General features: G+C 52.5%; 51 protein-coding genes and 1 riboswitch (1 of these 52 running past the window's edge). Of the genes, 18 read left to right on the forward strand and 33 right to left on the reverse strand.

Features of this window, described 5'->3' with window-relative positions; all coding sequences use genetic code 11:
* Positions 1 to 295 precede the first annotated feature (295 nt).
* The 3 genes from RBT11_17995 to RBT11_18005 all read right to left on the reverse strand — a co-directional run bounded on the left by RBT11_17995 (position 296) and on the right by RBT11_18005 (position 2436).
* Positions 296 to 1261 carry an electron transfer flavoprotein subunit alpha/FixB family protein gene (locus tag RBT11_17995; GenBank protein ID MDX9788675.1) on the reverse strand — a complete coding sequence of 322 codons (966 nt, stop codon included), beginning with the start codon at positions 1259 to 1261 and terminating at the stop codon, positions 296 to 298.
* 68 nt (positions 1262 to 1329) lie between these two features.
* Positions 1330 to 2076, reverse strand: a complete 747-nt coding sequence (locus RBT11_18000) for an electron transfer flavoprotein subunit beta/FixA family protein (GenBank protein MDX9788676.1) — start codon at positions 2074 to 2076, stop codon at positions 1330 to 1332.
* 147 nt (positions 2077 to 2223) lie between these two features.
* A complete protein-coding gene (locus RBT11_18005) occupies positions 2224 to 2436 on the reverse strand; it encodes an acetyl-CoA carboxylase biotin carboxyl carrier protein subunit (protein ID MDX9788677.1) in 213 nt (70 codons plus the stop codon).
* A 617-nt stretch (positions 2437 to 3053) separates the two neighbouring features.
* Between RBT11_18005 and RBT11_18010 the strand changes: the two genes are divergently transcribed.
* Positions 3054 to 4079, forward strand: coding sequence for a hypothetical protein (locus RBT11_18010; protein ID MDX9788678.1), 1026 nt, complete (start codon positions 3054 to 3056; stop codon positions 4077 to 4079).
* Positions 4080 to 4320: 241 nt separating this feature from the next.
* Here the strand turns inward: RBT11_18010 and RBT11_18015 are convergent, their stop codons facing one another.
* The 12 genes from RBT11_18015 to murJ form a co-directional block, all read right to left on the reverse strand.
* Positions 4321 to 4782 (reverse strand): universal stress protein, encoded by a 462-nt coding sequence (locus RBT11_18015; protein ID MDX9788679.1) that lies wholly within the window; start codon positions 4780 to 4782, stop codon positions 4321 to 4323.
* A 251-nt stretch (positions 4783 to 5033) separates the two neighbouring features.
* Complete coding sequence (locus tag RBT11_18020) at positions 5034 to 5870, reverse strand: VacJ family lipoprotein (GenBank protein MDX9788680.1); 837 nt, start codon at positions 5868 to 5870, stop codon at positions 5034 to 5036.
* Positions 5871 to 5980: 110 nt separating this feature from the next.
* Positions 5981 to 6904: a tyrosine recombinase gene (locus RBT11_18025; GenBank protein ID MDX9788681.1), complete on the reverse strand. Its 924-nt coding sequence runs from the start codon at positions 6902 to 6904 to the stop codon at positions 5981 to 5983.
* Positions 6901 to 7518: a haloacid dehalogenase gene (locus RBT11_18030; GenBank protein ID MDX9788682.1), complete on the reverse strand. Its 618-nt coding sequence runs from the start codon at positions 7516 to 7518 to the stop codon at positions 6901 to 6903. Before RBT11_18030 ends, RBT11_18025 begins: the two co-directional genes overlap by 4 nt.
* Positions 7519 to 7589: 71 nt before the next feature.
* The gene (locus RBT11_18035) at positions 7590 to 7913 is read right to left on the reverse strand and encodes a Rho termination factor N-terminal domain-containing protein (protein ID MDX9788683.1); all 324 of its coding nucleotides are present in this window, start codon (positions 7911 to 7913) and stop codon (positions 7590 to 7592) included.
* Between the two features lie 146 nt (positions 7914 to 8059).
* Positions 8060 to 8827 carry a slipin family protein gene (locus RBT11_18040; protein ID MDX9788684.1) on the reverse strand — a complete coding sequence of 256 codons (768 nt, stop codon included), beginning with the start codon at positions 8825 to 8827 and terminating at the stop codon, positions 8060 to 8062.
* A gap of 71 nt (positions 8828 to 8898) precedes the next feature.
* A complete protein-coding gene (locus RBT11_18045; GenBank protein MDX9788685.1) occupies positions 8899 to 10185 on the reverse strand; it encodes a nodulation protein NfeD in 1287 nt (428 codons plus the stop codon).
* A complete protein-coding gene (locus RBT11_18050; GenBank protein MDX9788686.1) occupies positions 10182 to 10898 on the reverse strand; it encodes a uracil-DNA glycosylase in 717 nt (238 codons plus the stop codon). The genes RBT11_18045 and RBT11_18050 overlap by 4 nt, the downstream gene beginning before the upstream one ends.
* A complete protein-coding gene (gene coaBC, locus RBT11_18055; GenBank protein MDX9788687.1) occupies positions 10895 to 12100 on the reverse strand; it encodes a bifunctional phosphopantothenoylcysteine decarboxylase/phosphopantothenate--cysteine ligase CoaBC in 1206 nt (401 codons plus the stop codon). The genes RBT11_18050 and coaBC overlap by 4 nt, the downstream gene beginning before the upstream one ends.
* Before the next feature lie 247 nt (positions 12101 to 12347).
* Entirely contained in the window at positions 12348 to 12635 is a 288-nt protein-coding gene (locus RBT11_18060) for a hypothetical protein (GenBank protein MDX9788688.1), read from the reverse strand.
* Positions 12632 to 12931, reverse strand: coding sequence for a septum formation initiator family protein (locus RBT11_18065; protein ID MDX9788689.1), 300 nt, complete (start codon positions 12929 to 12931; stop codon positions 12632 to 12634). Before RBT11_18065 ends, RBT11_18060 begins: the two co-directional genes overlap by 4 nt.
* A gap of 58 nt (positions 12932 to 12989) precedes the next feature.
* Positions 12990 to 14540, reverse strand: a complete 1551-nt coding sequence (murJ, locus tag RBT11_18070) for a murein biosynthesis integral membrane protein MurJ (GenBank protein ID MDX9788690.1) — start codon at positions 14538 to 14540, stop codon at positions 12990 to 12992.
* A gap of 134 nt (positions 14541 to 14674) precedes the next feature.
* On the opposite strand from murJ, the gene rpsT reads away from it, so the two are divergent.
* Positions 14675 to 14941, forward strand: coding sequence for a 30S ribosomal protein S20 (rpsT, locus tag RBT11_18075; protein MDX9788691.1), 267 nt, complete (start codon positions 14675 to 14677; stop codon positions 14939 to 14941).
* A 31-nt stretch (positions 14942 to 14972) separates the two neighbouring features.
* Here the strand turns inward: rpsT and RBT11_18080 are convergent, their stop codons facing one another.
* Positions 14973 to 15473 (reverse strand): LptE family protein, encoded by a 501-nt coding sequence (locus RBT11_18080; GenBank protein ID MDX9788692.1) that lies wholly within the window; start codon positions 15471 to 15473, stop codon positions 14973 to 14975.
* Positions 15474 to 15540: 67 nt separating this feature from the next.
* Positions 15541 to 18132, reverse strand: coding sequence for a leucine--tRNA ligase (leuS, locus tag RBT11_18085; protein MDX9788693.1), 2592 nt, complete (start codon positions 18130 to 18132; stop codon positions 15541 to 15543).
* Positions 18133 to 18840: 708 nt separating this feature from the next.
* Here leuS and RBT11_18090 point away from each other — a divergent pair.
* The 8 genes from RBT11_18090 to topA all read left to right on the forward strand — a co-directional run bounded on the left by RBT11_18090 (position 18841) and on the right by topA (position 28999).
* Positions 18841 to 20304, forward strand: a complete 1464-nt coding sequence (locus RBT11_18090; GenBank protein ID MDX9788694.1) for an Rne/Rng family ribonuclease — start codon at positions 18841 to 18843, stop codon at positions 20302 to 20304.
* Positions 20305 to 20377: 73 nt separating this feature from the next.
* Positions 20378 to 21172, forward strand: coding sequence for a hypothetical protein (locus tag RBT11_18095; protein MDX9788695.1), 795 nt, complete (start codon positions 20378 to 20380; stop codon positions 21170 to 21172).
* Positions 21173 to 21334: 162 nt separating this feature from the next.
* Positions 21335 to 21676 carry a preprotein translocase subunit YajC gene (gene yajC, locus RBT11_18100; GenBank protein MDX9788696.1) on the forward strand — a complete coding sequence of 114 codons (342 nt, stop codon included), beginning with the start codon at positions 21335 to 21337 and terminating at the stop codon, positions 21674 to 21676.
* 152 nt (positions 21677 to 21828) lie between these two features.
* Positions 21829 to 23406, forward strand: coding sequence for a protein translocase subunit SecD (secD, locus tag RBT11_18105; GenBank protein MDX9788697.1), 1578 nt, complete (start codon positions 21829 to 21831; stop codon positions 23404 to 23406).
* A gap of 105 nt (positions 23407 to 23511) precedes the next feature.
* Positions 23512 to 24546, forward strand: a complete 1035-nt coding sequence (gene secF / locus RBT11_18110; GenBank protein MDX9788698.1) for a protein translocase subunit SecF — start codon at positions 23512 to 23514, stop codon at positions 24544 to 24546.
* Between the two features lie 99 nt (positions 24547 to 24645).
* Complete coding sequence (ybgF, locus tag RBT11_18115; GenBank protein MDX9788699.1) at positions 24646 to 25401, forward strand: tol-pal system protein YbgF; 756 nt, start codon at positions 24646 to 24648, stop codon at positions 25399 to 25401.
* A gap of 22 nt (positions 25402 to 25423) precedes the next feature.
* Complete coding sequence (dprA, locus tag RBT11_18120) at positions 25424 to 26536, forward strand: DNA-processing protein DprA (protein MDX9788700.1); 1113 nt, start codon at positions 25424 to 25426, stop codon at positions 26534 to 26536.
* Positions 26537 to 26710: 174 nt separating this feature from the next.
* Positions 26711 to 28999 carry a type I DNA topoisomerase gene (gene topA, locus RBT11_18125; GenBank protein MDX9788701.1) on the forward strand — a complete coding sequence of 763 codons (2289 nt, stop codon included), beginning with the start codon at positions 26711 to 26713 and terminating at the stop codon, positions 28997 to 28999.
* A 419-nt stretch (positions 29000 to 29418) separates the two neighbouring features.
* On the opposite strand, the gene cobT is transcribed toward topA, so the two are convergent.
* From cobT to RBT11_18185, 12 genes are all read right to left on the reverse strand, one after another.
* Entirely contained in the window at positions 29419 to 30498 is a 1080-nt protein-coding gene (cobT, locus tag RBT11_18130; protein ID MDX9788702.1) for a nicotinate-nucleotide--dimethylbenzimidazole phosphoribosyltransferase, read from the reverse strand.
* A gap of 81 nt (positions 30499 to 30579) precedes the next feature.
* Positions 30580 to 30782: riboswitch (cobalamin riboswitch) on the reverse strand.
* Positions 30783 to 30928: 146 nt separating this feature from the next.
* Complete coding sequence (locus RBT11_18135; protein MDX9788703.1) at positions 30929 to 31708, reverse strand: enoyl-CoA hydratase-related protein; 780 nt, start codon at positions 31706 to 31708, stop codon at positions 30929 to 30931.
* 26 nt (positions 31709 to 31734) lie between these two features.
* Entirely contained in the window at positions 31735 to 32391 is a 657-nt protein-coding gene (locus tag RBT11_18140) for a TrkA family potassium uptake protein (protein ID MDX9788704.1), read from the reverse strand.
* 13 nt (positions 32392 to 32404) lie between these two features.
* Positions 32405 to 33775, reverse strand: coding sequence for a potassium transporter TrkG (locus RBT11_18145; protein ID MDX9788705.1), 1371 nt, complete (start codon positions 33773 to 33775; stop codon positions 32405 to 32407).
* Entirely contained in the window at positions 33772 to 34371 is a 600-nt protein-coding gene (locus RBT11_18150; GenBank protein ID MDX9788706.1) for a hypothetical protein, read from the reverse strand. The genes RBT11_18145 and RBT11_18150 overlap by 4 nt, the downstream gene beginning before the upstream one ends.
* On the reverse strand, positions 34346 to 35866 hold the full coding sequence (locus RBT11_18155) for a TrkH family potassium uptake protein (protein ID MDX9788707.1): 1521 nt from the start codon (positions 35864 to 35866) through the stop codon (positions 34346 to 34348). Before RBT11_18155 ends, RBT11_18150 begins: the two co-directional genes overlap by 26 nt.
* Before the next feature lie 10 nt (positions 35867 to 35876).
* Positions 35877 to 36539: a TrkA family potassium uptake protein gene (locus tag RBT11_18160; GenBank protein ID MDX9788708.1), complete on the reverse strand. Its 663-nt coding sequence runs from the start codon at positions 36537 to 36539 to the stop codon at positions 35877 to 35879.
* Positions 36536 to 36976, reverse strand: a complete 441-nt coding sequence (locus tag RBT11_18165; protein ID MDX9788709.1) for a TrkA family potassium uptake protein — start codon at positions 36974 to 36976, stop codon at positions 36536 to 36538. The genes RBT11_18160 and RBT11_18165 overlap by 4 nt, the downstream gene beginning before the upstream one ends.
* The gene (locus RBT11_18170; GenBank protein ID MDX9788710.1) at positions 36966 to 37694 is read right to left on the reverse strand and encodes a response regulator; all 729 of its coding nucleotides are present in this window, start codon (positions 37692 to 37694) and stop codon (positions 36966 to 36968) included. The genes RBT11_18165 and RBT11_18170 overlap by 11 nt, the downstream gene beginning before the upstream one ends.
* 93 nt (positions 37695 to 37787) lie before the next feature.
* Positions 37788 to 39623, reverse strand: coding sequence for an ATP-binding protein (locus RBT11_18175; protein ID MDX9788711.1), 1836 nt, complete (start codon positions 39621 to 39623; stop codon positions 37788 to 37790).
* Positions 39624 to 40261: 638 nt separating this feature from the next.
* The gene (locus tag RBT11_18180; protein MDX9788712.1) at positions 40262 to 41587 is read right to left on the reverse strand and encodes a sigma-54 dependent transcriptional regulator; all 1326 of its coding nucleotides are present in this window, start codon (positions 41585 to 41587) and stop codon (positions 40262 to 40264) included.
* 10 nt (positions 41588 to 41597) lie between these two features.
* Positions 41598 to 43121 carry a HAMP domain-containing sensor histidine kinase gene (locus RBT11_18185; GenBank protein MDX9788713.1) on the reverse strand — a complete coding sequence of 508 codons (1524 nt, stop codon included), beginning with the start codon at positions 43119 to 43121 and terminating at the stop codon, positions 41598 to 41600.
* 342 nt (positions 43122 to 43463) lie between these two features.
* On the opposite strand from RBT11_18185, the gene RBT11_18190 reads away from it, so the two are divergent.
* The 5 genes from RBT11_18190 to RBT11_18210 are packed head-to-tail and all read left to right on the forward strand — an operon-like array spanning position 43464 to position 49135.
* The gene (locus RBT11_18190) at positions 43464 to 43718 is read left to right on the forward strand and encodes a hypothetical protein (GenBank protein MDX9788714.1); all 255 of its coding nucleotides are present in this window, start codon (positions 43464 to 43466) and stop codon (positions 43716 to 43718) included.
* Between the two features lie 4 nt (positions 43719 to 43722).
* Positions 43723 to 45360 carry a site-specific DNA-methyltransferase gene (locus RBT11_18195; GenBank protein ID MDX9788715.1) on the forward strand — a complete coding sequence of 546 codons (1638 nt, stop codon included), beginning with the start codon at positions 43723 to 43725 and terminating at the stop codon, positions 45358 to 45360.
* Positions 45357 to 46421, forward strand: coding sequence for a PDDEXK nuclease domain-containing protein (locus tag RBT11_18200; GenBank protein MDX9788716.1), 1065 nt, complete (start codon positions 45357 to 45359; stop codon positions 46419 to 46421). The genes RBT11_18195 and RBT11_18200 overlap by 4 nt, the downstream gene beginning before the upstream one ends.
* On the forward strand, positions 46418 to 47107 hold the full coding sequence (locus RBT11_18205; protein MDX9788717.1) for a DEAD/DEAH box helicase family protein: 690 nt from the start codon (positions 46418 to 46420) through the stop codon (positions 47105 to 47107). Before RBT11_18200 ends, RBT11_18205 begins: the two co-directional genes overlap by 4 nt.
* 18 nt (positions 47108 to 47125) lie before the next feature.
* Positions 47126 to 49135, forward strand: a complete 2010-nt coding sequence (locus RBT11_18210; GenBank protein ID MDX9788718.1) for a hypothetical protein — start codon at positions 47126 to 47128, stop codon at positions 49133 to 49135.
* 14 nt (positions 49136 to 49149) lie between these two features.
* Here the strand turns inward: RBT11_18210 and RBT11_18215 are convergent, their stop codons facing one another.
* A complete protein-coding gene (locus RBT11_18215; GenBank protein ID MDX9788719.1) occupies positions 49150 to 52428 on the reverse strand; it encodes a methylmalonyl-CoA mutase family protein in 3279 nt (1092 codons plus the stop codon).
* A gap of 228 nt (positions 52429 to 52656) precedes the next feature.
* Entirely contained in the window at positions 52657 to 52872 is a 216-nt protein-coding gene (locus RBT11_18220) for a hypothetical protein (protein ID MDX9788720.1), read from the reverse strand.
* Between the two features lie 695 nt (positions 52873 to 53567).
* Between RBT11_18220 and RBT11_18225 the strand changes: the two genes are divergently transcribed.
* The 3 genes from RBT11_18225 (at position 53568) to RBT11_18235 (ending at position 55636) form a co-directional block, all read left to right on the forward strand.
* Entirely contained in the window at positions 53568 to 53975 is a 408-nt protein-coding gene (locus RBT11_18225) for a PIN domain-containing protein (GenBank protein MDX9788721.1), read from the forward strand.
* Between the two features lie 159 nt (positions 53976 to 54134).
* Positions 54135 to 55118 (forward strand): acyl-CoA dehydratase activase, encoded by a 984-nt coding sequence (locus RBT11_18230; GenBank protein MDX9788722.1) that lies wholly within the window; start codon positions 54135 to 54137, stop codon positions 55116 to 55118.
* A gap of 83 nt (positions 55119 to 55201) precedes the next feature.
* Positions 55202 to 55636, forward strand: coding sequence for an iron-sulfur cluster assembly scaffold protein (locus tag RBT11_18235; GenBank protein ID MDX9788723.1), 435 nt, complete (start codon positions 55202 to 55204; stop codon positions 55634 to 55636).
* Positions 55637 to 55660: 24 nt separating this feature from the next.
* On the opposite strand, the gene hldE is transcribed toward RBT11_18235, so the two are convergent.
* Positions 55661 to 57142, reverse strand: a complete 1482-nt coding sequence (hldE, locus tag RBT11_18240) for a bifunctional D-glycero-beta-D-manno-heptose-7-phosphate kinase/D-glycero-beta-D-manno-heptose 1-phosphate adenylyltransferase HldE (protein ID MDX9788724.1) — start codon at positions 57140 to 57142, stop codon at positions 55661 to 55663.
* Positions 57139 to 57671, reverse strand: partial view of a D-sedoheptulose 7-phosphate isomerase gene (locus RBT11_18245; GenBank protein ID MDX9788725.1) — the 3' portion only. 97 nt of this gene lie beyond the right edge of the window; the window shows 533 of its 630 coding nt (coding positions 98-630); its start codon lies beyond the right edge, outside the window; it ends in the stop codon at positions 57139 to 57141. The genes hldE and RBT11_18245 overlap by 4 nt, the downstream gene beginning before the upstream one ends.

Raw genomic sequence — 57671 nt, forward strand, 5'->3', positions numbered from 1 at the left:
TAAGAACCATATTCATTCAGACGACAGAATCCGTGAGACCCAACAGAAAATTTCCAAGGCGACACAGGGTCAAACAACATCGATTTTTCTATGAATACAAAACAAATTGTTAAGGAAACGGCATTGACCTTATGCCAATAATGCTATTAAGCATTTTTTAAGCTGTTAGACCCTTTACCAGAAACATGCACGCTTTTGCATGTATATTCGCCGAAGGTGAAAGATGGGTTTTATGCATCCCAGCATCCGGCTCTGGTGGATTAGGTTGTTTTGTTAAGTTGTTTTTTAGAGATCATCAAGCCCTATTAAATGTTGTTTTGAGAGTTTTTATGAAATCAGGTACAGCCTTAAACAGGTCAGCCACAAGGCCAAAGTCGGCTATCTGAAAAATTGGCGCTTCTTCATCCTTATTAATTGCCACAATTACTTTACTGTTTTTCATGCCGGCAATGTGCTGCATTGAACCTGAAAGACCAATCGCCACATAAAGCTCTGGGGCGACAATCTTGCCGGTTTGCCCAACTTGAAGATCATTTGACGTCCATCCGGCATCCACTGCAGCTCGCGTTGCCCCTATAGCAGCTCCGAAAAGGTCGGCGAGATCTTCGATTAGTTTTATGTTTTCGCCACTTTTGATGCCTCGGCCGAAAGAGATAACGACTTTCGCTTCCGATAGATCTGGACGGTTACTTTTCGCTTCATGCATTTCGATAAATCGAGTTTTGGTTTCAGGAAGCGAAACACTTAAAGATTCAACCGGTGTATCGCCTCCGGTAGGTTCTGCTATCGCAAATGCGGTGCTCTGTATCGTAACGATCTTAATGTCTGTCTTTATTTCGACCGTCGCGACGGCGTTGCCGGCCCACATCTCACGAGTAAAACACTCGCCATCAAAGCCAATGATGCCGGATGCCATCCCGGCTTCAAGCTTGGCAGCAACGCGAGGCATGAGGTCTTTTCCGGTAGTACTTGCATTCATACCAACTATCTTTGCATCGCAGGATTTCGCAACTTCGGCTGTTATATGCCCCCATGTCTCTGCGGTATAATTTTCTAGGGCCGAAGCATTTGCCACATGTATCTTTGAAGCTCCGAAACCTTTCAATTCATCAACGACGCCATCAATTCCGAAACCGATAACTAAAATGTGAAGCTCAGCTCCGAGTTTTTCCGCAGCTTCCTTGCCAAAAAATATTGAATTAAGAGTGGCTTTTTTCAGTTTGCCTTTTTGATGCTCTGCAACTATACAGATGCTTGCCATCGTTACTGTCTCCTTATACTTTTCGCCAAACCGCTGATCAGCAGCCGAAGAAATATTTCTATGCTCAGTTAAATAATTTTCACTTCATCCTTTAGGGCGCTAACCAGTTCGGCTATATCTTCGACAATACGCCCGGACTTGCGCTGTGGTTGTTTGGCAAACTTTTTGATCACTACCTTCGGAGTTGTATCGACACCTAACTCAGCAGGGAAAATTTTTTTAATTTCTTTTTTCTTTGCCTTCAAAACATCCGGCAATTTGGCATAACGGGGTTCGTTTAGCCGTAGATCCGTGCTGATAATCCCTGGCAAATCGATTTCAACCACTTCAGTACCGCCATCCACTTCGCGATGTACTTTGGCGATGGTACCATCTATATCTATTTTTGAAGCGAAACAGGCTTGGCCCCACCCAAGATATTCGGCTAATAGCTGAGCGCATTGATTGTCATCAATATCTACTGCTTGTTTTCCCATGAGTACCAGATTCGGCTTTTCGTCTTCAATCACTTTGAACAAGATACGGGCGACTGTATCGGAGTCTAAATTGTCATCGGATACCACTAGAACGCCGCGATCACATCCCATGGATAAACCGCTTCGAATTTCAAGCTGAGATTCCTCGGTACCGATGCTCACTATCACCACTTCGCCGCCTTTGGCCTCTTTGATCCGCAGACCCTCCTCTATGGCGATTTCATCAAAAGGGTTGATTTTGTATTTCATGCTCGACAACTCAATTCCTGACCCGTCAGATTTTATAATGATTTTCATCTCAGGGTCAGTAACCCGTTTGGCTGTAACCAGGATCTTCACACTATACCTCCATTATCATCCGCCTGTTATAGTCAGGCGCTACAATTTTTTTTTCAAAGTGTCTGTGCTTGTTCTTAATTTTAAGGATACGAGCATATGTCAATCTAACCGCTATAAAAGCCCGCTTTCGAAAGGGCGAAAAAAAAATCATTCAATGACGATTAGTACGGCATCGCGAGCAACGGCGTCGGCTATTTTGCAATTAATCTTCCTTACGATGCCTGAAAATTTCGCAATAATAGGCATTTCCATTTTCATCGCTTCAAGAACAACGACGGTATCACCTTCAGAAACGGTATCACCTTCGCGAACTTTTAAATCGATTATCTTCCCTGGCATGGGCGCTTTTATTTGGCTCAAAATTAATACCCCCCTGTTTTTAAGGTAATTAATAGTATACCAACAAATATAACCTCTTTTGCCATGATTCCGCATACTTTTTGCATAAACAGATGGAAACGATTAACAGGCTCATAGTAGCCTGCCTCGAAGAGGCACATTATAACCTATGTTGTTACCTGTATGCATACCGTACACAACGCCTGTAGTAACTGGTAAGATAGAAGGTTTTTTTAAATTGGATTGAATCATGGATAAAAAACCACTTTTTGTTGCCCCACATTTCCTCATCCAACTCACTACAAGGGGCTATCATTGCAACTTGCGCGTTCCCGGCCGGTTTTTACTTCAGAGGTAAAAATACACGAAAAAAAGCTGATATTGGGTGCTTATCTGCTTAAACCGTATTAATCTTCCATTGTGGGACGCGGTGGCGGCAACACCCAGGGCAGACTTAATCAAAAATATAATTAAACATATGATTACCTTTTAGCTTCGCCAAATGGTTTTGTCAATCTTTTTTTATCAAAATGAAAACGGGCTTGCGGCATTCGGGCAAAAATTATAGACTCCTAAAAAAATGCACCGTTGATCATTCAATCCCGAAAGCTATTATTTATCAATTAAGGAAGCGTCACATGCCGATTCCGGGAAAACTTCTCACCACCGCCATGGCGGTGATGCCGCATACGGACATCACGCGCGCCTTGGACGTCGCCATGTCCCTGGACATTCCTTTTTGGCCGCAGTTGCCCAATTATAATTATTATGAGGATATGTATGTTCAGGCAGCGGAGCATTTCCCTGGTATTCTGCTGGACATGGAAAACAGAACCCTTCGTTTTTCCATCGATAAATTTATCGAGGAAATCGAAGAGACCATGAGCCACTTTGATGAACCGGCCTATTTCGATGTAAGCAAAACCTACTCGGCGGTGTACCACTCGTTTTTGTCCAAAGATTTTTCCGACCGGGCCGCCATACGGGGGCAACTCGAAGGGCCTATCAGTTTCGGGTTTAACATTCTGGATCAAGATAATCGGCCGATCCTGTTTGATGACAGTGTCCGGCCATTTATGTTTGAATTCATGGCCAAGCGGATTAATGTGCAACTTGGCCGTTTAAAAGCGCTTAATGAAAACGCCTTCATGTTTGTCGATGAGCCCGGATTGCAGTTCTTGTTTTCAGCACTGTCCGGTTACGGGGACGCTAAAGCAAAGGCGGACCTGGACCTCTTTTTTTCGCAAGTCGACAGACCCCGGGGCATTCATCTTTGCGGAAATCCCGATTGGGATTTTCTGCTGAACCTCGATATGGATATTCTCTCGATGGATCTTTACAGCAATGCGGAAATTTTCTCTTCGTACGCCTCGTCCATCACTCGATTTTTAAATAAAGGGGGCGTCATTGTCTGGGGAATCGTACCGACGGGCTTTGAAAATTTTGAAAAGGAAAACGCCGCGTCCCTGATAGAAAAGCTATTGTCGGTGTGGCGTGTTCTGGAAAAAAAGGGGGTTGACAGGCACTTGCTGCTGGAAAAAAGCCTATTATCTCCCGCCACATGCTGCCTGGTAAATCCGGACAAGGAAAAAACAGTGGAAAAAGCCTTTGAAACCATTAAATTTCTGTCCGGAACGCTCAGAGAAAAATATAAATTGGAATGAATATAGCGGCGTCCATGCAAAAACCGCCGTCATCTTCATTCACCTTTCGAGTGCACTGTGGCATATATTGCATGGGACCCAAGTCACCCGCCATTAACCACGGGATGCGGCGTTGATAATCCGATGGGACATGGCCAACTCCCGGCGTCGGAGCTGGCCTCCCCGATACTATTGGTAAGGTGCGGTCTCATTTGCCGGAATCATCCGAAAAAAGCGGGTTTGGGGCGCTTAATCGTTAGTCCTATAAATCGCCTCTGATGGTAAGCAGCGGAACCGGACTCCTGCGAAACATTTTTTGAGCGCAGGAGCCGATGATGGAATCGGCCAGATTTGATCTGCCTTTGGTCGCCATCACCAGCAAATCAGCGTCAGTTTCTTCTATGGCCGCCAGTAATTCTTCGAACGGCACGCCGGTTCGAAACATCTTGGTTATCACCATCTGTTCTCCGCATCCGGCCGCCTTGATGAGGTTATCGAGCTGAATCTGACGGTCCTTTTCATTTTGTTCGATATACTTCTCATAGAGGAAGTCTGAAAAATCGCTGGAAACTTTCCTGACAACATATAAGTCTCTCTCGTTGGTTACATGGACCAACAGCAATTCCGCCTTGAGGCCTTCGGCCAAGTTAGCCGCATACTGCAATGAAGGTAAGGAATAAACTGAAAAATCAATTGCCACCATTATCTTGCGGATCGGTTTCATGGGGTCACCTCGCTCCTTTGTATCGGTCAATTCAATTCATTCACCATCGCCATCGAATAAGCAAAAGCCATTCCACCCGCTAAATAAAATATTTTTATTTTAATTACGAATCGTTATAATCGAAGTTCTTTTTACGACGCCGATTCCGTTTTCAACCCTTTTTTTTCACCGTGGTAAAAATGGTGACAGTCAAAGGGCACGGGAAACCATATGCCGAATCAATCGACCTATTTTATAGAAGCGTATCAACGCTATTTTTCCACTTTTCCTTTACGATATTGAAGGTAGGCATCCCTGGCCGCGGAATAAGGTTCAAACGCGCTATCTTTAAAGGCTTCATAATCGCCGATCACCAGGGAGGTCCGATTGATCTTATCCACGACATTGGCGGCCAAAGCCACCTCCCATGGTTCAAGATAAGTGAGCGGTTTCAGAAAACGATCCCCCCCAAACCCCACGGTATCCCGCAGAGAAGACGGGCCCAGAAGCGGCCAGACCAGGTATATGCCGTGCCCGATGCCGTATCGTCCCAATGTCTGCCCGAAATCCTCCTCATCGGGATTAAGCTTCGGGTACTTGCGGGCCGGGTTGCCGAAACCGAGGACGCCGACGGTCGTATTGCATAAAAATCGCCCCAGCTCACAGACGCTTGCTTCGGCTTTCGCCTGTAATATGCAATTGGCCAAGCGCACCGGGGTTTTCAGATTATTAAAGAAATTGCCGATGCATTCCCTGAAAAACGTGGGCATCACCGCCTTATATCCCTGCGCAACGGGCTTTAGTACCCAAAAATAGGCTTTGTCATTAAACACGAACATGGCGCGATTCCATGGTTCCAGAGGGTCCGCCACTCGAACCGAAACAGGCAAACCGCCATTTTCTTCATCAGGGAAGTCCTCCTCATCATCATCATCAGCTTCGATCTCCGCATTGGAATCGACAGGGACTTGACGGTCTGTCTGAGAAAGCAAAAATGCCGTCTCCACCGGTTTCCCTTCGGCAAGACACTCCGCCGCAATGGTCAATCCAGACCCTGCCATCGCCACCCATCCATAAATCAGCATTAAGGTAACAGAATGTATTTTCAACGGTTATCTCCTTGAGTTCATTTTATCTTTTCTCCTGCCCGGCGTTCCAATGGGCATCGGGCGGCCATATGCGGTTAACCACGCGGTTCCACCGGTACGCGCGCTTTCAATTATTTTCTCGGGTGCGACTTGTCGTAGGTTTCCATGAGCCGGCTGATACTGACATGGGTGTACTTTTGGGTTGTGGACAAGCTTTTATGCCCCAGCAGTTCCTGAACAACCTTTAAATCCGCGCCGGCATCCAGCAGGTGTGTCGCAAAGGAATGCCTTAAGGCATGTGGAGAGACAGGCATGGGAATGCCGCATTTTCTTGAAACACTCTCCAGAATTCGCCCCATGGACCGGGTGGTCAACCGCTTGCCCCGGTTGTTCAAAAAAAGCGCCCCCCGACTCTCTTCCCCGATTCCCATCTCCCGTCCCAATTGTCTGCGATAGGCGCCGATGTGTTCCAGGGAAACGCGACCGATGGGCACTATCCGTTCCTTGGCGCCTTTGCCTTTGACCCGCGCGGTGCGACCGGTGACATCCACATCTTCCACATTCAGCCCGGCGGCCTCTGAAACCCGAATGCCGCAGGAATAGATGGTTTCAAAAATCGCCCGGTTTCTCAACCCCAATAGGGTAACATCATTCATGGCATCCAACAGGCGGAACATATCATCCACCGGAAGCCATACCGGAATAGACCGGTTCTGCTTGGGCGTTACCACCGATTCGGATGGGTTGATTTGAATAATACCATGTTTTTCAAGATAGTTAAAAAACGTTCGAATGGCTGCAAGCTTTCGGGCAATCGTGGTTTTCTCATTCTTTTTTTGATACAGCACGCCCAAATAAGCCCTGATATCCAGGGCGGTAATCTGCTCGGGAAGCACGGCTGCAGAACCGCCTCTTTTAAGTACCCCCCCTGAAACCACGGCGTAAAATTCTCTCAGATCATGCCGGTAACATCTGGCCGTATGGTGAGAATACCCTTTTTCAGCAGAAAGGTAATCGGAAAATGCGTCAATCAAAGAGGAAAGGGGCTCACTCATGCACACCCGTTGCTTTTCGTATCAATCAAACCACCCAAGGCCGACCAACCATTCACCTCTAAAAATTGGTGCGGCCGACGGTTCCATGGCTGTTGAAATACGATCGGCGTTACGCCGACCGTGGAAAGATGGAAACAGGTTTCAAGCCTGTCCTCAACAAAATAAGAAACTCCCCGGTCCAGAAGCGTTTCTGCTTTTCCTTCAAAAGAACCGGTGGTGATCATATCGATTTGTTCCGGTCTCAACCCTATATTTTCGGAAATCCAATCAATGATGGGGCCTGGATACGGCCGGGCCGTGACAAACAGAACCGGACTGTGGCACCCGGCAATCATCGAAAGAACCGATGCGGCACCGGGCATGGTCTTCAGCGGTGTTCGATAAGCGCCGTCAATAATTTTCAGTGAGATTTCATTTAAAATGCCGGTGTCGATCTTGAGACATTCTGCAAGGTCGTAACTGGTGATATCGGATAGCCGGATGCCTTCTATCGCGTAATCCTGTCTCGCGATTTCAAGAAATAACGTCATGGTGTCGGCAATCACACCGTCGATGTCAAACGCGACTGCGGACGGGGGTATAAATGGTGCTGTGATCATGGTTGTATTTAACATATGCCTCAATATGAAACCGGCTGATAAAGGAGTCGATCCCCCCATCAGCCGGTGGTGCCCGGGTCGACTTATCAGGCGGCCCGACGTGTTTTTTTCTTCAGTTTACTGATTTGACGTCGAAACCGTGTTGCCATCTTTGCATTTTTAGCGGCAAGCGCTTCGACGCGTTTTCCCTTCAGGACTCCGATCTTGACTTTAACATCACGGACAACGACATCCTTGATCGAGGATTTCTCTTCGGTGATACCCTTGGCCTGTTTGATTGCCGATATCAACTCCGGTTTGTTCATTCCGTGCGCACCGGTAATCCCGGGAAGCCCCATTGCCATCTCCCGAAGGTCCTTGGCCGTCATTTTTTCCAGTGGTTTTTCCTTCGTCTTTTCTTTGTCGCCCATTTACGGCAAACTCCTTTCTGATTAAGATAGCAGCACTCAAATACCACAACGTAATTAGCCATCCATACAACACTCAGGGGGTGAAAACAAACCATTTCAGCGCCATGCCTATCGATGCGGCAAAAGGACCGTCAACGCATCCGTTTTCAACCCGCGCTCTTTTTCTCCAATGCGTCTACCAATCTTGTGAACGGTTTAAACAGATCCAGCGGAAAGGGAAAAATCGTGGTGGTACTATTTTCCGAGGACATCTCGCGCATGGTCTGCAAATACCGAAGCTGCAAAGCCATGGGATGTTCCTGAATGATCGTGGCCGCATCGGCCAATCTTGTGGCGGCCTGATACTCACCCTCGGCATTGATCACTTTGGCGCGACGCTCACGTTCGGCCTCGGCCTGTTTGGCCATGGCACGCTGCATCTCCTGGGGCAGATCGATGTGCTTTAATTCAACCGTCGCCACCTTGACTCCCCAGGGGTCGGTATGGGTGTCGAGAATTTCCTGAAGTTCCGAATTGATTTTTTCCCGAGCCGACAGCAACTCATCCAGCTCGGCCTGGCCGCAGACGCTTCGAAGGGTGGTCTGTGCCAACTGGCTCATGGCATAGCTGTAGTTTTCCACTTCCACGATGGCCTTGATAGGGTCGATCACCCGGAAATAGATCACGGCATTGACTTTCACCGATACATTGTCCCGGGTGATCACATCCTGGGGGTCTACATCCATGGCCACCAGCCGCATGCTGACTTTGACCATTTTATCGACCACCGGAATCAGAATGATCAAGCCCGGTCCTTTTGCCTTGATGACACGGCCCAGCCTGAAAATCACGCCCCGTTCGTACTCATTAAGAACCTTGATGGCGGACCAGAGAAACAGAATGATCGGAACCAGCAAATAAAAAACATTAAACATCGGTTATGCCTCCATGAGTAAAGGTTGCGTTTTGTCAACGGGACGAGCGACCGGTCGCCCCTGTCTTGGTTTTATTCCGCTTTTTCCACTTCCAGAACCAGATTGGTCACCTTGGTTACGCGGACACGAACACCGGCTTCGATAGGAGATGCGGCGGTGGCGTGCCATAATTCACCATGAACAAACACCTTACCGTTCGGCGTCAGCGGCGTTTTCACCACACCGATCTCACCGATCAGGCCACTGGCGCCGGTTCTGGGCTGCGACATCTGGGATCGAACCACCAGTCCCGCAATCAACACAAAAAAGCCCGACACCAAAAACACCGTCGGAAGCAACACGGTCCAGGCCAGGCGCATGCCCGGATCCTTTTCTCCCCCTTCAAACAGCATCAATGAGCCCAGTAACAGCGAACCGATGCCCGCGATGCTGAGCATTCCGTAACTGGTGACTTTGAGCTCAAGGAAGAAAAAGACCAGGGCCAATAATATCAGAAGAATGCCGGCATAATTCACCGGCAGGGTTTGAAAGGCAAAAAAGGCCAGGACCAGACAAACCGCGCCAATGACCCCCGGCAGCACAACCCCCGGGTGCGACATCTCGAAATATAGCCCAGCAAGGCCGATCATCATGAGAATGTAGGCGATGTTGGGATCACTGATGGTTTTTAAAACCTTCGTTCGAAGATTTTCCACTATCGGTTCAATGGCGGCGTCGGCCAAGTTAAGCTTTCCTTTGCCGAGAATCTCTTTTCCGTCAATCTGCGCGATGAGGTCCTTTACGTCCTTGGCCACTAGGTCAATAACCATTTTTTTAAGCGCTTCGGTTTCGGTAACGGACACGCTGTCCCGAATGGCCGCTTCCACCCAGTCGGCATTACGCCCCCGCTTTTCCGCAACACTTCTGGCATGCGCCACCATGTCATTGGTGACCTTTGCGCTCATGGTCTCATCGATGTCCTTGCCGCCGGCATTCACCGGATGCGCCGCCCCGATATTGGTTCCCGGCGCCATCGCGGCGATATCGGCCGCAATGGTAATCATCACGCCGGCGGAAGCCGCCCTGGCGCCCGCAGGCGAAACATACACAACGATAGGAACCGGGCTGCCGAGAATTGACTGAACGATCTGTCTCATGGATTCCGCCAAGCCCCCGGGCGTATCAAGCTGAATGATCAGGCAAGCCGCATTTTCCGCCACCGCCTTTTGAACACCGCTTTGAACAAACTCGGCCACGCCGGGATTGATACTTCCGCTGAGGGTCATCACATAAACGTCCCCGCTCGCCGCCCGAGCAGGTTGACCCAAACCCCAAAAGATCACCAGCCATAACCCAAAAATGACGGTTCGGTTTTTCATGGTTTCTTTCCTCGCACGCTAAGTCCGAGTCGTCGCATCACTTGCTGAATGTCTTCCCAGACCTCCCGCTTTTTTTCCGGATTTCGAAGTAAAAACGCCGGGTGAAACGTGGGCATTACGCTCATACCGTGATAGTCGAAAAACCGGCCACGTAACGCGGATATGGGCCGTTGGCTCTGAGACAGAAACTGAGCGGCCACCTTACCGAGCGCGCAGATATAGGCAGGTTGAATCGCCCGAAGCTGTCGAACCAGAAACGGGGTGCACTGGGCGATTTCTTCAGGTAGCGGATTGCGGTTTTCAGGGGGTCGGCATTTTACGATGTTACAAATATAAACATCCTCCCGCGAGAGGCCCATGGCTTCGATGATCCGCGTCAGCAGCTTTCCGGCCGCACCGACAAAGGGTCTTCCCTGCTGATCCTCGTCAAAGCCGGGGCCTTCTCCTACAAAAACCAGCCGCGCCTTCGGGTTGCCCTCACCAAAAACAATATGGCGCCTGCCCCGGTGAAGCGGGCACCGCCGGCACACTCCCAAGTCCTTCTGAACATTCGACAAGGTTTCTCTCGTTTCGCTTGGCGCTCCTTTTCCCCAGCCGCGCAACCGTTCCATCTGATCCGCCGAGATATCAAATCCGGTGCACCCGGTTTGCGCCATATAGCGAAGCGTGTGCTCGATCTCGCCCAAGAGCGTATAAAGACCGGAACCATTCATGTAAGGAGTCGCTCACAAATTCGGTCAAGCAGGGTATCGGCGACCTCGTCCTTGCTCATTTGCGGCAAGGATTCACTGGCACCGTCCCTGTAAAAAAAGGTGACCCGGTTGGTATCCACGGCAAAACCGGACCCTGAATGCCCGATCAGGTTGCCCACAATCATATCGAGATTCTTTTTTTCGAGCTTGCCGGTCGCATAGGTTTCAAGGTCCTGCGTTTCCGCGGCAAAGCCCACCAATACCTGATGCTTTTTTCTCTGCCCGAGCGAGAACAGAATGTCCTGATTTTTCTCCAAGGTAAGGCTCATGCTGTCCTTATTCTTTTTGATCTTGTGAGCAGCAGGCGCCACCGGCCGATAATCCGAGACAGCGGCGGACTTGATAATGACATCCGAAGCGTCCATGCACGAAAACACGGCTTGCGCCATATCGGCAGCTGATCTCACATGAATCACGCAAACGCCCGTCGGATCCGGCAGCGACGTGGGGCCGGCCACCAGCGTCACCGACGCGCCCCGATACTCGGCGGCCCGGGCAATGGCATAGCCCATTTTACCGCTTGAGGGGTTGCTGATAAACCGGACCGGATCGATCGCCTCCTGAGTCGGTCCCGCGGAAACCAGCACCTTTTTCCCGGCCAGGTCTTTGGGGGTTAAAATGGCGCAGATGCGATCCAGAATTTCCGCAGGTTCGGGCAATCGCCCGGGTCCCGTCGTTCCGCAGGCCATCTCGCCCACACCCGGTTCGATAATAAACACACCGTCCGATCGAAGCGTGGCAAGATTGCGTTGCGTCGCGCGACTTTCAAACATATGCGTGTTCATGGCCGGGCATAGAATCAGTGGTTTGGTCACGGCCATCAAAAAGGTGCTCAAGGCGTCGTCGGCAATACCGTTGGCCAGTTTCCCGATGATATTGCCCGTGGCCGGCGCAACCACCACGGCATCAGCCCTGTCCGCCCATTCAATGTGCTGAATGCTGGCCTCTTTTCCGAGTTCAAACAGGCTCGTGCACACGGGGTGCCCCGATATGGCCTCAAAGGTCATGGGCCCCACGAACCATTCGGCATTCCGGGTCATCATGACCCGAACATCCGCCCCCTGTTTTTGCAGAAGCCGTAACAGTTCGACGGCCTTGTATGCCGCGATGCCGCCGGATACACCCAGGACAATACTTTTGTTTCGCAATACCGATGTCGACATTTTGCAAAAACCCTTAAGCCCCCCTGAAAGGGGCCTCGTCGCCGACACCTTTCTTGGTATCGGCGTGGTTAACCGTGCACGTAAACGTACACGTGCGCGTGCACGTGCACGAATTTTAGAATTGAAATATTTCTATCACCTTGAAACAGTCCATTTTGACAACCCGTCGCCTCGTCGCCCCATCAACATGCCGGCATACCGTTTCCGTGCACGAACCCCCAATACCGGGGCGACACCCCAACGCGCATCATTTGGCGCGCTGTCTGCCAAGAGCCGCTCTAAGCCGCGCCAACCTTGCATATCCTGTTTCCAGATCAATCCAGGTAGAGAGCAGTTCAATCAGCAACTGATCGGATGCCGGCTTGCCTTGATCCAGTTTTTGCTCGAGCACACGCAATGCCGTTGCATAATTTTCGTGATCCGGATGCGCTTTCAGCAACTGCCGATAAATCTTGGCCGCTTGGTTCAAATACCCTTGGTCTGCATAGGCTTTTGCCAAAGTGGCCGTCACCAGCAACGTGGGGTCGGTTTTCATTTATCAGCTTCCTTTTCAGCTTTCATTCGGACGACGATCTCTCCGGGTTTAATCATATTTGATTCTTTTCTGACCGCTTCTTCCAGATATTCCGGGTCCTTGTTAAGGCGCTCGATTTCTCTATACAGGTTCACGTTTTCCCGGCGAATGGATTCGTTCTTTTCCGCAATCCGCTCTCGTTCTTTTCGGCTTTGCATCAGATCCACCAAGCCGTTATCGCCCCAAAGAATACGCAGGGACATGATGAAAATCACCAGCACGACCACGCACAACAAAACCTTCTGCCTTCCGCTCATATCATTCGATTTCCGTCCCCTTTGATCATATGAAAAACATGTTTTTTCCGAATGGGTCCTACTTCATTATTTGAACAGCCCGCAATAATGTGGCTCTGTTCAACACAAATGAAAGCGCGGTATAAACCGAAAAGCCTAACAGAATGCTCCCGCATACGCGCAAGGCGAGCAACGTCGTTCCCATATCTCCGGAGGGCAAAAACAGATGAACGGCACCCCCCATCAAAACCGCGCATAAACCGGAACGGCAAACGGATTGAACGACCGCAGCTGTCCTCAACTTTCCAATTTTTCGCTTTAAGGCATCGGCCAACAACCACAGATTCAGCATTGAAGATAAAGAGGTTGCCAGGGCAAGCCCGCCATACGACATCATGCGCATGAGTAAAATACCAAGGCAAAGGTTCATCCCAATAGCCACAATCCCCGCCTTCACCGGTGTCCGAGCATCCCCCATCGCATAAAAAACGGATACAACCACGCGAACGGCGGCAAACGACCAGATACCGATACCATAATATAAAAGCGCCAGAGCCGTCAATCTCGTCATGGCGGCATCAAAGGTTCCCCGCTTAAAAAGAAGGGCGACGATCGGCTCCCGCATAACGATCAGCCCGACCATGCTGGGCACGGAAACAAATAAAACGAGTTTCAAGGAATGGTTCACGGAATCGATCAACGCCGCCATGTCCTTGTGCGCCGCCTGCCTGGCAATCATAGGGTACAGCGCAGTTGATATCGAAACGGCAAAAATGCCGAGGGGGAACTGAATCAGCCGATCTGCGTAATATAGATAGGAAATAGCGCCTTCGCCCAGCAACGAGGCCAACAATGTATCCAGAAGGACATTGATCTGAAAGACGGATAACCCGAAAACCGCAGGCGCCATCGACCTTGCAACCTCTTTTATACCCGGATGAAAAAAAGGGCCGCGGTTTAATATGATAACGCCTTTTTTGAATAACACCGCAAGCTGGGACATCAGCTGCAACCCGCCCCCCAGAATCACCCCCCCGGACAAACCCAGAATCCGCAGCGTATTGTCCGAAGAGATAACCGCCATGAACAGCATCGAACCGATCATGGTCAGGTTCAGCAAGGCCGGCACCAGCGCCGGCGCGGCAAAATGGCCCACGCCATTTAATATTCCCATGCAGAGCGCCGCCAACCCGATGAAACCGATATACGGCAGCATGATTTTAACCAGTATGACCGCGAGGTTGAATTTTTCCGGAAAACCGGCGAACCCCGGCGCGATCAGATAAACAACCAGAGGCGCACAAAAAACCCCCACCACCACCGCCCCTCCGAGTAGCACCAAGAGAAACCGGAAAGTGGCGGCGGCAAATTCGTAGGCAGCCTCGGAACCCGTTCGGGTCATATAACGCGTAAAAACCGGAATAAACGCAACGCCAAAGGCCCCTTCATTGAACAGGCGGCGGGAAAAATCAGGAATTCGAAATACGGCGATGAACACATCCGAAAACAGGCCGGCGCCGAAAAACCATGCCATCATCATATCCCGAATGTATCCGAGAATTCTGCTCAGCAGCGTCAGCAAGCCCACCAGACCGGCCGATTTGGTTACCTCTCGGTTATCCTGCATCATAACCAGTTTCTAAAAAGCGCAACATGCTCTTTCCAGGGCAACCGTCAGACAATAAAATTGCTTGACAGACCCCCTGCCATTGGATAATTAACTGGGTTTAAAATTTCCATTATTATTGAAAGGAGTTTCTTACATTGGCAAATCATAAATCGGCTTTAAAACGCGCAAAACAAAACGACATCAAACGGTCACGCAATAAAACGGTAAAATCAAGGGTCAAACATGTTGTCAAGGAGATGCGCACGGCAGCCAAGGATCTGCCGGCCGAAGAATTGGCAGCGAAACTCAACGAGGTAAAATCGGTCATCGATAAGGCCTCCAAAAGCAACATCTTGCATAAAAACACCGCCGCTCGAAAAATTTCACGATTGGCCAAACTGGTCAATTCGGTATCCGCATAGAAAAGGGCCGCCGGGTATACCAACCCGGCGGCTAAAACTGATCGGTCAGTCGATAGTAGGCCTTCTCAGCCAATCGCTTGGAAAGTTTTCTGACGGCCGCACGACGGTTTCGGTCCGTCGTCTCCCTATCTATTTCCACCAGAAACACCTCGTTATCGCTCATCCGTTTCGACCATAGCAGCGTGCCGTCCGAACCGGTCAATCGAAGTGAAACCACCAGGCTGACACGCCGCTCCTGCGAGGTGTTGGTGCTGATGCGGGATATGGTCCCTTTTGATACGGACTCAATTACGCCGGCCAACCGGGCGTCCGCACGATGTTCTGTGCCGGCCAAAGTACCATTTCGGGTAAATTCGTAAATGAGATCGTTGGTAAGAATGCTCTCCGCGCCGGTTTCATCGGTCCGATTCTCAAACATGGCAACAAACACTTGCTTGACGTCTTTTGGCAAGGCGCCGCCGCCGGTCAACCGGTATCCGCAACCCGAAATCATTAACACGAACACCAGCCACCCAATCCAATATCTTCTCATTCTTATCCTTTTTGTTCGTTGCGCCGCCGGCATTTTCGGACCAGCCGACTCAACGGACTCCCGGTTGTTAAACAACGATATTGACCAATTTGTGTTGAACCACGATCACTTTTCGAATCGGTTTCGGCTCGATAAATTTAAGAACCCGCTCGTCGGTCAGCGCAATATGTTTGATTTTTTCATCCGAGGCATCGGCACTGATCGTAAACCGGTGTCGCAGCTTGCCGTTTACTTGCACAACGATCACCACATCATCTTGAAGCAGCGCATCCTCCCTGTATTCGGGCCACGGCGCCTGTAAAACGCTCGTTGAATAGCCAAGCGCCTGCCGGAGTTCCTCTGAAAAATGCGGCACAAATGGCGCCAAAAGAAGCGCGACCGATTCCAGCGCCGTGCGGCATACCCCGGCAGTGTGAGGTTCCGTCCCCGTCGGTTCCATCGTATGCATGGCATTGACCAGTTCCATAATGGCGCTGATGGCCGTATTGAAATGGAACCGTTCTTCGATATCGATACCGACCTTTCGAATGGTCTCATGCGTCTTTTTATAGAGCGCCTTTGTGGCGCCTTCCAGATGTTCCATAGGTCCGCTGTATGCGGCTTCGGCGCCGATCACATTCAGCCAGGAATAGGCCAGGCGCCACACCCGGTTTAGGAACCGGAATCCCCCTTCCACGCCGGTTTCACTCCATTCCAAATCCCTTTCCGGAGGCGCGGCAAACAGACAGAACAGGCGGGTGGTATCGGCGCCGTAATGGTTGAGCAGCAAGTTCGGATCAATGACATTTTTTTTGGATTTTGACATTTTCTCCACACGACCCACGACCACAGGCCGGCCGCATTGAACACACTGCCGGCCGGTGTCTGCTTCCTCCGCCTCATCCGGCAGCAAAAAACCGTGCGTCGGGCAGGCGACCGTCTCTTTGCAGACCATGCCCTGCGTCAACAATCGGGTAAACGGCTCTTTATAATCGACCAGACCCAATGCCTGCAAAACCCGTGTGAAATACCGGGAATAAAGCAAATGAAGTATGGCATGTTCCACACCGCCGATGTATTGGTCCACCGGCATCCAATAATCCACCTCCGCTTTTTCGAACATGCCGGTATTGCAGCGGGGACTGCAATAGCGCTCAAAATACCAGGACGACTCCACAAAGGTGTCCATGGTATCCGTCTCCCGGCGCGCATTGCCAAATCCGCATTTAGGGCAGGTCGTGCGTTTAAAATAATCCAGTGTCGGCAGCGGACACCCGCCCCCTTCCAAAAGATCCGCATCCTCGGGTAGAATAATCGGCAAGTCTTCTTCCGGCACCGGCACAATGCCGCAAACGGGGCAGTGAATCATGGGAATGGGTGCGCCCCAATACCGCTGCCTTGAAATGCCCCAATCCCGAAGTCGAAAGCTCACCGTTTTCTTCCCCTGGTTATTTTCTTCCAGGTAAGCGGCAATGGCATCCTGCGCCGATTTATTTTCCATGCCGTCAAATTGTCCCGAATTGGCCATGATGCCTTCGCCCGCATAAGCCTCGCTCATGGCAGCGGGGTTCAAACCCTCGCCTTTGGGCTGCACCACCGGAATAATATCCAGGCTGTATTTTCGGGCAAAGTCAAAATCCCGCTGATCATGAGCCGGTACCGACATGATGGCGCCGGTGCCGTATTCCATCAACACAAAGTTGGCCGTGTAAACTGGCATCCGTCTGCCGCTCAGGGGGTTGATGCAATAAGCGCCCGTGAAAACGCCTTCCTTTTCATAGGATTCTAAGGCCTTGGACGATCGATCCTGCATGGAAATTCGATAGATGAATTCATCCACCGCGTTGGCATAATCGGTTCCTGCGGCAAGACGGGGCACCATCGGGTGCTCAGGGGCCAGACACATAAAGGTGGCGCCGAAAACCGTATCCGGCCGTGTGGTAAATACCGGCAGCACTTCATCCCTGCTCTCGATGGGGAACCGAATTTCAGCGCCGATGCTTTTCCCGATCCAGTTTTTCTGCATGCTGATGACCTTATCCGGCCACCCGGGAAGCATGTCGCAATACACCAGAAGATCTTCGGCATATTCGGTAATTCGGAAGAACCACTGCCACAGCTTTTTCTGAAAGACCTGTTTTCCGCATCGCCAGCACAACCCCGCCTCCACCTGCTCGTTTGCCAAAACGGTCTGACAGGTGTCGCACCAGTTCACATATGATTCTTTTCGATACGCCATGCCTTTTTCATACATTTTCAGAAAAAGCCATTGCTCCCACCGATAATATTCCGGACGACAGGTCGCTATCTCCCGGTCCCAATCGTAAGAAAGGCCCAGCCGCTTTAACTGACTGCGCATCTTGTCGATATTGTTGTAGGTCCACTTGGCCGGGTGCGTTTTGTGGGCAATGGCGGCGTTTTCAGCCGGCATGCCAAATGCGTCCCACCCCATGGGGTGCAACACGTTAAATCCCTTCATTCGCTTATACCGTCCCACCACATCCCCGATGGTATAATTGCGCACATGTCCCATATGAATATTGCCGGAAGGATAGGGGAACATCTCCAGCAGATAGTATTTCTCCTTTTCCGGATCCGCATGAACTTTAAAGAGGCCGTTGTCTATCCAATAGTTCTGCCATTTGGATTCAATACGTTCCGGTTCGTACTTTTCTTCCATTCGTCTTTTTCCCTCTGAATAGGTTCTCCCGTAGCCGGCCTGATGGCTTTCGGCTGCCAAACCTCCAGGACAGGAAACGGGAATTTAACATGTCACAACGCTTTCATCGCGCTTTGCGCCGCCATGAGGCAGCTTTCAGTAACTGTTTTCCATGCCATAATACAAGGTAAATAGCAATCCGTTTATCCATTCCCCCCGGGCAACCGCATGTACCCCATAGCCCGCTTCAGCCTTGAGAAAAATCAGATTCCAGCTGCGGCAAACTCACGCGGAACGCGTTCAAACAGTGCCGCAGCTTCCATCCGATCCCCCTCAAGGCTTTCGCTCCCGGCTGTTCATTTCTACATGCGATTGCCCGGGGGTAATCGGGGGGCTATGCCAAAGACCCGCGTGGGGCTGAGCTTCAATAAGCGCCTATGAGTTGCCCCGCCGCTACTCCGTTCAGCCGGTATATAAGCCGGTAAGTTTCAAAGGAATAACAGGGGAACGCAATCAGAAATCAATTGACTTGTCGGAAACAATTGCATAATTATGGAAAAAACAAAAAATTAGGAGCAGTTACCATCTTATTGGCATCCCCCGGGAAAGGGAAGTTAACCCGGTGTGCGCTTTGTATTTCAAGGCCGGGTTACACCTTATAACTGTCTTTGCCGGGAAACAGCCATTAACGCGACATATCAACCAAGGAGGAAAAAAGACAACGATTATATGACAAACAGAAAAATTCTAATCAATGCCGTCGATGTGGAAGAATGCCGGATCGCAAATGTGCTGGATAGCAAACTAGAAGACTTCCAGATCGAAAGCACTATGCGGGAAATCACTCATGGCAATATCTACAAAGGGATTATCACCCGTGTCGAACCCAGTCTGCAGGCCGCGTTTGTGGATTATGGGGCCGAGCGGCACGGCTTTTTACAAGACCATGAAATTCATAGCGATTATTTTCAAGAAAACCAAGCTGGTGAAAAAGGAATCAAACAGAAGATCAAGCGCGGTCAGGAGCTGATTGTACAGGTGACCAAGGACCCGGTCGCCAGCAAAGGCGCCATGCTGACCACCTATATCTCTTTAGCGGGCCGTCACATCGTCCTGATGCCGGGAAGTAAAAACAGAGGAATTACCCGCAAACTGGAAGATGAGGCGGAACGGCAAAAACTCAAGGAGATAATTGCCAACTTAAAGGTTCCGGAAGAGTACGGACTCATTGTCAGAACGGCCGGCATTCAAGGTTCAAAGACCTTATTTGCAAATGATTTAAAATACTTGTTAAAGCTTTGGAAAACCATTAAAGACAAGGCGGTCAGCGAAGAGGCGCCCGCGCTGCTTCACAAGGAGAGAAATCTGTCGGTTCGATCGATTCGGGATTATTTTACACCAGATGTCACGGAAATTCTGATCGATAATGAAGACATATACAAAGAGGTAAAGGACTTTGTTCATATTATCTCTCCGAAAAACACCCGCATCATTAAATTATACAAGGGCGACAAACCAATTTTCAGTAAATACCAGCTTGAAGAGCAAATCGCCTCCATCTATGAAAACCGGGTAAAACTAAAATCCGGTGGGTCGATCGTCATCGAACAAACCGAAGCCCTGGTGGCCATCGATGTCAATTCGGGCAAAATGACGCATCAGAAATCCATTGAGCATACCGCGCTGGAAACCAATCTGGAAGCCGCTGAGGAAATCGCTCGACAATTAAAACTTCGCGACTTGGGCGGGCTGATTGTACTCGATTTTATTGACATGAAGGACGGCAAACATAAGCTTGAGGTCGAGCGTACCTTGAAAACCCACCTCAAAAAGGACAGGGCTCGCTCAAAAGTAGGAAAAATCTCCCAGTTCGGACTCATTGAAATGTCAAGGCAGCGAATCCGACCGTCCATTGAATTCGGCAGCTACGAACCATGCCGGCATTGCCGGGGAAAAGGCATTACGGCCTCCAAGGAATCCCTGAGCTTGAGTTTTTTACGAAAACTCCGCTCTGAAACATTGAAAGACGGTGGCCCCATGGTCCTTGGCATCGTACCGCCGGATGTCGCGGATTACCTGTTAAACAGCAAGCGAAAAGAGATTATCGATCTGGAAGTCCGCCGGAATCTTTCCATTCGAATACAAGGCAACCCTGAAATGGTGCCAGGGGAATGCGAGGTGTGCCGGGACTAAGCAGTGTTGACACGTTCGGGGTAATCCTGTATCAAAAATTTCAACTTCGATTCCGGGTAAAAAGGAACAATTCATGCGCCGAAAACCATCTGATAATCCGAACAGTCGGCTGGCGTTGCTGGTGCTGGGCGCGTTCATCCTTGCCGTTATCGCTGCAGCCGTCACGCTATGGCATGGCAAACAGCCCGAAACGCTTCCTGAAGCGCAAACCGGGCCGGTAACGGCGCCCATCCCTGAAAATCAGGTGATCACCTATGAAGAAGCCGGCAAGGAGGCTCCCTCCAAAGAGATCACAGCGCAACGAAAATCGCAATTCGGCATGGATAAGGGGGTTGATCTTATCGTCAAAGCGGATGAATCGGTCAAAATCGGCGACACAACGATTTCCATGCAGGAAATTCTGAAACATATTCAGCTGAAAAAAGGCGACATCGTCGAAAAGAATGTCGGTAATGCCGTTCCCGAGCCTTCACCGGCGGCCGGGCATCACGGCAATGCCGCGCCATACGCCAATGCATACGGCATCTATGTTGTGCAACCATTGGACAATATCTGGAATGTACATTTTCAGTTTTTGAGGGATTATTTCAAACAGCGGGGCATCGCGCTCTCGCTGGTCAGCGACGAGCCCAATCGCAGGGGGTTTAGTTCGGGCGTCGGGAAAATACTTAAATTTTCCGAGAACATGGTCTACATCTACAATCTCAGGGAACGCAAACTGGATGTGGATTTGGATACCATTCAACCGTTAACCAAAATCGTAATCTTTGATATGGGTCGGGTTTTCACCCTTTTGGATCAAATTGATGACAAGCGAATCGACCACATTCAATTCGATGGCGAAACCTTATGGATACCCGCTCAATAATGACACGAAGTGTTTGACCTTATCCGGCATTTAAAGTATATGAGCCCCGATCTATTGATATTTTTTTTCTGAGTCCCGTTTTTTTTTCAAAGGGCTGTTTTAAGCCGTACCACTCGACACATACATGCTTAAAACCGGCCCTTAATTCAAAGGAGGGTTGTCTTGGGTAATATCGCTTATGCAATGGGCCAAGGGGGTGCGGCCGGAGCACAGGGAGGCGGAGGCTTTGCGGCCCTGGTTCCGTTGATTTTAATGTTTGTTATTTTTTATTTTCTGCTAATCCGCCCCCAACAAAAGAAAGCCAAAGAACACCGGTTGATGGTTCAAAACCTGAAAAAAGGGGATCGCGTGATCACCTCCGGCGGCATACATGGCCGAATTACCGGAATGGATGAAACAACGCTCACCGTGGAAATTGCAGACAAGGTCCGTGTCAAAGTGACGCGGGGAAGTATTTCAGGCGCTGTCCCCGCAACCGAGACAGCACCACCGCCAAAAAAATAAGCTGCGGTTGAACGCCATTTAACATGGTAAAACCCAAAGCCCCGAATGATGGGCCTATTTAATGCGCCTATCAGCCTTACGGGGCTTTCCTGTGGTAGAGGTTTCGCGGCAACCCGATAATTTGTTGCGCAGGAAAGAAAGGAAACGATCAATTGAAAAGCATTTCATGGAGATTGGCGGCTACTGTCGTTATTGTTCTGGCAGCGCTTGTGTACATTCTGCCTACGATCAAGCCCGGTGTCTGGCCTCATAAGAAAATAAATCTCGGGCTGGATCTTTTGGGGGGAATGCATCTGGTTCTTGAGGTGGAAACGGACAAGGCTGTTGAGGGAACAATCGACCGAACCAGCGAGGAGATGAAAAGCCTACTGAAAAAAGAAGGGATTCGATACAAACAGATCGAGCGGATCAAGGGCAACGAGATTCAGGTTCAGTTGAACGCTCAGGATATGGTGGATAAATACGAAAAATTCCTGAATGCCGAGTTTCCCGAGCTTAAAGAACTTTCCCGCGCGACAGACAACGACACGCCGATCTTCATCTACGGTCTTCCGGAAAAAGAAATCACGCATCTGAAAACCTTGGCAGTGGATCAGGCCTTGGAGACCATGCGCAACCGTATCGATCAGTTCGGCGTCAGCGAGCCGGACATTCGGCGACAGGGTGAGAATCGGCTCCTGATTCAAATGCCGGGCATTAAGGATTCAAACCGGGCCAAGGATCTGATCGGCCAGACAGCGCTGCTGGAGTTTAAGCTGGTAGCGGAAGGCGCCGATACCGCTGCCGCTGAGAAAGGAAATCTGCCGCCCGGCACGGAACTGTTGTACGAAGTCGAAACCAATCCCGAAACCGGGCGAACCGTCAAAACCCCCTTTGTGCTGAAAAAAAAGGCGCTGCTGACCGGTGCTTCGCTGATCGACGCAAAGGTTCAAATTGACGCTCAGTATAACGAGCCCTATGTCACGATCGATTTCGATCAAAAAGGCAGCCGGCTTTTCGCCGAAATCACCGAGGCCAATGTTAATAAGCGCCTGGCCATTGTTTTGGACAACAAGGTGCAAACCGCACCGGTGATTCAGGAAAGAATCGGGGGAGGTAAAGCCCGTATCACGGGCCGTTTCACAGCGGATGACGCCCATGATCTGGCCATCGTCCTTCGGGCCGGCGCTCTGCCCGCACCGGTTAAGATTTTGGAAGAACGGACGGTCGGCCCTTCCCTGGGCGCCGACTCCATTCACCAGGGTATCGTCTCCGTGCTCGTGGGGGGGCTCCTGGTCGTCGTTTTCATGGCAATCTATTATAAGGGGTCCGGGCTGGTTGCCGACCTGGCCCTGATACTGAATATTTTGTTGATCGCCGGTGGGCTGGCTGCATTTCAAGCCACCCTCACGTTGCCGGGTATTGCCGGTATTATTCTGACCATCGGCATGGCCGTAGATGCCAATGTATTGATTTTTGAAAGAATACGTGAAGAAATGGCCCTCGGAAAATCGCCCATGGCCGCCGTGGATGCCGGGTATGACCGGGCCACGCTGACGATTCTGGATGCCAACGTCACCACACTGATCGCCGCGCTGGTGCTCTTTCAATTCGGTACGGGACCGGTGAAAGGCTTTGCCGTCACACTGAGTTTAGGTGTTGTATCAAGTGTTTTTACCGCCCTGGTATTCACGCGATATTTATTCGACCTCTATCTGGTGAAAATAAAATCCAGAACGCTGAGCATTTAGGCAAGCGTTTGCTGCGGCAATGGCAGAAGATCCGCGCCTGTAACGGCACGGACCGTACCAGCACCCGACCACATTTTCTGTACTGAGCTATAAAGGATATAATCCATGCAGTTTATAAAGCCTGATATCAACATCGATTTTATCGGAAAACGCAAAATCGCCTATACCGTCTCCGCCGCCTGTATTCTGATCACATTTTTACTGCTGCTGTTTCAGGGAGGCCTCAAATACGGCATCGACTTTGCCGGCGGAACCGTCATTCAGATCAAATTCCAAAATGCGGTGGCAATCGACAACATCAAGGCCGGCCTTGGCACCCTGAAGCTTGGCCACTCCTCCGTGCAGCGCTTCGGCGAACGCGAAGACAATGAATTTTTGATTCGAACAGACCGGTTCGATATGCCGATCGAGGAATACACGAAACAGATTGAAGCCGCGCTGGCATCCGCGGGCGGCGGGTCGGTCGAAATTCGCCGAGTCGAAATGGTCGGTCCGCAGGTCGGCAAGGATCTTCGGGAAAAAGCCGCCTTTGCGCTCTTTTATACGCTTCTTTTTATTGCCATTTATATCTCCGGCCGTTTTGAAATGAAATGGATGCTCAGCGGCGTCATGGCCGCGGCCCTGATCGGAACCGTGTATTTTCTTTCCCTATTGGGCGTCAGCATTCCCTACCTGATTGCCGCGGCATTGGCGCTGACCCTTGTTCTGTTCTGGATTCTGAGCCTCAAATACGCCATGGGCGCCATTGTGGCCCTGATTCATGATGTCATCATTACCGTGGGCGTTTTTGCCGTTTTCGACAAGGAGTTCACGCTGCCGATCGTCGCAGCGCTGCTGACCATCGTGGGATACTCCCTGAACGACACCATCATCGTATTCGACCGAATTCGGGAAAACTTGAAAAAACAACATAAAAGCCCTTTTGACATCATCATTAACCGCAGCGTAAATGAAACCCTCAGCCGGACCTTGCTGACCGCCGGCACCACCTTGATCGTGTTGATCGCTTTATTGATCCTGGGCGGCGGCATCATTCATGATTTCGCTTTTGCTCTGACCATAGGCGTTGTCGTGGGAACCTACTCATCGGTTTATGTTGCAAGCCCGATTCTGATGGCATGGAGCAGAAAACAAAAATAATGGGGGGATGCCATATCCGTTATTCATATGCCGATAGTCGGTTGAGGGTGGAAAAGGCAAATGCGGCTGAACATCAATTGAAAGCGAGAGGCGCTCATCATGATTAAAGCCGTTGTGATGTTTTTCGCACCATGGATTATACTCGGTCTTTTTTCATGTGCGCATAACCAGCCCTCTACCTCACAAAGCTCGGATATAGCCGCACTCGAAAAAAAAGTAGCGGAAACAAACGAAAAGGTCGACACCCTTGTTCAGCGCATGTCGGTTCTGCAGCTCATGGTGGATTCTCAGCAACGATCCCTTCAGGATCTGAAAAACGAAAGTCAACGATCTGCTTCCGTGTCAACCGGGCCGGTCGCGGTGGACAATATTTCTGAAGGGGCGCTCACAGCTCAGGCACCCTCGACTACGGCCGCATTCGAGGTTTCCCCCCCGTTTAAAGAGCCTGCCCCCCCCGTAAAAACAAAACAGTCGCCGGATGCCGACGCCCTTTATAAAGAGGCATACGGCCTTTTCCAAAACAGGCGTTTTCAGCCCGCCATGGAACGTTTTGACACCTTTGCGGCCCGATACCCAAGTGATAATCTGGCCGACAACGCCCTGTTCTGGGCCGGTGAATGCCGATATGCGCTTAAGGATTATACCGGCGCGGTGCGGTCTTTCAAAGCCGTATTAACTATCTACCCGGAAGGCAATAAGGTTCCGGACAGCCTGTTAAAACTCGGTTATTCCTATCTCGCACTGGGAGACAACCAAAATGGAACGGATTATCTGAAAAAGGCAATCAAAAACTACCCCTTCAGCTCGGCGGCGGTCAAGGCGGAGCAAAAGTTGAAGCTGGTGACAAACAGATAAGTTCACATGGCGATGGTACCCCATGGAAAATGTTCTGCCATGGTTGATGTTAAAAAGTGTGCCGGGCATCGGAAATGTCCTGTTAAAAAGGCTGATTGAACATTTTCAGGCACCGGCTCGCGTGCTGGGCGCTTCTGTGGAAGCGCTGATGCAGGTGGACGGCATATCAACTCGATTGGCCGGCAATATACGGCAACACAGAAACACGGATTCGATTCACCACGAATTGAATCTTATTCACCGAAAAAAATGCCGCTTCGTTCCCCTTACCACAGCGGATTACCCTTCATTTTTAAAAGAGATTCCAGACCCGCCACCCTATCTCTATGTTCACGGCACACTCAGCGATACGAGCCGATGTATCAGCGTGGTCGGCTCCAGGCGGGCATCCTCATACGGCCTGGCCGTCACATATCAGTTATGCCGCGATCTCGCAGCGGCTGGTTTCACGGTCGTCAGCGGATTGGCAAGCGGTATTGATACGGCCGCCCATAACGGTGCACTGGCGGGAAAAGGAAAAACACTAGCCGTTTTGGGCAGTGGGCTGTTAAATATCTATCCACGAGAAAACGAGCGCCTGGCAATGAATATCGCGGAAAACGGCGCCGTCATCTCCGAGTTTCCCCTTGAGGCCAAACCCGAACCGCATCATTTCCCCGCCAGAAACCGGATTATCAGCGGTCTGAGTCTCGGCACCATCATCGTGGAAGCCGCCGCAAAAAGCGGCTCCCTGATCACCGCACGCCTGGCGCTTGAACAAAATCGGGAGGTATTCGCCGTGCCCGGCAGCATTCGGTCTATGAAAAGCAGCGGCGCACACGGGCTCATCAAACAGGGCGCCATGCTGATCGACTCGGCCCGGGACGTGATTGAAGCGCTTGCGCCGATGATAAGCGGGCCATCCTCGATAACGACGCCCCCCGGCCCGGATAACAACGCGCCTAACGGTCTTTCCGAACAGCAACGTCGTATTCTAAAAACGCTCAGCGTCATACCGGTTCATATTGACGAACTGTCCAGAGAACTGTCACTCCCGGCCGGCACGCTGTCAGGTGCCCTGCTCAAGCTGGAATTACAAGGCCTTGTCAGGCAAAGCACCGGCGGTTTTTTTTATACCATACCGCCCGGCGGATAAAAAAACACAGTTCAAATGATCCGGTCATCACGATTTTTTAGGCCTACCCCTTGCAAGTGCCGATATAGTCGGATATGCAGGTTTGACTATTTTTTCGCGAACAGACCATGCAAGTAACCGCTCCGGGCCCTAAAATAATTCTTTTTCCGGACGGATGCCAAACAAGGAGTTATTGTGAGCAAACCGTTAGTTGTCGTAGAATCACCCACCAAAGTTCGAACCATTAAAAAATACCTCGGCAAGGACTATAATGTCGTCGCCACAGTGGGTCACATCAGGGATCTGCCTGCAAAAGAAATCGGAATCGATATCGAAAACGGCTTTAAACCCGATTACCAAAATATCCCCGGCAAACAGCAAGTGATCAGCGCCCTGAAAAAGGCCGCTGAGGGTGTCACGGACGTTTATCTCGCCCCTGACCCGGATCGCGAAGGAGAGGCCATTGCGTATCATACGTCCGAAATTCTGAAAAAAAAGGGACGGAATTTTTATCGGGTTTTGTTCCATGAACTTACCAAAACCGGCATCCTGACCGCCATCAACGCCCCGGACACGCTTCAACATCCCAAATACGAAGCCCAACAGGCCAGAAGAATACTGGATCGGCTCGTGGGATACCAAGTCTCCCCCCTTCTATGGCGAAAGGTCAAGGGTGGGCTTTCCGCAGGACGCGTTCAGTCGGTGACGGTTCGCATTATCTGCGAAAGAGAGCGCGCCATTCAGGCTTTCGAACCGGTGGAATACTGGTCCATCACCGCGCATCTGGAAAGCGGTAACCCGCCGCCTTTTACCGCCAAGCTGGTTCGCAAAGGCGACGAAAAAATAACCATTCCGGACGAGAAAACCGCCACGGGCATTTTAAATGAGTTGGCGGGTGAACCGCTGAGCGTGGAAAAGGTTCAGAAAAAGACGACCACCCGAAATCCGCTGCCGCCCTTCACCACCAGCAAGCTACAACAGGAGGCGATTCATAAGCTTCGGTTCTCGGCCAAAAAAACCATGATGGTCGCGCAGCAACTCTACGAAGGAATTGACCTGGGCCCGGGAGAACCGGTAGGCCTTATCACCTACATGCGAACCGATTCGACCCGTATCGCCGCCGAAGCTGCACAGGATGCCTTGAAACTCATCGGTGAAAAATTCGGCGCGGCGTATCCAAACGAAAAACCGCGTTTTTTTAAGAACACGAAAAAGGTTCAAGACGCGCATGAAGCCATTCGGCCGACCGCCGTATATAACACGCCCGATGAAATCGCGCGCTACCTCTCCCCGGATCAACTGGCCCTATACCGGCTCATCTGGCAGCGCTTTATCGCCTCCCAGATGAAACCGGCACTGATCGATCAAACCTCTGCAACGATTAAAGCCGGGCTTTACCGGTTCAACGCCAGCGGCTCGACCGTGAAATTCCCGGGATTTATGGCGCTGTATATGTCGGCAGACGAAGAGGCGGCCAGCAGTATGGAAAAAGGAAAGGAAAAGCTTCCCGAACTATCCGAAGGCATGCCGATCACCCTCTTGAAATATGATCCCAAACAGCACTTCACGCAGCCCCCGCCCCGGTTTTCCGAAGCTTCGCTGGTCAAAGAGCTTGAAGAGAACGGCATCGGCCGGCCGAGCACCTATGCTGCCATTTTATCGACCATTCGGGATAAAGGCTATGTGGAGCTTCTTAAAGGCTATTTCAGGCCCAGTGAACTGGGCTTTATCGTCAACGATTTATTGGTGAAAAGTTTTCCCGATGTGTTTGACGTCGATTTCACGGCAAAAATGGAAGATAACCTTGATCGTATCGAATCCGCTGAAATCGATGCCCTCAATGTCCTGACCCAATTTTACCAGCCCTTTAAAAGTGAACTGGATGTTGCGATCAACAGCATGATCAGCGTCAAGGGGGTCGGCATTCCCGCGGGCATCACCTGCCCCCAGTGCGGTGCGCCGGTGAATATCAAATTGGGGAAAAACGGCCATTTTCTGGCCTGTAGCGGCTACCCGAACTGTCGGTTTACTCGGGATTATGTGCGCAATGAAAAAGGACATATTCAGATTTCCGAACCTATCGCCGATGAAATAACAGATAAGCTCTGTGATAAATGCGGGCGGCCCATGGTGATCAAATCCGGCAAATACGGCTCTTTCATGGCCTGTAGCGGGTTTCCGGACTGTAAGCACACCGTCTCCATAGGCGCCACCGATCAGGGAAAAACCACCGGCGTGCCCTGCCCCGAACCCGGCTGCACGGGTGAACTTACGGAAAAAAAATCAAAACGCGGCAAACTATTCTACGGCTGCAACCGATACCCGGACTGCAAATTCGCCATGTGGGATAAACCCGTGCCCGAAGCCTGTCCGCAATGCGGCGCAAAATTTCTGGTTGAAAAAGTAACCAAAAAGGACGGCCTGTTTCTGATATGCCAAACCAAAGGATGCGGGTATAAAAAAATGATCAGTGGAGAAAAATAAGGAGCGCCCGGGCATTTTTTCAAAAGCCGTTATTCCCCGGCAGCCCTTTAATTTCCCCCCTGATTTTTGGATAACTTAACACCCGCTATTTTTCCAGTTTCTTTTTTTCCTGCTTGGCTTTGCGTTTTTCTTTAATGGATTTAGCGGGCTTTTTTTTGTCCTCTTTGCGGGTATCCTGTGCTTTTGACATGGGGTTCCTCCTGTTGGGCGAGCATGGAAAAAACGGGCGCTTTAACGTTAATGGGTGGCTTTGCAACCGCTCCTGCAAGCTAATGTAACATTCAACGAAAATGTAACAAAAGAACATTGAAAAGACAACGATCTTGTAATGTAGACGCCATATCCTCGAAGTAGTGGGCGGCGGTTCGATTATAACAAGCCCGGTCAAAGAGAATTCGAGGTTAAAAAACCCGATTTGATCACGCAATCTTCGCCGGTCCGGAAACAGCGGCTTCCTCAAAGGTCAGCATTTCCGTGGCCACCCGTGATGCAGCGGCCAAAAAGGATAATCCGAGCGCGGCCCCGGTTCCTTCGCCAAGCCGCATTTCCAAATCCAGCATCGGGACAAGGCCCAACTCCGCCAGCATCAGCCGGTGCCCTTCCACGGCGGACAAATGCCCGCCGAATAGATAATGTTTTACTTCCGGATGAAACCGGGAGGCAAGCAGCGCGGCCGCCGTGGAGATAAACCCGTCCACCACGACCGGTACCCGGTTGGCGCAGGCGCCCAAAATAACGCCTGCGATTCCGCCGATCTCAAATCCGCCCACCTTCGCGAGCACATCCACCGGATCTTCCGGGTCCGGGCGGTTCACCCGCAGCGCCCGCTCCACCACGGTCACCTTATTGGCCAGGGCGGCATCATCAATGCCGGTGCCGCGATTGACCACTGCCGCAACAGACGTCTTTAAAAGCACTGCCGCAATAGCCGAAGAGGGAGTCGTATTGGCGATGCCCATATCCCCAGTGCCAATGGCATCGAGCCCGCGCTCCATTTCGGCCTGAACCAAGGCAATACCGGTTTCAAGGGCCGCTACGGCCTGAGTCCGGGTCATGGCGGGGCCTACGGAAATATCGCCTGTACCGCCGGCGATTGGACGGGATTCAAACCGGACATCACCCTTCCCTTTTACCGTCACAAACAACGGCGGGCCGGCAACCCCCATATCCACCACCGTCAGCCGTGCGCCCACGTGACGCGCAAGCACATTGATGGCCGCCCCGCCCGCTGCGAAATTGGCAACCATTTCCCGAGTCACCGCCTGGGGGAATTGGCTTACCCCCTGCGCGGCAACCCCATGATCTCCCGCCATGGTGATAATGGCCGTATCATGTATCACGGGTCGATACTCCCCTGTAATTCCAGCCAGTTGAACGGCAAAGGCGTGCAGTCGTCCCAAGCTTCCGGCCGGAAGCGCCAGCCGCCCCTGATGCGTGGAAGCCGCCGCCATGGCAGCTGCGTCCAGGGGTCTAATGCGATCAATTATTTGGTTTAGCATTGGGTTCCTCTTAAATTGGTTTGGGCATAAAAAAATCCCCAAGCCAATGAATCATAGCCCGGGGATTTACCGTCTCCACCAAGAGTGTCTTCGATATGCGGCAGGTTTTCTGGCTCGCGAATCGTCCTACTGCCCGCGCCTTCCCGAACCGCTTCGTAACTTAACGCGGCACAGTGACTTATTGCGGGGGTCGTCCTCGCTCACAGCGGCGGGTCCGTGCCGGAATCGCACCGGCTTCCCTATTATGCCCCGAAAAAGGAGCCTCCATATATCGGTTAATTTTCAATCAAACCCCTATCACACGATAAAAATGGGTGTCAAGAAAATCCCTTTTCAGTTTACCCGACATGACCAGGGATCCCCGCCAGCAAAGATAATGGATCGCCCTGTCGCCATAGGATGTAACATCGAGCCTGCAAGAGATGCGGAATTAACGCATCTTCCAGTGGGGAAGTCGTTTTTCAAAAAAGGCCTGTACGCCTTCCTTGGCGTCATCGGTGGTGCACAGCCGCGCAAACGCCTCATTCATATAGGCAAATTGTTTTTCATAGGGCATGTCCTCGGAATGGTAGAAAGCGCTTTTGGCGATTTGAACCGCAACGGGGCTTCGTTGCGCCAGTTCTTCAGCCCAATGCAGCGCTTCGGTCTCGATATCTTCCTTGGGGATGATCCGGTTGATCAACCCCAGCGCCAGGGCTTCCGGCGCTTTGATCAGATTGCCGTACAGCAGCAACTCAAGCGCCTTTTTCCTTCCCACGCACCGGGCGACGGCCACCACGGGTCCCACGCAGTTAAGCCCCACGTTGATCGCCGTTAACCCCATTTTGGCGTTTTCCGCCGCAATCACGAGATCCGCTGCCGCAATCAGCCCCATGCCGTTGGCCGCCGCTACGCCGTGAAGCTGCGCGATGACGGGCTTTTTCATTTTTGAAACGGCCACGAGCGGTTTTTCCATCCGCTCAATCCATTCCCGGTATGCCATCGCGGTTTTTCCGGCAAGTTCGGTGACATCAATGCCGGCGCAAAACGCCTTGCCGCTCCCCTTGATCAGCACCACGCGGACATTCATGTCCTCATCCAGTTCGACGAGCGCGCCGTAGAGTTGCTCCGCCATGTCACTGTCAAAGGTGTTGAGCTTTTCCGGACGGTTCAGCGTAAGGATGCCTACGAAGGTATCCCGTCTTTCAACGATCACTTTCTCGTGCCTCATGGTTCCCCCCCATAACGAACTATTATTTATTTTAGCGCCTTAATCTTTCGAATGTCCTCTGATTTTCCGAGAATCATTAAAATATCGCTATCCTTGATCACAAAACTCGCCGGCGGCACCAGAATGAAATTCTCGGGCACCAGTTCCTTGATGGCGATGATGTGCACGTTATATTTTGCCCGAAGGTTCAGCTCTTTCAGGTTTTTCCCGATAAACTCTCTCGGCGGCCCCACCTGGACCAGGTCATACTCATCGGCCAAGGGAATAAAGTCCAGCACGTTGGGCCGGGACAGGCTTCGGGATATGCGCAAGGCCGAATCCCGTTCCGGATGAATGATCTCGTTTGCCCCCATTCGTCTCAGTATTTTTTCGTGGTCATTGTCCAGTGCCTTGGCAATGATGTTTTTCACGCCCATCTCTTGAAGGTACAGACAAATCAGAATACTCGTGCTGATCTTGGTGCCGGTGGACACGATCACCCCATCCATGTCCTGCAACCCCAACGATTTCAAGGTTTCCCTGTCCGTCGCATCCAGGACAAGCGCTTCGGTACAATAGGCATCAATGGCCTGCACCCGTGACTTATCGGTATCCGCGGCAAGGACTTCGTTGCCGTCCGCATACAAGGCCTTGGCCGCATGAAAGCCAAAGTTGCCAAGCCCTATCACTGCAAAGCGTTTCATAGTCACTCTCCATCTATCCAATCATCAGATTCTCTTCGGAATGCTCAACCGCACTGGTAGCGCCAGTGCCCACAATGATATAGGAAAAGGTCAAAATGCCCACCCGGCCAACGATCATCATCAGAATAATCCAGCATTTACCCCAGGTGTTCAGTTCCGGTGTCACCCCCATCGACAAGCCCACGGTGCCGAACGCCGACACCGTCTCAAAAAGATACGGAAGAAAGGCCCCCCGGACCCCCGAGAGATGATGCCCGCTCACGGAATTGCCGGCAAGAAGCAAAAAGAAAACGATCCCGATCATACCGACAGATATGAGCATCAGCGACACGCTTCGGCTCACGGTCTCGGCAGGGATACTCTTTTTAAAAAGATTGACGCGTCCTCTTCTTTTAAACCGGCTGTAAACCGAAGCGATGATCAGTGCCAGGGTGGTCGTCTTGACACCACCGCCGCAGGAACCGGGAGACGCCCCGAAAAACATGAGAAAAATCATCATTGCAAGGGTTGCATCCTGCAAGGATCCAATATCCACTGTATTGAACCCCGCGGTCCTGCAGGTAATGGACTGAAACACCGGCCGCCAGAACCGTTGCGAGAGCGTTGACGCCGTCCCCGTGAATTGCCACTCCAGAACGGCAAACATCAGAGCACCGGAAACGATCAGAAGCAAAGTCGTCAGCACGACCGTTTTGGCATGAACCGTGAGACGGGTGCGCCCCTTTTTCCGCTTGCGAAGCCGGGCCTGAAGCTCGTAGAGCACCGGGAATCCGATGCCACCGACAACAATCAAGCCGCACACGGTAACATTGAGCCAAAAAGCGCCGTCATAGCGCATCAGGCTATCCGGAAACAGGGCGAATCCGGCATTGCAAAATGCAGAAACCGAATGAAAGATTCCCGCATACAGGGCGCGGGACAACCCCAGTTCACCATACCAGTGAAGGGTCAACAGCATTGCGCCGAAAAGCTCCGCGCCGAGGGTGAAAAAAACAATGCTTTTGACAAGACTATAAATGTCCTCCCTGGGCGTATGGGCAAACAAGTCCTGCATGGCCATGCGCTGGCGAATCGATACGCTTCGGCCGAGCCACTGAAACAGGGTGACGGATATGGTCATAAGCCCCAGCCCGCCGATTTGAATGAGCAGCAAAATGACGCCCTGGCCGAATCCGGTGAAAAAGCTGCCCGTATCCACGACCACGAGGCCCGTGACACAGACGGCGGACGTGGCGGTAAACAGGGCATCTACCCAGGCAATCGTCCCGGCGTTGGTTGAAAACGGCAATTTCAACAGGAGTGTTCCCACACCGATGACCAGCAGAAAACTCAACAATACCAGCGTCGCCGGATGCTGTTTAAGCACACGATTGCCTAATGTCATGACGCGAGCCTCGGATTCAGGTAATATTCACACTGTAGATGATTTTCAACCTCACAAATTTCATGCAACCGGCGCCCTCCGAGCACCATACGATCCAGGTAAGCGCCACATACCGTTATCTCGTGCTGTGAATCAATCCTGCTGTAATGAAGAAAAGGGCATAACATTTCAAGATGCGGTTCAATTCGATCCCTCGGCCCCAACCCCTCGATGCATTGTAATATCAGGGCCGATTCCAACTTGTCCATCCCGATGTACCGGATATAGTCCGCACCGGCATCCTTCAACGTTTCAATCAGTTGGCGGTGTTTGGCGCCGAGAAGCGCCAGAAGGGGGATTTCCCCGGTGTGACGGTTGTGTTTAAGGACAGCGCATAATTCAACGAGTGCGTCCCGCTGCCGAATGGGCATGGGTCCGAAACGAACCACCATAATGCCCGGACGTTCCGCAATCGCCTGATCAAGGCATTGCACCGGACTGGAAACCCGCTGTCCACCGGGCATCAAAATTCCCGGAGCCCCCAGGGTATCACAAAGCAGGAACATCGGGGCTGTTGATGGCCGCCTATCCTCAAATCCGCTTTTTTCTTCCATCATGATCATTTCCGTTTTTGGTTCGCGCCAAAGCGCGCTGTCCGTCTTTGCAAAGCTTGAACAGGCTGACAAACACCACGATCAACTCCAGCCGCCCGAGAAACATGGCAAAAATCTCCGCCCACATGCCGGCAAGCGGCATATGCGGGGAACTCACCCCGACCGAAAGTCCAACGGTTCCCATAGCGGAGGCAAATTCGAAAAGAGAGTCACTCAGGCTGTAACCGCAGGCGCACAGAATTAAGGCGCCCAATGTATAGGTTGCCAGATACAGAAACACAAAAACCGCTACCTGGCGCACTCTGGCATCGTCCACAAAGACTTGCCGGTTCCCCTCCCAGAGGGGACGTTCCAAGACCGCACTGCGAGGCATGAGGCTGCGCCGAATCTCCCAAACCAACAATTTCCACAATAAATGAATTCGAAACTGTTTGATGCCGCCCGCGGTCGAGCAGGTTCCGCCGCCGATCAGCATCAGGCAAATTAAGACGAGCATGCCGAACCCGTTCCAGTTTCCATAGCTTACCGTTGAAAACCCCGTGGTGGTAAGGGCGGAAACCGTCCCGAACAGGGCCACGCGAAGTGATTTTCCGAGCAGTGGATAAAGCCCGCAACTGGTGGTGTAAAGAAATACGGCGGCCGCGGACAGGGGAATCAGGACCGCCATCAACCGGACTTCGCCGTTACGGATCAGCCATCGGAACTCGCCTTGCACCAGAAACCAGGCCGTAACGAAACTCAAGTTGCCCAACACCATGAGCACCAGCGATACCGCCTCGACAGCCGCCGAATCCCAATGCCCGATACTGTCCGGGTACATTCCGAAACCGCCGGTGGAAACCGCGGCAAACGCATGGTTCACCGCATCAAAAAGGCTCATGCCTGCCAGACGGTATGCAACCGTTCCGGCAGTTGCATACCCGATATAAATCAAGAGAACCAACCGGGCCGACTGGCGGACATGCGGAACCAACTGGTCGCCGCGGCCCTCGGCATTCGAAATGCCCACCCCCGTCGGCCCCACAATGGCCGACATCATGATGATGGCCAATCCCGCCCCGCCCGCAAGCTGCATAATGCTGCGCCAAAGCAGAATCATGGGGCCGGCGTTGGTTAAATCCACAACCGAAAGGCCGGTGGTGGTCCACCCGCTCACAGACTCGAATACAGCCGCGGAAAACGAAAGCCCCGACACCGCCATAAACGGCCACGCCGAAAAGACAGGAACCAATCCCCAGCTGACGAGAACGATAACGCCGCCCTCGCAGACCGATAAGGTGATGCTGGAAGGCGGCCGCAACCACCGCCATAAGATCCCTCCCAACAGGCAAAGACATCCCGCCGGCAAGACAAACGCCGGTATCCAAACTGCCTCCGCGGGATTCACCAGAAGGGCAAACAGCGGCGTCACCATCACCGGCCCGGACAGGAAAAGAATAAAGCCGACCGATGAAAAGATGGCAGCATAGCGCTGTTTGAGATAGCCTTTTTCGCGCACCGTTGTCCCCCTACTTCGACTCGCCCGTAATGGTTTTGAGCACGCGGCCATGGTTTTCCGGCAAGGTGATCAAGACCAGCTGATCGCCCGCCAGCAACCGGCTGGCCCCCCGGGGAACGATGGGCTGATGATCGCGGATCACCACGGCAACCAGGGCATTTTCCGGAAGCGCAAAATCCTTCAAGCACTTTCCCGCAACCGGAGAATCCGCTTCAAGAACGATCTCCGTCACATTCACCTTTCCTTCTCCCACCGGTAGCAGATTGGTAATCTGCTCGAGGGAGGCCCGCTGTTCGATCAGACTGCCGACGATGTGCGTGGTCGAAAAGGCCGGCACCCCCAGTTTCTCGAAAATCTCCGCGTTGTCCGGATCATTGGCAAGCGCCACGGTCCGCGGCACGTCGAACTCCAGCGCTGCAAGCTGACAGATCACCAGATTATCCTGGTCGTTAGGCGTAATGGCCAGCAGCACATCCGTGGACATGGCGCCTGCTTCCTTTAGAATCCCGGCATCGCTGCCGTCGCCGCAAATAACCATGGCGGAAAGCTGCCGGGCCAATTGAACGCATTCTTCCCGATCGCGGTTGATGATAACCACCTCGTGCCCCTTGGCAGTCAGGTTTCGGCAAAGAAAATAAAGGCTCGCCCCGCCACCGACGATCAGTATGTTCATGGCCGAACCTCCTTTTCGGCAGCCGCGCCGCTCGCAACAGCCATCAGAAACATTTCAGCGGCCACCGATGTCGGGCAAATCGTCTCGATTCCGAGCCGGTCAAAAATCCGCTCCCGTCTCGGGTCAAACACCCTGGCCAGCACATGGGGAACCTGGAAAATCTTTTTGGCCACCTGTGCCGTCATCAGGTTGACGTTGTCCTCGTGGGTTGTGGCAAAAAAAACATCCGCGTTTTTCACCTTGGCTGCCTTTAGCACCGTCATTCGGACGGCGTCGCCTTCGAGCCGAAAGCCGCTGAATTCAGGCGAAAGGTCATTGAAGGTTTCCCCATTCTTGTCGATCACCACAATCGAATGCCCCACGCGACTCAACTGATTTGCCAGATGTGAGCCCAAACGCCCGCATCCGACAATCACGATGTAAAGACTATTTTTCATCTTTTTCCGCCTTCCCGATCCCCTCGTCTTCGGCCACACGCCCGCCTGCGTTCACCCCGAGATCGATCCGGCCTAACTTGCTGATGGTGGTGGTTCTTTCCAGGTTCGCGGAAGCCGGTTTAAAGGTGGGATCAATGTCCAGGGCCGCGCGATAAAACTTTTGCGCTTGCAGCCAATCACCCTTGATTTCGAGCAGTGCCCCAAGCAGGTTATAAGCCTCGGGCTGCCCGGGATTGACGGCGATGGCTTTTTGGACCATTTCCCGGCTGTCTGCAAAGCGCCGGTCCGTGATATGACGTTTGGCCAGCTCGATCAGCGCCGGGTAGTCGACCACATGATTTTCATCCAATGCTTCGCGTGCCGGCACAAGGGTGGCAAGCGCGCGAATCTCACCCGGACTGAACGGTTTTTGAATGAAATCCACAGCCCCGAGCTTCATGGCCTCTACCGCTGACGCGATGGTGCCGTGAGCCGTGATGATGATCACCCGTATTTCGGGCCAATTCTCCTTGATCAGGCGTAAGGCCTCCATCCCGTCCATGCCCGGCATCTTAAGGTCCAGGAACACCAATCCGAAACTCCCCTCACGAAGCTTTTCCAGCGCCTCTTCACCGTTGACGGCGGTTTCGACGGCAACTTCCAGCGGCTCCAAGGCGCGGGACATGGTCAATCGAATGTTTTTTTCATCGTCCACAACCAGGATCGGCCTTTTTTCCATCTATTCCTCCTTATCCGGCTTCGCCGGAAGTAGATAGCCGTCAGCAGTTGGAAACACTCGATGCCATCCAACACCTGCTGACTGCCTACTTTTTTACGCCACCGGCACGGTAAAGGTAAACGTGCTACCATGGCCCACAGTCGATTCCACCCAGATCGCTCCACCGTGCGCGCGAACAATCTCCTTGCAAATGGCAAGCCCCAGCCCGGATCCGCCGGCCTCCCGCCCCTTTATCTTAACAAATTTCTGAAAAATCATTGATTGATATTCCGGGGCGATGCCGGGCCCGTCATCCTGCACGGACAAGTGCACGTTCAGCCCGATCCGGTGCGCCGCCAGTTGAATATGACCGCCCCTATTCACATACCGCAGGGCATTGGACACCAGATTGGTCAGCACCCAGGTAATTTTGTTGGCATCCGCACGAATATCGGGCAGATCTTCCTCCGGCGCAAAAGAAAAGCCTACCGCTTTGATTTCCATCTGGTTTTTAAACACGGCCGCGACATGCGCAAACAGGGGTTGCACGGGGACGCGCTCGAAGTCCATCTCGATCCGGCCCGCTTCGATTTTGGACAGGTCCAAAAGGTCGTTCACCAGGGCGTTCATTCGCTGAACTTCCTCACGAGCGGCCCGCAAAAGCACCCGGTCCTTCTCCTCAAGGCGGGGTTCGATCGTCTCCGTCAGCAATTCGATGCTCATTCCCAGGCTGGTCAGCGGCGTGCGCAATTCATGGGAAGCCGCCATCACAAAATCGCTTTTAAGCTGTTCGATCTCTTTCAGGCGCGTTACATCCCGAAGCAGCAGCACGATGCCGGTCAGGGTGCGCTCTTTTCCGCGAATGACGGTAACGGAAAACAAGAAGTGGCGGGATTGCGCGCCATCCATGAGCGTAATGATCCGCCGCTCATCGGAAAGCTTGGGGTTGACCTGTTTTTCAATGGTCTCGGCGATAAGCTCGCACACCCATGGCACCGGCAGAATATCCGCGCAGGATACGCCCGCATGCTCGCTAAAGGGTAAATCCAGCAAGCGACGGCCGGCCGGATTAATGCCGACCATTTTAAGGCGAGTATCAAACACCACCAGCGCATCCTCGATACTGGACAGGATCGCTTCCCCCTTGTTTTTTTCCGCAATGATCTGCTCGATATTCATTTCATGGTAACGGCCGAGTTGAGCTGCCATTCGGTTGAACTCGCCGGCAAGCCGGCCCAGCTCGTCCCCGCTTTCCACCGGCACCTGCACGCCGTAATCACCGGCGGAAATCTGTCTGGAAGCGTCCATGAAGCGCCGGATGGGGCGAACAATACGCTCCGCAATAAACAAACTGAAGAGAACCGCCACCATAAGCGCCGCCGCCGCCACCATGGCCGTGGACCAGATGGCCCGGCCGGCGATGGCTTGCGCCTTAACACTGACGGCATACATTGTTTTTTCATTCAGCCGACGCAACCCGGTACATTCTTCGCGAATCTTGGCAAACAGCGGGTAGACCGTTTCCCAATACATGCCAAGAGACGCGGCGCGCAGGGGGGATTCCACACCGGGCAAATCCGTCATCGCCGAAAACCATTGCCTGTATTTTGAGTAACCGGTCTCAATGGATTGGAGAAGCGCCGCTTCTCCCTGAATCGTGATGTTGTCTTTTGCACGGCCAAGCCACTCCAGAAACACCGCCTCATACTCACGATATTGGGCAACCCCTTTCCGATCATCCCCCAAAAACATCAGAAGAACACCGCTGTCCTGGCGCTCAAGGGCATCCAGCATGTTTTCGGCGGCCAGAATACTCCGGTAATTTTCGCGTAAAATCGCATCGGTCGCCGTCCCCAGGGAAACCAGGTTCACAACGGCCCATGCGACCACAAGCCCCATCAGCGCAAATGCAACGCCATATCCGGCCCAAATTTTATGTTTCAATGTCATCAAACCAGCCACCTTGCGAGATAACTCCATGGGAAAAGCCCCTCCCGAACCACAGCAAGTCTCATGCCTATCATCGTATTAATTTGAATTTTTTATATATTTAAAAAAATGAACACGGACGGCATACCTGCGGGTAACGAAACATCTTGAAATTTGCACGAAAAGCGCCTTGCATTGTGCAAGGGCGCATCACGGAGGACAAATGCCGTTCAACCTTAAGGAAACCGCCTTAATCTGCCCGTCTGTGGCCCTGGTTAGAATTTTGAAACGATCCGCCGGAAAGGCCGCAATTCTGCCGTCAGTCAGTTCCATATATACCATCCAGCCTTCCGCCCATGCTTTAATCGCGGCAGACTCGCCAATGACATTTCTTTTGTTTTCGATTTCATTGTTTTTCCCATCAGGAAATTTTGATTTTCAAAAATCAGTCTTTCAATTTTTCTGACATCTACAGGAGCAACCCCCTATTCCTTGCCAATTGGACAGGCTGGAGCCAGAATTTACATTCTCCTTCGGGGGTATCTACATGAATAGGCTGGGGTTCTTTCCCTTCGTAGGAATAAATCGGAATAAAAATGACCCTCCCGCATTTGCCCACAATCCACATCATCGGGAAGTCTTCTCCCGCTTCAGCCGGATCAGGTCAACTGATATTTTTTACGTTTGCGCCACAGGGTGGCCGGGTCAATGCCCAGCACCCGGGCCGCCTCTTCGAGCGAGGACGTATGCAACATCACCTGCTGAATATGCAACCGTTCAATTTCCGCCAGACTCCCCAACGGCCCATCGCATTCGCCGGCCAAATGGAAATTCGCGATATGAGGAGATAGATCGGCCAGGGTCAGCTCATTGCCGGCCGCCATGATCACCGCGCGCTCCATGGTGTTGACAAGCTCCCGGACATTACCGGGCCATGGATAATCCCGCAGGCGCTGCATGACATCGGGATGACAGCTTCGGACCGCCTTGCCGTTGACGCCGGCCGAGCGTTTTAAATAATGTTCCGCCAATAGTTGAATGTCTTCGGGCCGTTCCCGCAAAGGGGGCAGGAATAATTCCAGCACGTTGAGCCGAAAATACAGATCTTCCCGAAAGGCCCCTTCCCGGACCAGTTCGTCCAGATCCTTGTTCGTCGCCGCCAGAATGCGCACATCCACGGTATGGAGTTTCGGATCGCCGACCCGTTCGTATTCCCGATGCTGAATAAAGCGAAGCAGCTTTCCCTGAACCGAAACCGGAATCTCCGAGACTTCATCCAGAAAGACGGTGCCGCCGTCGGCCATCTTGAGTTTCCCCACCTTATCGCGCAGAGCGCCCGTGAAAGCCCCCCTCACATGACCGAATAAATCACTTTCCAAAAGGCTCTCCTGAAGAGCCGCGCAGTCGACCGTGACAAAAGCCCCTTCCGCCCGCGGGCTCCAGTCGTGAATCAAGTGCGCGAGCAATCCCTTGCCGGTTCCACTTTCCCCGCTGATAAGAATAATCGCCGCGGAATCGGCCGCCTGTCGCGCCGTTTGCAGCACTTTTTGCATACCACGGTTTCGTGTCAGAATGCCGCCTTCGAAAAACACGCCTTTAAGAACGGCAATTTCCATCTCCATCTCGTGGAACCGGTTGAGGCGCTCCAGAATCAGATCGAGCTGACCCGGCACAAAGGGCTTGGGCAGATAATCGAACGCGCCCATCTTGACCGCGCTGACCGCCGTTTCGATCGTCGCATAAGCCGTTATCATCAGCACTTGCGTTTTCGTCCCGAAAGAGACGATATCTTTTAGCACCGTCAAACCGTCCCGGTCCGGTAGTTTCATGTCCAGCAGCACCAGGTCCGGTGCTTCGCGGCGAAATTGCAGCAGGCCCTGCTCACCCGATGCCGCCGTCATCGTCAGAAATCCCTTATCCTCAAGATACATTTCCAGGGTGGTTAAAATGTTGCGGTCATCATCAATGATCAGTGCTTTTTTCACTTGTCTCCCCCTAAGACGCCGGTATCCAAAATGTAAAGGTAGTGCCTTCCCCCAGCCGGCTTTTTACTTCCACATCGCCGCCGTGCTGCTCGATGATATCCTTGACGATGGCGAGCCCGAGACCGATGGTGCCGCTTTTGCCGCGTTCGGAAAACTGGGTGAACCGATCGAAAATATGCGGCAGATATTTCGGATCGATGCCGCTGCCCGTATCCGTGCACTGAAAATAAAAGCGGCCGCCACGCTTGAAAACCTTCAATTCGATGCGGCCGCCCGGGCCGGTGTAGCGCAGGGCGTTTCCCACGAGGTTCGTTATCACCCAGGGAAACCGGAATGAATCGATCGTCACCTGCGGCAGGGGTTCCGATATCTCGATGTCGAGGTGAATGCCCTTTTCTTCCGCCTGGTTGCGCAAGGGGGCGATGCACTCACGAATCACGACATTGATGTCCAGGGTTTCCTTTGGCCGGGGCCGCGACATGGCCTCCAGCCGGGATATATCGACCAGCTCATTGATGAGCGCTGCGAGCCGCGTGCAATCCTCATATGCGGTGGCCACGAGCTTGGCCCGTTTCTCCGCATTCAGCGCATCACCTCGCGCATGCAGCATGCCCGTGCTCATCGCCAGGGAGGTCATGGGCGTTTTAAGTTGGTGGGAAATATCGGCGATAAAGCGGCCCTTGGCCTCTTCACTGTGCCGGACCTTCTCTTTTTCCCCTGCCAGAATATCGTCCCGGTGGTGGTCATACTGCTCAAGGCGGGTAAACAGCCGGTTGAAGGAATCCGCCAAATACCCGATCTCATCGCCGGCCTGCACGTTGACCACCGGATAAACCCCGCTGCCTTCCCGCATGCCGGAAAGCCGATTCGCCAGCATCATGATCGGCCGGCCGATCCGATAGGACAAAAAGACGCTCAATGCCAAAATAGCGACGATGATACTGCCGAAAAGCAGGGCGGCCTGCCGTTGCGCCCGGTGAGCCAGAAGCCGGGTCTGCAGTTCCGCCCGCTCCATCGCCCCTTCGTTGAGACGCACCAGATCGTCAAGACGTCGCACCAGCTCCGCGGTCAATGACAAAAAAGGGACAAAACGGTCCGAGGTCCAAGGATTTCCCGCCGCCCGGTTCAAGGACATCACAAGCGGTTCATACCTGCCGTAGCCTGTCAACAGGGTTTCGACCAGCTCGCGTTCCCCGTCCTCGGTGATGTTTTCCCGGCAAATATGGAGATTGGCGGAGATGCGCCGAAGGGTTTCTTCCGGAATGACGGCGATCGATGGCCGCTGAGGCATTTGCACCAGCAGCGGATTGCGTGCCTCTTCCAGCGCGGATCGGGCCGCCTGCGCAGCCCGAATGCTTTTATAGTTTTTGGACAGAATTTGCTCGGCGCTGTCACCCAGTGAGTTTAAATACTGGTGATTGAGCAAGGCGGCAATCAGCAAGGTCAATGTTGGAATCAGGCTCACGACAAAGATTTTAAACCATATGGGATACCGAACCGATCGGCCGGTACCGTTACTCGGGTTTTCCTGCATTTGCCGCCGCCGTCAACATGAGTGAATCGATCAGCGCCGTTATTACATATTCCGGCGATATTTTCCACCCACTTCGTGCAGCGCGCGGGTAATTTAGCCGAGACCGCCCGGAAGCAGGGTGAAGCTTAAAAACGCCTTGAAAATAAAAGAATTATATCATAAGGTTCCAAACTTATCTCAGTTCGATGCCTATCGATAATTCTGTTGCGGAGGAGTTGAGCTAATAACCGAATCCCGCGCGGACGAAGTGGATCGGCAGCGTAAGATATGGAACCCGTATTTTTTCATTGGAGAATTGAAGATGCGGCACTTTGATGATGGTCCCCTTGCTCGGCGGAATTATTGTGCCGTGCGACCCCCCAGGAATTTATTTCCATATGGGATCAGAAAAAAACCATCGGCAATTTGATCGGGCAAGGTAATAACGTCAAATTGCCCCCCCCCCAACATTTGGAGAAAGGGCCGGAGGGTATTCTGAAGGACCTGGAAGAACTGGGACTGATTCAAAGACTGAGAGACGGCCGTATTCAGATGCCGGACGTCTATCGGATTGCCTTCGGTCTGGGACACAAAGGCGGGGTCAAACCGCTCAAGTAGGAGAATGATGTCTAAAAAACAAAAACTGGAGCTGACCTGGATCGGAAAAGAGAATCGCCCCAAGCTGGAACCGCGTATTTTACTGGAAGATCCAGAAAGGTCATATCATGCCAGGCACCGGGTGTTGGATAAGGATATTTTTAACAACCGGCTTATCTTTGGTGACAATCTGCTGGCGTTGAAGGCGTTGGAGCATGAGTTCGCGGGGAAGGTGAAATGTGTGTTTATCGATCCGCCATACAATACAGGCAGTGCTTTTGAGCAGTATGACGACGGCATGGAACACTCCGTATGGCTTTCCTTGATGCGCGATCGGTTGGAAATTATCCAGCGGCTGGTGTCGGAAGATGGTTCGCTCTGGATCACTATCGATGATAATGAAGCACATTACCTTAAGGTTATGTGCGATGAAATTTTTAGAAGGGTGAACTTCGTCGCAACTTGTGTATGGGAAAAAGATAAGGGAGGGCGCGGAGATGCTGATATTTCTCTATCTCATGACAATATTTTGGTGTATGCCAAAAACCGCTCGACCTGGTCTCTGTCCAGAAACTTGATGCCACGGACTGAAACACAACTGAGCAGGTTTAAAAACCCTGACAATGATCCACATGGCCCATGGAGGCAGGGTGATGACGGTACCGCTAAAAGCGGAACGGAAAAACAGCGATTTCCAGTAACCCTCCCATCGGGGCGTGTCGTTACACCGCCTCCAGGTAGGTACTGGGCATTTGCTCAAAATACCCTAGAAAAAGCTATAGTTGAGGAGCGCGCTTACTTTGGGGCGGATGGAAATCGTCTCCCAATTATTAAAAGATATTTAAACGGGGTGCGAGAAGGTGTTGCCCCTCGTACATGGTGGTCAGCAGATGATGTTGGAACTAATCAACAGGCGAAGAGAGATCACCTCAATAAGCTCCTTGAAGGTATAGAACCATTTGCGACGCCGAAACCTGAAGGTCTTCTTCATAGAATTATTCATATCGCCACCAACCCCGGCGACCTCGTCCTCGACTCCTTCGCCGGTTCCGGAACCACCGGCGCGGTAGCTCACAAAATGGGCCGACGCTGGATCATGGTGGAGCTGGGCGAGCATTGCCACACCCATATCATCCCGCGTCTGAAAAAAGTGATCGATGGAGAGGACCCCGGTGGGATCACCAAGGCGGTCAACTGGAGGGGCGGCGGCGGATTTCGTTATTATCGCCTGGCGCCGTCGCTGCTGGAAAAGGATAAATGGGGCAACTGGGTCGTCAATAAAACCTATAACGCCGCCATGCTGGCCGAAGCCCTGTGCAAGTTGGAGGGATTCACCTATGCGCCCAGCGATTCGATCTACTGGCAGCATGGCTATTCCACCGAGCAGGATTTCATCTATGTGACTACGGCCAACCTGACCCACGACCAGTTGCAACAGCTCTCGGATGAGGTGGGATCGGGGCGAACACTCCTGGTGCTCTGCACGGCTTTTCGCGCCCGGGCCGACCAATACCCCAATTTGACCGTGAAAAAGATCCCGAATCAGGTGCTTTCCCGCTGCGAATGGGGCCACGATGACTACAGTCTGCGGGTCGAAAACCTGCCCCAGGCGCCGTCGCCCAAGGGACAGCTTTCGCTGTTCGGCAGATCGGAGGTGTCATGACCGCTAACACCCCGGCAAAAGGTAATGATGTGCTGCTGCATGATCTGCGTAGCCTGATTGAAGAGACACGTTCGGCCGTTGCCACAATGGTCAACGCTTCTTTGACCACACTCTATTGGCGTGTCGGCAAACGAATCAACGAGGAGATCCTCAAGGGGGACAGAGCCGAATACGGCGAAAAGATAGTGCACGCGCTGAGTGCACAGTTACAACAGGAATACGGACAGGGGTTTACCAAACGAAACCTCTTCAATATGATCCGGTTTGCACAGGTTTTTCCAGAGGAGGGAATTGTTTCCGCACTGCGTACACAATTAACCTGGACTCATTTTCGTATGCTGATTGCCATCGAAGATCCCCTGAAAAGAGATTTCTATGCAGAAATGTGCCGACTTGACCGGTGGAGTACCCGCACGCTACAAAACCGAATGGACTCAATGCTCTTTGAACGCACGGCGTTATCCAAAAAGCCGGACGAACTGATTCGTCTCGAACTCGACGCCTTGAGAAGTGAAGATCGGTTGACGCCGGACATCGTCTTCCGCGATCCTTACTTTCTCGATTTTCTCGGCCTGAAAGACCGATACGTGGAAAAAGACCTTGAAGATGCTATCCTGCGGGAACTGGAACTATTTCTCCTTGAGCTGGGCGTTGGATTCTCCTTTATTGCTCGGCAGAAACGCATTCAGGTGGATAACGACGATTACTATCTCGATTTGCTCTTTTTCCATCGAAAACTCAGACGATTGGTGGCTATCGAGTTGAAGCTCGGCGATTTTAAGCCGGCCGATAAGGGCCAGATGGAGCTCTATCTGCGTTGGCTGGATAAGTACGAGCGGCAATCCGGTGAGGAAAAGCCCATCGGCCTCATCCTCTGCGCGGGAAAAAAACATGAAACCGTCGAACTTTTGGAGTTGGAAAAGAGTTCCATCCGGGTGGCGGAGTATCTCACCGAATTGCCGCCCAGGGAAATCCTGGAGCGGGAGCTTCATAAGGCCATTGCTCAGGCGAGGCAACGGTTTGCGCAGCGGCAGCAGCCTAAAAAGGAGGTGGACCTGTGAACCGCCACGTCAATGCCATATCCGGCCGCTTGAGTTTAAGGCCACCCCAGCGCCGATCGCTGGAAATCCTCCACCGCATCACCGAAATTGCTCCGCCCGGCAAGGGAGTTGATACGGCCACCTTGATGGCTGCGATCCAAAGCGAGTTTCCCTCCGTGGCGGACTTCGAGCGCGAATTTCCCTCCCTGTGCTTTGCCCTGGCGACCGGTGTGGGCAAAACACGGCTCATGGGCGCCTTTATCAGCTATCTATATCTGGCCCACGGTATCGGCAATTTCTTTATTCTGGCGCCCAACCTGACCATTTACAACAAATTGATTGCCGACTTTACTCCCAATACCGCCAAGTACGTGTTCAAGGGCATCGCCGAATTTGCCGTCCGTCCGCCGACGGTGATCACCGGGGATACCTACGAAAACGGTTTGGGTGTGAGGGAGGAGTGGCGGCGGCAGCGCCTGTTGCCGGGGATGGAAGTCTACGACGGCGTTCATATCAATATCTTCAACATCTCCAAGATAAACTCCGAAGTGCGCGGCGGGAAATCGCCCCGTATCAAACGCCTGTCCGAATACATCGGCGAGAGTTATTTCGACTATCTGGCCGCGTTGCCCGACCTGGTGCTGCTCATGGACGAATCGCATCGATACCGGGCCAGCGCCGGCGTGCGGGCCATCAACGAACTATAGCCCATATTGGGCCTGGAGTTGACCGCGACACCCTTTGTGGAAACCAGCCGCGGGGCGGTGCCGTTCAAGAACGTGATCTTTGATTATCCGCTTGGCAAAGCCATGACAGATGGGTTTGTGAAGGAACCGGCGGTGGTAACGCGAAAGAATTTTAATCCGGCCGGGATGGCGCCCGAAGAAATCGAACGCCTGAAGCTTGAGGACGGGCTGCGCCTGCATGAAATCGTCAAGGTGGAATTGGAAACCTATGCCCGGGAGAGCGGCAACCCCATGGTCAAACCGTTCCTGCTGGTGATTGCGCGCGACACCACCCATGCGGCCCATCTGGTGCAGATGATTCAATCCGGCACCTTTTTCGACGGTCAATATAAAGATAAGGTCATACAGGTGGATTCCAGCCGGACCGGCAAGGACGAGGAAGAGATGATCGAGCGGTTGCTGAAAGTGGAGCAGACGGATGAGCCCACCGAGATCGTTATCCACGTCAACATGCTGAAAGAGGGCTGGGATGTCACCAACCTTTACACTATTGTTCCGCTGCGGGCGGCCAACGCGCGCATTCTCATCGAGCAGTCCATCGGCCGGGGCCTGCGCTTGCCCTTCGGCAAACGGACCGGGGTGATGGCGGTGGATCGGCTGAACATCGTCGCGCATGATAAATTCCAGGAAATCATCGACGAGGCCAGCCGGCCCGATTCCACCATCCGCATTCAGGCATTGGTACTGGACGATGCGGAGCTGAACCGGAAGACCGCAACCGTCATATCGCGACCCTTGCTTACGGAAAAGATAGGGGCAAAACCGGATCATGTTACGACCGTCACCCGTTTGGCCGGAGCGGAGGAACCATCGGTATTTTCTTCCCCGGCAGAACAAGAAATAGCCCGGACGGCCTGTGAGGTGATTTACGGACTTTCGAACCAGCCGCGGAAACTGCCGGGTGTTGCCCACTTGAAAAAACCGGAGATGCAATCCGTCATCGTCGCGGCGGTGACGGAACGCCAACCTCCCGCACAAATGGAATTGCAGGGGGTTACAAGAAAACCGGATATCGCAGCCGTGGTGGCAAAAACCATTGACCTGATGACGCAGCAAACCATCGATATTCCGCGTATCATTGTGGTGCCTACGGGGGATGTAAAGACCGGTTTCAAGGCGTTTGCACTCGACCTAAAGACGCTGAAGTATCCGGCGGTTTCAGACGATTTGTGGATTCAACATCTACGGACCCGTCAACTGGACGTGTTAGCGTTGGGCCGCGGTGGCATCGAGGAAGCGCGCCTTGAGGATTATGTGGTGAGCGGCCTGATGGATTTCGATGACATTTCCTACGATGATCATGCCGATCTTCTATATAATCTTGCGGGCCAGACGGTGCGGCATTTTCAAACCTATCTTTCCGAGGAGGAGACAGGAAAAGTCTTGCGCTGCCACCAGCGGGATATCGTACGATTTATTCACGCACAGATGCAGGCCCACTACTGGGAGGAGGCGATCGGGTACGAGGTAATGGTCAGCAAAGGGTTTACCGAACTCAAAGAAAGCGCCTATTCTTATTCGGTTGCAGAACCGCACCTCGATTATCGCATATCACCGGAGGACAAAAGCAACATGCCCAAATACCTTTTCGGGGGATTCGGGCGCTGTCTCTATCCGGTCCAGAAATTCGGCTCGGAAGCTGAGCGCAAACTCGCCATGATCCTTGAACGGGATGCAATGAAGTGGTTCAAGCCCGCCAAGGGTCAGTTCCAGATTTTTTATCGTCATGGTGCAGCCTATCTGGAATATCAGCCGGATTTTGTGGCTGAAACAACAGATACGATTTTCATGCTTGAACCGAAGGCCAGCAATCAGATGGATGACGTGATCGTGATCGCGAAAAAAGAGGCGGCCATGAAATGGTGCGCCAATGCTTCAAATTACACAGCCGGTTATGGTGGAAAACCATGGCGATATGCGCTGATTCCGCACAATGAGATCGCGACCAACATAGCGCTGAATGCTTTGGCGGCCCGGTTCGGGGCGTGAGATTAAAGGCGTTATTACATATTCCGGCGATATTTTCCACCCACTTCGTGCAGCGCGCGGGTAATTTGGCCGAGGCTGCAGACCTTGACCGTCTCCATCAGTTCGGCAAAAATGTTGCCGCCGGAAAGCGCGGTTTGCTGCAACCGGGCAAGAGCAGCCGGCGCCTCCGACCGGTGCGCGGCGTGAAAGTCCGAAAGGCGCTTTAACTGCTCGTCCTTTTCCGCGTCCGAAGCCCGGGCCAGTTCCAGCTCTCCGGCCATTTCCGCAAGATCCGCATCGGGGTTTCTGAAGGTATTAACGCCGATGATCGGCATTTCTCCGCTGTTTTTAAGCAGTTCGTAATAAAGGGATTCTTCCTGAATTCTGCTGCGCTGATATCCCGTTTCCATAGCGCCCAACACTCCGCCGCGCTCGGTCAGCCGGTCAAACTCCGCCAGAACCGCTTCCTCGACGAGCCGGGTCAACTCCTCCACGATGAAACTGCCCTGGTTGGGGTTTTCATTTTTCGTCAGCCCCCACTCCCGGTTGATAATGAGTTGAATGGCCAGCGCCCGGCGCACCGATTCGGCGCTCGGCGTGGTGATGGCCTCATCAAAGGCGTTGGTGTGCAAGCTGTTGCAGTTATCGTAAATGGCGCATAAAGCCTGAAGCGTCGTACGAATATCGTTAAACTGAATATCCTGGGAGTGCAGGGATCTGCCGGAGGTCTGAATGTGGTATTTTAACATCTGGGAGCGCTCGTTGGCGCCGTACAAATCCCGCATGGCGATGGCCCAGATGCGACGGGCCACCCGGCCGATCACCGTGTATTCCGGATCAAGCCCGTTGGAGAAAAAGAAGGAAAAATTCGGCGCAAAGCTGTTGATGTCCATGCCCCGGGACAAATAATACTCGGCATAGGTAAAACCGTTCGCCAGGGTAAAGGCCAACTGCGTGATGGGGTTGGCGCCCGCTTCCGCGATATGATAGCCGGAGATGGAAACCGAATAGAAGTTCCGGACCTTTTTCTCGATAAAATACTGCTGAATGTCACCCATCATTTTTAGGGCGAAATCAATGGCAAAAATGCAGGTGTTCTGGCCCTGGTCCTCCTTTAAAATATCCGCCTGCACCGTGCCGCGAACATTTTGAAGGGCGTGATTGCAAATGGTTTCGTATTCTTCGGGGGTGGGCTCCCTTCCGGTCTCAGCCCGAAACTTTTCCACCTGTTGAGAAATGGCCGTATTGAGAAAAAAGGCCAGCATGATGGGCGCGGGCCCATTGATGGTCATGGATACGGAGGTACTCGGCGCACATAGATCAAAGCCATCATAGAGCGTCTTGGCATCCTCCAGGGTGCAGATACTCACGCCCGAGGTTCCGATTTTGCCGTAAATATCCGGCCGGGTGTCCGGATCATGCCCGTAGAGCGTCACCGAATCAAAGGCCGTGGAAAGCCGCTTGGCCGGGTACGTTCCGGACAAGAGTTTAAATCGCCGGTTGGTTCGACCGGGACCGCCCTCACCGGCAAACATGCGGGTGGGATCTTCGTCGGATCGTTTCAGCGGAAATACGCCGGCTGTATACGGAAACCGGCCCGGCACGTTTTCTTCCCGCATCCATCGGTAAATCTCACCGGGATCGGAGAAACCGGGGAGCACGATCTTGGGAATCTTTAAATGGGCCAAAGACTCGCTTGAGAGCCCCTGACGAATCTCACGATCCCGGACCGGATAAACCAGCTCATCCCCGGCATAATCGGATTTGATTCCTTCCCATTCGGTGAGCACGCCGCGCGTGTCCGGCGTCAGCGCGGCTTCCGCATCAGCGATTGCCGCTTTTAACTGCGCAAGTAAAGAAGAACCAGACGCCTCTTTAGTGTCCGCTTCAAGCTGCGCCAGGGATTCTTTCAAATGCCAGGCCGCTCGGACCCGCTCAGCCTGTCGGCAGGTTTGCTTATGATAATTCCGGACAGCGTCCGATATCTCAGAAAGATACCGGGTGCGCTCCGGGGGAATAATAATGGTTTTGGACGAGGATGTCTTTGCGGCCGGCCGCGGCAGGCGCGATTGAAAGGTAACGCCGGTCTTTTGGGCAGTGGCGTCCAGCAGGCCGTGATAGAGCGCGGTAACGCCGTCATCGTTGAATTTGGCGGCAATCGTGCCGTACACCGGCATCTCTTCGGGCGATTGAAGCCAGGTATTGCGGTTGCGCTGCACCTGTTTTCGGACATCCCGGACCGCATCCTCGGAACCGCGCTTTTCAAATTTATTGACCACTACGATGTCGGCAAAATCCAGCATGTCGATCTTTTCCAGTTGGGAAGCGGCGCCGAACTCGCTGGTCATGACATAGATCGACACATCGGATAAATCCGCCACCTGCGAGTCCCCCTGGCCGATCCCGGCCGTTTCCACGATCACCAGATCAAACCCGGCCGCTTTTGCAACCGTAATGGCGTCGTCAAGCGCTTCGGGAATCTCCGCATGAGACGCCCGGGTGGCCAGACTGCGCATGTACACCCGCTCACCGCCGATCGCATTCATGCGAATGCGATCTCCCAGCAACGCGCCGCCTGTTTTCCGGCGGCTCGGATCGCAGGAGATAATCGCCACGCAAATTTCCTTTAAATCATGCAGCAGCCGGACAATCAGCTCGTCGGTCAAGGAGGATTTTCCGGCTCCGCCCGTGCCAGTGATGCCGACGACCGGCACTTTTGCCTTATTCAGGCGCCGGGCCAGCTCGGCCCGAAGGTTCGCAAGATGACCGTTTTTACCGGCCTTGGCCAACTCCATGGCGCTGATCCACCGCGCCACCGCACGTTTATTCGCCGGCGTCAATTCGCTCGTCGCCGGCAGTGCCGCAACATCAATGGGCACATCCATCAATTGCACCATGTGATTGATCATTCCCTGAAGGCCCATGGTCGCGCCGTCCTCCGGAGAATAAATCTTGGTCACGCCATAGGCTTCAAGCGACCTGATTTCTTCCGGGACAATCACGCCGCCGCCGCCGCCGAAAATTTTGATGCCCGTGGCCCCCCGCTCTTTAAGCAGATCGACCATAAACTTGAAAAATTCAACATGCCCGCCCTGGTAACACGAAAGAGCGATTCCCTGTGCATCTTCCTCTATGGCGGCTGTTACGACATCCTGAACGGACCGGTCATGGCCCAGATGAACCACTTCAACCCCGGTGGCCTGAAGGATTCGCCGCATGATATTGATGGTCGCATCGTGGCCGTCAAAAAGGGAGGTGGCGGTTACCACGCGAATCGGGTGTTGGGGTTTATAGGGAGTCATTACGATGGTCATGAGTCCTCCTTTGGCGCGTAATCCCAAAGCGCCCGGATTCGACGGAAAAGGCACGGAAATGGCGTTACGAAAAAGCCAGCGTATTTAATCGCCAATATATCGCCCGGCAACTCATTCATGCAAGGCAAAAGACGCGGCGGATAGTAAAGATCCGCACCCGCTGGGCGCGGCTTTGAAAAAATTCCCCCATAGGGGGCGGGCCATGTGAGTTGCGCCGGTTTCAAATCCTTAATCAAACAGTTGTAGTTGTTCTACTTGCTGCTCTTTCTTTTCCTGGTAGCGGACAAACTTACGTATCATGTCCGCATCCAACCCAACTGTATCCACGCAATAACCCTTGGCCCAAAGGTGATTTTCAAACTGCTGGACATTCCCTGCGGCGAGGAAGTGGTTACAATCCTTTTTGATGAGGAAGCGCACCGGCAGTGGCGGGAGTTCGCGCATGATGTTGAGAAGAAACTTTCCGACGAGGGGGAATTTGAGCATATACGCGATTGGGGTGGAAAACTACCAGGTTCAGCGGCCAGAATGTCCGGGATTTACCATTGCGTTTCCTATGCCGATGGCGCACCCGGAAACCACAAAATGAATGCTTTAAGGATAGAGCGAGCGTTCCTGGGCGGAGCCATCAAGTCAAAAATATTTAGATGCGGCAAAGCAGATTACAGAGCGAAAAAAATCGGTTTAAAAACCTGTGTTGCGCATTCAGGCACTACCGGTTTTGGGCTCAGCGTTTCCCGATCAGGATCACTCCGCAGGCAAGGAGTGCGCAACCCAGTGCCCGTTTCAGGTCGAAGTGAATCTCCCTTATCCCGAACGCACCGTAATGGTCGAGGATTAAGCCGGTGATCAGCTGCGCCGCACGGTTGCAATGCGATGGTTACGCCCGCGCAGAACATGATTGCCAGTAGGTTCAGATTGGCCATTTCCCCCCTAATAAAAATTTTAGCAATATTGAGTAACAGGGCTCGCCACACTTATTTACACACAATTCAATGTGTAATATGGTGTGTAAAAAAGGACACCGTCAACCTTGCTCTTAAAGAGTTTGTATATAGGCATAAGCAACTGGAAATAATAAATATTTTTGGGAAAATGGACACCGATTCCAATTATGACTATAAAAGGGGAAGAACGCGTTGAAAGTCCTGGTTGATACACCAATATGGTCCTATGCACTTTGCTCACACAATAAAGATTATCAATCCAAGATCGATACGCTTACCTCTCTAATTCAAGATCAGAGAGCCATAATCATTGGACCTATTAGACAAGAAATCCTTTCTGGCGATAGCGATCCGCACAAGTATCTAACATTAAGAGAAAAACTATCTTATTTTAAAAATACACCTATCCTGGACGGTGATTATGAGCTAGCTGCTGAATTCAGTAGTAAATGCCGAAAAAAGGAAGTTCAAGGATCGCATATTGACTTTCTGATTTTTGCAGTAGCAAATAGAATCGACATTCCCATCTTTACCAATGATCAAGATTTTGAGCATTATCAAAAAATAATATCTATCAAACTGTTTGAAATAGAGAGCTAACATCTATAAAGGAATTGCGGGGACACCATATTGAATGCCAACCAGAATATGCACCAGATAAACTGGTGATTTTCACGTTGGTCGCCGGTATCTTCAGAGGGCATTCGGGACAGGCAGATAATACTTCGACCCGGGTCGAGGCATTTTTGGATATGGTTCATGGCATCACTATCCACTGAAATATTTCTGGGAATTGACGTGGGCTCGGTGAGCACGAAGATGGTCGCGCTGAATGCGGCCTCTCTTGCGATGATGGATCACGTGTATCTTCGAACCCATGGGGATCCGTTGGGTTCCATGCACGCCATGATGAAACGGCTGGCGGAAACGTTTGCGGGGGCGCGCGTGCGTGCCGCGGCCACCACGGGCAGCGGCCGTCACTTGGCCGCGCGACTGATCAATGCGGGCATTGCGAAAAATGAGATTACGACCCATACCCTGGCAGGCGTCAAAATGATGCCGGAAGCTCGGACCATTGTGGAGATCGGCGGCCAGGATTCAAAGATCATCCTTCTTAAGAACGGCATGGCCGTTGATTTTGCGATGAATACCGTTTGCGCTGCTGGAACCGGCTCTTTTCTGGATCAGCAATCAGGGCGTCTTGGCATTAACGTGGACGAGATGGGGGAGATGGCCCTGTCTTCCGACAATCCGGCGAGCATATCCGGCCGCTGCACGGTATTTGCCGAAACCGACATGATACACAAACAGCAGATCGGGATTCCAACCCATGATATCGTGGCGGGTTTATGCCGTGCGCTGGTGAGAAATTATCTGGGATCGGTGGCCAAAGGAAAACCGATTCTGGCGCCGGTGGTGTTTCAAGGGGGAGTCGCGGCCAATAAGGGGATTGTGCGCGAATTTCAGGAACAGACCGGATTGGAATTTCATGTGTCTCCCTATTTCGGGGTGGCCGGGGCCTACGGGGCCGCGCTCCTGGCGTCCATGGTCAAAACCGGACAGCCGGCCTTTCAGGGCTTTGAATTGCTGAATCGGCTGCACGACATCAGCAGTTTTGTCTGCAAGCAATGCGAAGAGGCCTGCTCGGTTCTTCGGCTTTATCGGGATGGCCGACTGATTTCATTCTGGAATGATCGTTGTGGAAGATATTCTTCCGGGGAATGGATTGACATGCAAAAATAAAATTCGTATTTAACCCACTCCATGAACCAGACATGCGCCGGCCATCAGGGCCTGAGCGGATGTCAGCACTGAAAGATACGAATATGAGCCAGAATCAAGATGCTTGCAATGCCTGTGTGGACGGCACCCGGAAGATGCTCGCCGTTGCCGGCTATTCTAATAAGGCGATAAATTATTATATCGAAAAGCCCTATATGGGCAGCATTCCCGATGCCGACCAGGTCAGCGAAATGACCGGCACCTGCGGGGACACCATGGGCGTTTATCTGAAAATTCAGGACGGCACCATACTGGACGCCAAGTATGAAGTCATGGGGTGCGCCGGCGCGGTATCGGCTGCCATGGCCGCCGTGGATCTGATCAAAGGGAAAAGCCTGGCGGAGGCGAGGGAAATTAACGATGGCACCATCTTTGGCGTGCTTGAAGAGATTCCGGTCAAGAAACATCATTGTATTCAGTTGGCCGTAAAGACGCTCCATAAGGCGATCGATGCATACAATAACGGCAACACACGGTAGCAGCGAGGTTGAATAATGGGCGAATCAGCGGCCGGTAGCGGATAGTTTTTTCGCAATATTGGTCGTGCTGTAGCCGTCGAGAATATCCACGAGGCATACTTTTCCCCCATAGGATTCAACAATCTCCCTGCCCACGACCGCCTCGATGGTATAATCCGCGCCTTTCACCAGGATATCGGGTTTCAGCGCACCGATTAAATCCAGCGGGGTGTCCTCGTCAAAAAAAACGATCAGGCTCACATCTTCCAGCGCACTGAGGATGGCGGCGCGGTCTTTTCCGGCCAGAATGGGGCGGGCATCCCCCTTTAATCGTTTGATGGACGCATCGGTATTGAGGCCGACAACCAGCTTGTCTCCCAGATGCCGGGCCTGGTGCAGCAGGCTCACATGCCCGGGATGCAGCAAGTCAAAGCATCCGTTCGTAAAGACGATTTTATTTCCTTTTAACCGCCAATTTTCCAGCGTGTCGCGGGCCGCCGAAAGGGTGGCGACCTTGAGCACGGGGGGAGCGATGCCTTTCCCGTTTTCCGTGGTGAGGGCCTGCTCTAATTCTTCCCATAGAATCGGTTGCGTGCCGAGTTTGCCGACCACGATTCCGGCGGCCAGATTTGAAACCGCCGCGGCTTGCGCAAAGATCATACCCGTTGCTGCGGCAGCAGCCAGGGTGGCGATGACCGTGTCGCCGGCGCCGGAAACATCAAAGACTTCCCTGGCTTTTGCGGCAAGAATCATGGGGGTGGGCTGGTTTCCGAAAAGCCCCATGCCCTTTGAACCACGGGTTACGAGCAGCCATTCAAGACGCAATTTTTCTCTGAGTGCACCGGCTTTTTTTGTCAGCAGGGTCTCATCGTCCAATTTTTTTCCGACAACGCCTTCTAATTCGGCCGTGTTGGGGGTGATGCAGGTTGCGCCGCTATAGCGCAGCCAGTCTGCGCCCTTGGGATCTACTAGTACCGGAATGCGGCGGCTTAACCCCAGGCCGATGAGTTGTTGCGTGAAATCCGCTGAGAGAAACATTCCCTTGCCGTAATCCGATAAAATCATTGCCCGGCACCGGGGCAATTCCGCCTTGACGGCGTTCAGAATCTTGGTTTCCGTGTCGGCGGCCAGACGGCGGGTTTCCTCTTCGTCGAGCCTGACGATCTGTTGGCGTTGGGCCATGACCCTTGTTTTGGTAATGGTCGGCCGCGTGGCTTCGGTCACGGTTAAATCGGCAACGCCCGCTGCGGATAAGAGTTCCCTGAGATGCTCTCCGGCCCAGTCCCGGCCAGTAGCGCCGATCAGGGCCGCCTCGCAGCCAAGGCCTGATAAATTGGTGGCCACATTCCCCGCTCCGCCCAGGGACCAGGTTTTTTTCCCCACCGTCACAACCGGGACGGGCGCCTCAGGGGATATTCGGCTGACCTCACCCCAGAAATAGCAGTCCAGCATGATATCCCCGACCACCAGAATTCGGGTCTTTTTTAAAGATGCGGCCAATTGATTGGCATCCACGTTGATTTTCAAGGCTGAGACTCCTGTTGTTCGATTAACCCATTTTCAATCTGCCACGCCCAATAATGCAATATGAAAATATGGCCTTCTTGTACGCGGGCGGTGGTTGCATCCGATACCACCACCGCCTCATTCACGAGCGCTTTGAGCGCTCCGCCGTCCTTGCCCAGAAGCCCGATGGTTCCCATGCCCATGGCGCGCGCTTTTTGGACGGCCATGATGACGTTTGCGGATTGGCCCGAGGTGGAAATACCGAGGAGCATATCCTTTGGCGTGCCCAAGCCTTCCACCTGGCGCGAAAACACCTGCGTATAATCGTAGTCGTTGGCAATGGCAGTCAAAATCGAGCTGTCCGTGGTCAGGGCGATGGCTGGAAAGGCCCGCCGTTCCTTTTCAAAGCGGCCGACAATTTCCGCTGCAAAATGCTGCGCATCGCTTGCGGAGCCGCCGTTGCCGCAGACCAGGATTTTCCCGCCGTTGCGCAGGGTCTTGAGCAGCAGCGCGCCGGTTTTGGTTACGATTGCCTCTAGTGCCTTTAAGT

Source organism: Desulfobacterales bacterium (genome assembly GCA_034003325.1).
Lineage (GTDB): Bacteria > Desulfobacterota > Desulfobacteria > Desulfobacterales > JAFDDL01 > JAVEYW01.

Coding starts and splice junctions, on each gene's coding strand:
- RBT11_18195 (MDX9788715.1), top strand. CDS start 43,723: ATGATGTCTAAAAAACAAAAACTGGAGCTGACCTGGATCGGAAAAGAG.
- murJ (MDX9788690.1), bottom strand. CDS start 14,540: ATGATGCAGGATAACCGAGAGGTAACCAAATCGGCCGGTCTGGTGGGC.
- RBT11_18025 (MDX9788681.1), bottom strand. CDS start 6,904: ATGAGTGAGCCCCTTTCCTCTTTGATTGACGCATTTTCCGATTACCTT.
- RBT11_18045 (MDX9788685.1), bottom strand. CDS start 10,185: ATGAAAAACCGAACCGTCATTTTTGGGTTATGGCTGGTGATCTTTTGG.
- RBT11_18220 (MDX9788720.1), bottom strand. CDS start 52,872: ATGCGCGAACTCCCGCCACTGCCGGTGCGCTTCCTCATCAAAAAGGAT.
- RBT11_18170 (MDX9788710.1), bottom strand. CDS start 37,694: ATGGAAAAAAGGCCGATCCTGGTTGTGGACGATGAAAAAAACATTCGA.
- RBT11_18235 (MDX9788723.1), top strand. CDS start 55,202: ATGAGCCAGAATCAAGATGCTTGCAATGCCTGTGTGGACGGCACCCGG.
- RBT11_18080 (MDX9788692.1), bottom strand. CDS start 15,473: ATGAGAAGATATTGGATTGGGTGGCTGGTGTTCGTGTTAATGATTTCG.
- secF (MDX9788698.1), top strand. CDS start 23,512: ATGCAGTTTATAAAGCCTGATATCAACATCGATTTTATCGGAAAACGC.
- RBT11_18090 (MDX9788694.1), top strand. CDS start 18,841: ATGACAAACAGAAAAATTCTAATCAATGCCGTCGATGTGGAAGAATGC.
- cobT (MDX9788702.1), bottom strand. CDS start 30,498: ATGCTAAACCAAATAATTGATCGCATTAGACCCCTGGACGCAGCTGCC.
- RBT11_18230 (MDX9788722.1), top strand. CDS start 54,135: ATGGCATCACTATCCACTGAAATATTTCTGGGAATTGACGTGGGCTCG.
- RBT11_18050 (MDX9788686.1), bottom strand. CDS start 10,898: ATGAATGGTTCCGGTCTTTATACGCTCTTGGGCGAGATCGAGCACACG.
- RBT11_18135 (MDX9788703.1), bottom strand. CDS start 31,708: ATGAGGCACGAGAAAGTGATCGTTGAAAGACGGGATACCTTCGTAGGC.
- dprA (MDX9788700.1), top strand. CDS start 25,424: ATGGAAAATGTTCTGCCATGGTTGATGTTAAAAAGTGTGCCGGGCATC.
- RBT11_18200 (MDX9788716.1), top strand. CDS start 45,357: ATGACCGCTAACACCCCGGCAAAAGGTAATGATGTGCTGCTGCATGAT.
- RBT11_18145 (MDX9788705.1), bottom strand. CDS start 33,775: ATGACATTAGGCAATCGTGTGCTTAAACAGCATCCGGCGACGCTGGTA.
- RBT11_18185 (MDX9788713.1), bottom strand. CDS start 43,121: ATGCAGGAAAACCCGAGTAACGGTACCGGCCGATCGGTTCGGTATCCC.
- RBT11_18015 (MDX9788679.1), bottom strand. CDS start 4,782: ATGAAACCGATCCGCAAGATAATGGTGGCAATTGATTTTTCAGTTTAT.
- RBT11_18175 (MDX9788711.1), bottom strand. CDS start 39,623: ATGACATTGAAACATAAAATTTGGGCCGGATATGGCGTTGCATTTGCG.
- RBT11_17995 (MDX9788675.1), bottom strand. CDS start 1,261: ATGGCAAGCATCTGTATAGTTGCAGAGCATCAAAAAGGCAAACTGAAA.
- RBT11_18160 (MDX9788708.1), bottom strand. CDS start 36,539: ATGAACATACTGATCGTCGGTGGCGGGGCGAGCCTTTATTTTCTTTGC.
- RBT11_18065 (MDX9788689.1), bottom strand. CDS start 12,931: ATGAGCGGAAGGCAGAAGGTTTTGTTGTGCGTGGTCGTGCTGGTGATT.
- RBT11_18150 (MDX9788706.1), bottom strand. CDS start 34,371: ATGATGGAAGAAAAAAGCGGATTTGAGGATAGGCGGCCATCAACAGCC.
- RBT11_18010 (MDX9788678.1), top strand. CDS start 3,054: ATGCCGATTCCGGGAAAACTTCTCACCACCGCCATGGCGGTGATGCCG.
- RBT11_18060 (MDX9788688.1), bottom strand. CDS start 12,635: ATGAAAACCGACCCCACGTTGCTGGTGACGGCCACTTTGGCAAAAGCC.
- RBT11_18040 (MDX9788684.1), bottom strand. CDS start 8,827: ATGTTTAATGTTTTTTATTTGCTGGTTCCGATCATTCTGTTTCTCTGG.
- RBT11_18030 (MDX9788682.1), bottom strand. CDS start 7,518: ATGTTAAATACAACCATGATCACAGCACCATTTATACCCCCGTCCGCA.
- RBT11_18035 (MDX9788683.1), bottom strand. CDS start 7,913: ATGGGCGACAAAGAAAAGACGAAGGAAAAACCACTGGAAAAAATGACG.
- RBT11_18215 (MDX9788719.1), bottom strand. CDS start 52,428: ATGACCATCGTAATGACTCCCTATAAACCCCAACACCCGATTCGCGTG.
- leuS (MDX9788693.1), bottom strand. CDS start 18,132: ATGGAAGAAAAGTACGAACCGGAACGTATTGAATCCAAATGGCAGAAC.
- RBT11_18095 (MDX9788695.1), top strand. CDS start 20,378: ATGCGCCGAAAACCATCTGATAATCCGAACAGTCGGCTGGCGTTGCTG.
- RBT11_18140 (MDX9788704.1), bottom strand. CDS start 32,391: ATGAAACGCTTTGCAGTGATAGGGCTTGGCAACTTTGGCTTTCATGCG.
- coaBC (MDX9788687.1), bottom strand. CDS start 12,100: ATGTCGACATCGGTATTGCGAAACAAAAGTATTGTCCTGGGTGTATCC.
- RBT11_18165 (MDX9788709.1), bottom strand. CDS start 36,976: ATGAAAAATAGTCTTTACATCGTGATTGTCGGATGCGGGCGTTTGGGC.
- ybgF (MDX9788699.1), top strand. CDS start 24,646: ATGATTAAAGCCGTTGTGATGTTTTTCGCACCATGGATTATACTCGGT.